Here is a 53537-nt window from a genome sequence, read left to right as displayed (position 1 = left end):
CCATGGCGCGGGTCTATGGCATGTCGGGCTGGGCGCGGCTGCGCCATGTCCTGCTGCCGCAACTGGCCCCCTTCGTCGCGGCGGCGGCCCGCGGCGGGGTGGCGGTGATCTGGAAGATCGTCCTCGTGGTCGAATTCCTTGGCCGCTCCTCGGGTATCGGGTTCCAGATCCACCTGTATTTCCAATTGTTCGACGTGGGCATGGTGCTGATCTACGCGCTGTCCTTCATCGTCGTGATGCTGGCCGTCGAATGGCTGCTCCTGCAACCCTGGGAACGGCGCGCGCGGCGCTGGCGTGCGGCATGATCCGGGTCGATATCCGCGCCAAGTCCTTCGGCGATACGCCGGTGCTCGGCCCCGTCGCGTTTCAGATCGCGCCGGGCGAGACGGTGGCGATCCTCGGCCCCTCGGGCATCGGCAAGTCCACGCTTCTGCGGATCGTCGCGGGGCTGGACACCGATTACCAGGGCAGCGTCACCCGCCCCGACCGGCTGGCCATGGTGTTCCAGGAACCCACGCTCTTGCCCTGGCGCAGCGCGCTGAAGAACCTGACGCTGGTTCATCGGGGCCTGTCGCGCAACTCCGCGCGGGACATGCTGGCGCGCGTGGGTCTCGCCGACAAGGAAACCGCCTTTCCCGGCCAGTTGTCGCTGGGCCAGCAGCGCCGCCTTGCCCTTGCCCGCGCCTTCGCCGGACAGCCGCAATTCCTGATCATGGACGAACCCTTCGTCTCGCTCGACCCCGCCACCGCGGATGCCATGCTGGCGCTGACCGAACGCCTGATCGCCGAACATCGCCCCGCGACCCTGTTCGTCACCCATGACCGGGCCGAGGCCGACCGGCTGGCCGATCGCGCGCTGGACCTTGCCGGCCGGCCCGCTACCCTCAGCCCGACAAGGTAAAGGCCCATGACCGACCAACCCGCCCTTTGCGTTTCCCATGTCAGCCTGTCCTACGGGCCGAAAAAGGCGCTGGACGACGTGTCTTTCGCGCTGCCCCGCGGCCGGTTCTGCGCGCTGCTGGGGCCCAACGGCGCGGGGAAATCCACGCTGTTCTCGCTGCTCACCCGCCTTCTGGTCACGCGCGAGGGCACGATCCGGGTCGCGGGCCATGACCTTGCGAAAAACCCCCGCGCCGCACTGGCCCGGATCGGCGTGGTGTTCCAGCAACCCACGCTCGACCTCGACATGACCGTGATGCGCAACATGCGCTATTTCGCGGCGCTGCACGGGCTGTCGGGCCGCGCGGCCGCCACCCGCATTGACGCCTCGCTGGACCGGCTGAACATGCGCGAACGCGCCGGTGAAAAGGTCCGCGCGCTGAACGGCGGCCACCGCCGCCGGATGGAGATCGCCCGCGCCCTGGTCCATTCCCCCGAGGTGCTGCTGCTGGACGAACCCACCGTGGGCCTCGACACCGCCGCGCGCCGGTCGATCACCGCCCATGTCCACCAGCTGGCGGGCGAGGGGCTGACCGTGCTTTGGGCCACCCACCTGGTGGACGAGATCGACCCCGCCGACGAGGTCGTGGTGCTGCACCGGGGCCACGTGTTGAAACAGGCCACCGCCGCGGAAATCGCCGGAAACGGCACGCTGATCGACGCCTTCATCGCGATGACCGGCGGCAAGGACGAGGCCGCCGCATGACCGCCTGGCTGGCCGCCCTCTACGCCATCGTCGCGCGCGAGGCGCTGCGCTTCGTCCACAACCGCGGCCGGTTCCTGTCGGCGCTGGTCCGCCCGCTGGTCTGGCTGGTGGTCTTCGCCGCGGGCTTTCGCGCCGCGCTGGGCCTGTCGATCATCCCGCCCTACCAGACCTACATCACCTACGAGGTCTACATCGTCCCGGGTCTCTGCGGCATGATCCAGCTGTTCAACGGCATGCAATCCTCGCTCTCGCTGGTCTACGACCAGGAAATGGGGTCGATGCGGCTGTTGCTGACCTCGCCCCGGCCGCGCTGGTGGCTGTTGTTCTCCAAGCTGATGGCGGGCGTCGCGGTCTCGCTGTTGCAGGTCTACGCGTTTCTCGGCATCGCGGCGCTGTTCGGCATCACCGTGCCCGCGCTGGGCTATCTCTACGTGTTCCCGGCGCTGATCCTCAGCGGGCTGATGCTGGGCGCGCTGGGCCTGTTGATCTCGTCCACCATCAAGCAGCTCGAGAACTTCGCGGGCGTGATGAACTTCGTCATCTTCCCGATGTTCTTCCTGTCCTCGGCGCTCTACCCGCTGTGGAAAATGGCCGAAAGTTCCGACCTCTTGCGCGATATCTGCGCGGTGAACCCCTTTACCCACGCGGTCGAACTGATCCGCTTCTCGCTCTATGGCAGCTTCAATGGCTGGGCGCTGCTTTGGGTGGTGACGGGCACGGTGGCGTTCTTCCTGCTGGCGCTGGTGGGCTATGACCCGGCGCGCGGCCTGATGCGGCGCCGCGGCTAGGGCGGTTGCCCGGAAAACGGGCAAAGGCCGCGAAACCTGCCGCTTTTTCCGCTTTTGCAGGCGCAGCAAAATCCACGCCGCACCGCAGCATTGCGCCATCGCGCCGCGTGGTTAACCGTTCTGGCAGGATTTCCTGCAACCCTTGCAGGATCAACCGACCGACGAGGTTCCCATGATCGAGCTGGTATTCGTCGCCTGCCTTGGCATGGCGCAAGACGCGCAAGGGGCCTGCGAGGAACGCAGCCTCATCTATACCGACATCACGCCCATGACCTGCATGATGGGCGCCCAGCCGGAACTGGCCAAATGGGTGGAAACCCACCCGAACTGGACCGTTTCGCGCTGGAAATGCCGCTACCTGAACACCGCCCAGCGCGAGATCTAGGCCCCCGCACCGCCCCCGCCGCGCGATCCGCCGGCCCGGGCAGGGGTGCAACATCTGCCGGTCAATTCCGCGCGTGCCTTGTTCGCCGGTTCCGCCCGCTCTACATGCGGTTCCATGAAACGATGGCTTCCCTTCGTCAAGGCGGACCCGCTGGTCGCCGTCCTGCGCCTGTCCGGCCCCATCGCCGCCAGCGCGCGCGGCGGGGCCAGCCTGTCGGATGCCGGCCTCGCCCCCCTGATCGAACGCGCCTTTCGCAAGGGCAAACCCGCCGCCGTGGCGCTGGCCGTCAATTCCCCCGGCGGCTCGCCCGCGCAAAGCGCCCTGATCGGCGCGCGCATCCGGCGCCTGGCCGAGGACCACAAGGTGCCCGTCTTCGCCTTCGTCGAGGATGTCGCCGCCTCGGGCGGCTACTGGCTGGCCTGTGCGGCGGACGAGATCTTCGTCGACCGCTCGTCCATCGTCGGATCCATCGGCGTGATCTACGCGGGCTTCGGCTTTCCCGACCTCATCGCGCGCTATGGCGTCGAACGGCGCGTGCATGCCGCCGGCGAAAGCAAAAGCTTCCTCGACCCGTTCCAGCCCGAGAAACCCGAGGACGTGGACCGTCTGATGCAGCTTCAGACCCCGATCCACGAGGCGTTCAAGGCCCATGTCCGCGCCCGCCGCGGCGACCGCCTGACCACCGAGGACGGGCTGTTCACCGGCGATGTCTGGGTCGGCGAACAGGCGGTGGAGCGTGGCCTGGCCGACGGTATCGGCCACCTGGTCCCGGTGATGAAGGACCGCTTCGGCGACAAGGTGAAATTCGCGCTGCACAGCCCGCGCAAGGGGCTGTTGTCGCGGCTCGGCGCGCCGTCGGTGGCCGGCGTGCTGGACGAGTTGGAGGCGCGCGCACACTGGGCGCGCTATGGTCTGTAGCGCATGATTCTCAAGATCGTCACCCTGTTCCTGATCGGCATGGCCGTGCTTGCCATGTTCGGCCGTCTGCGCCTGCCGGGGCCGGGCGGGCGCAAGATCACCTTTGGCCGCGCCAAACCCGCCAAATGCCCCCAGTGCGGGCGCCACCGGATCGGCAGCGGACGCTGCCCCTGCGGAAAGGGCTGACCCGCGATGACCGCTGATCTGCTTTACGCCGGGCTGGGCCTCGCGATCCTGCTGCTTGCGGGCGACAGCCTGGTCAAGGGCGCGGTGAACCTGTCGCTGCGCCTGGGCGTGCCCGCGCTGATCGTCAGCCTGACCATCGTCGCCTTCGGCACCTCGGCGCCGGAACTGCTGATCTCGATCAAGGCGGTGCTGGACAATTCGCCGGGCATCGCGCTGGGCAACGTGGTCGGCTCGAACACCGCGAACGTGCTCTTGGTGCTGGGGGTGCCCGCGCTGATGGTGGGGCTCAAGACCGCCGAATGCGACACCCGGCGCACCTTCGTTCTGATGCTGGGCTCGACCGCGTTCTTCCTGTTCACCTGCCTGATCGGGCCGATCACCTGGGTTCACGGGATGGGGCTGTTGCTGGCGCTGGGCTTCGTGCTGCTCGACGCCTTCATGACCGCGCGCATCCATCGCCGCGAGAATGGCGAACGCGCCGCCGCGGCCCTGGCCGCCGGCGAGATCGAGGAGATCGAGGGCGCCGATCCCAGCCTGTCCTGGCCCAAGATCGCGGTGTTCCTGGTGCTCGGCCTCTTGGGCCTGCCGCTGGGCGCGGACCTTCTGGTCGACAGCTCGATCAACATCGCGCGGGCCATCGGCGTCTCGGAAACCGTGATCGGGCTGACGCTGGTCGCCATCGGCACCTCGCTGCCGGAACTGGCCACCACGGTCATGGCCGCGCTGCGCCGGCAGGCCGACGTGGCGCTGGGCAACGTGATCGGGTCGAACATGTTCAACCTGCTGGCCATCGTGGGCGTGGCCAGTTTCTTCGGCACGATCCCGGTCCCGCCCGAGATGCTGCGCTTCGACATCTGGGTGATGGCGGCGGCCTCGGTCCTGCTGACGCCCTTCGTGTTCCGCGGCTGGCCGCTGAACCGGGCCTGGGGCATCGGCTTCGTTCTGATCTACGTTCTTTATCTGGTAATGGTGCTGACATGACCGAACGCGCGCTGGTGACCGGGGGCGCAAGGCGGCTGGGCCGCGCGATGGCCCTTCATCTGGCCGAGCGGGGCTTTGACGTGGCCGTGCATTACGCCGGCAGCGCCGAGGCCGCCGAGGAAACCTGCGCCCAGATCCGTGTCCATGGCCAGCATGCCGTCGCGCTTCAGGCCGACCTGCTGGACGAGGACGCGGCCTCGGGCCTCGTGCCCCGCGCGGCCGCGGCGCTGGGCGGCCCGCTCACGGTGCTGGTCAACAACGCCTCGATCTTTGAATACGACACGATCCACACCGCCACCCGCGACAGCTGGGACCGGCATATCGGCTCGAACCTGCGCGCGCCCTTCCTGCTGACCCAGGCCTTTGCCCACCAGGCCCCCGACCACACCCATTGCGAGGGGGGCGAGCCGCTGGCCACCGGCCTTGTCATCAACATGATCGACCAGCGCGTGCTGAAACCCACGCCCGAATTCATGACCTACACCATCGCCAAGATGGGGCTGTGGGCGTTCACCCGCACCGCCGCCCAGGCGCTGGCCCCCGCGATCCGGGTCAACGCCATCGGGCCGGGGCCCACGCTTCGGGGCGGGCGCCAGTCCGAGGATCACTTCGCCCGCCAGCGTGCCGCGACCATCCTGCGCCGCGGCGCCAACCCCACCGAGATCTGCGCCGCGCTGGACTATTTCCTCGACGCCGCGTCGGTCACCGGCCAGCTGCTGTGCATCGACGGCGGCCAGCACCTGGCCTGGCAAACCCCCGATGTCCTGGGGGTCGAGTAGGGGCCTGCGGTTGCAGCCCGCGTTAACTTTTCCACCTCTCCAGATCCGGTTCATAATTTCGTCACGATTTCTTTAGAAATATCAACAATTTGCCAGTCTGCCGAATTTTATGTAATGAAAACAGGGACTTGAAATTTCGATCAAAAAATGTGCAAACCGGGGAACGGGTCGGAAAAACAATGGAAAAACCCGCACGCCCACGGGTTATGCTCAACCTTATCCACAGAAGTCGTGGACATGTTTGCCCTTGAACCCGCACGGGCCGCAGTGCAGCCAAGCCAAGGAATCACGATCTGGCCGAGATGACGACATCCGACACCCCGGCAGACGCCGCGCCCCGCCCCCGGGGCCATGCCTGCGTCCAGTCCTACCTGGGCACGCTCGACAATTCGCCGGGCGTCTACCGCATGCTCGATGCCGAAAGCCGGGTGCTTTACGTCGGCAAGGCCAAAAGCCTGAAGAAACGGGTGGCGAACTACGCCAAGCCGTCGGGCCATTCCCCCCGCATCGCGCGGATGATTTCCGAAACCGCCTCGATGATGTTCCTGACCACGCGCACCGAAACCGAGGCGCTGCTGCTGGAACAGAACCTCATCAAGCAGTTGAAGCCGCGCTACAACGTGCTTTTGCGCGATGACAAAAGCTTTCCGAACATCCTGATCCCCAAGGATCACCCGTTCCCCCAGATCACCAAGCATCGCGGCGCCAAGACCCGCAAGGGCGCCTATTTCGGCCCCTTCGCGTCGGCGGGCGCGGTGAACCGCACGCTGAACCAGCTGCAAAAGGTGTTCCTGCTGCGCAACTGTTCCGATTCCGTGTTCGACAGCCGCACGCGCCCCTGCCTTCTGTACCAGATCAAGCGGTGCAGCGCGCCCTGTGTCGGCCGGATCAGCGCGGCCGATTACGCGGCCTCCGTGCGCGATGCCGAACGCTTCCTGCAGGGCAAATCCACCGGCGTCCAAGAGGCCCTTGCCGCCGAGATGGAGGCCGCCTCCGAGGCGCTGGAATTCGAACGCGCCGCGGCACTTCGCGACCGCATCCGCGCGTTGACACAGGTGCAGTCGGTGCAGGGCATCAACCCCCGCGGCGTGGCCGAGGCCGACGTCGTCGCACTCCACATGGAGGGGGGGCAGGCCTGCGTGCAGGTGTTTTTCATCCGGGCGAACCAGAACTGGGGCAACCGCGACTACTACCCGAAAACCGGCTCGGGCGCCGAGGCGGCCGAGGTGCTGCGCGGCTTTCTGGGCCAGTTCTACGACAACAAGGAACCGCCCCGGCTGATCCTGCTGTCCGACGATATCGAGGATCGCGACCTCTTGGCCCAGGCCCTGTCCGACCGCGCCGGCCACAAGGTCGAGATCGCCGTGCCCCAGCGTGGCGAAAAGGTCGACCTTGTCGCCGGCGCCGCCCGCAACGCGCGCGAAAGCCTGGGCCGCCGGATGGCCGAAAGCGCCGCGCAGACCAAGCTTCTGGCCGGGTTAGCCCAGGCCTTCGATCTGGATGGCCCGCCCAAACGGGTGGAAATCTACGACAACTCGCATATCCAGGGCACCAACGCGGTCGGCGCGATGGTGGTGGCCGGCCCCGAGGGCTTCGTCAAAAGCCAGTACCGCAAGTTCAACATCAAGGGCGACAGCCTGACGCCGGGCGACGATTTCGGCATGATGAAAGAGGTTCTGACCCGCCGCTTTCAGCGCCTCTTGAAGGAGGATCCCGACCGCCAGGGCGAAACCTGGCCCGACCTGCTGCTGATCGACGGCGGCGCCGGGCAGGTGTCCGCGGTGGCGGGCATCATGGGCGATCTGGGCGTCGAGGACATCCCCATCGTCGGCGTGGCCAAGGGCATCGACCGCGACGCGGGGAAAGAGGAATTCCACCGCCCCGGCCTGCGCCCCTTCGCCCTTCAGCGCAACGACCCGGTCCTCTATTTCATCCAGCGCCTGCGCGACGAGGCGCACCGCTTCGCCATCGGCACCCACCGCGCGAAACGCGCCAAGGCCGTGGGCGCGACGCCATTGGACGAGATCCCAGGCGTCGGCGCCACCCGCAAGCGCGCCCTTCTGACCCATTTCGGCAGCGCCAAGGCCGTGTCGCGCGCGGGGCTGGCCGATCTCAAGGCCGTGGACGGCATTTCCGACAGCCTTGCGGAAACCATCTACGGCTTCTTCCATGAGCGCGGCTGACAGGGTAAGGAGCGATCCATGAGGTGGACCCTGCCCAATATCCTGTCCATTCTGCGACTCGTCGCGGCGCCCTTTTTCCCGGCGATCTACGTGCTGTGGGAGGGGGCGCTGGCGGGGGGAATCGCGCTGGCGGTGTTCGTCGGCGCCTCGGCCACCGACTGGGTCGACGGCTATGTCGCGCGCCGCTGGAACCAGACCAGCCGCTTCGGCGCGATGGTCGACCCGATCGCCGACAAGGCCATGGTGCTGATCGCGCTTCTGGTCGTCGTGGCGCAATTCGGCCTGGCCCCGGTGATGACGCTGGCCGCCGGCGTCATCGTCTTCCGCGAGGTGTTCGTTTCCGGCCTGCGCGAATTCCTGGGCGCGCAGGCGGGCCAGCTCAAGGTCACGAAACTGGCCAAGTGGAAGACCACCGTCCAGATGGTGGCGATCTCGGTGCTGATCGGGCACGGGCTGGTGGCCCAGCCCGCCGTCGAACTGCTGGGCACCGCGCTGCTGGTGCTCGCCGCGGCGCTGACCCTTGTGACCGGGGCGGATTACTTCGCCAAGGCCTGGCCCTATCTCCGCGAGGAGGGACAGCCATGATCGACGTGCTGTACTTCGCCTGGGTGCGCGAACGCATCGGCCTGCCGAAGGAACGGGTCGACACCTCGGCCGCCACGGTCGCCGAGCTGGTCGCGGAATTGAAGGCCCGCGAAGACCGCTATGCCGCGGCCTTCGCCGATATCTCGGCGCTGCGCGTGGCCGTCGACCAGGAACTGGCCGATTTCGACGCGCCCCTTGCCGGCGTGCGCGAGGTGGCGTTCTTCCCGCCGATGACCGGGGGCTAGGCGATGCGCGTGCGCGTCCAGGCCGAGCCCTTCGATTACGGCGCCGAATGCGGCGCCTTCGCGGCGGGGCGGCGGGATGCGGGCGCGGTCGTGACCTTTGCCGGGATCGTGCGCGACGATGGCGGGCTGGCCCGGCTGGAACTGGAACACTACCCCGGCATGACCGAACGCGCGCTGCGGAAGATCGCCGACGAGGCGACCCGCCGCTGGGCGCTCAGGGATTGCCTGGTGATCCACCGCTACGGCCCCATGGTGCCCGGCGACACCATCATGATGGTCGCCACCGCCGCCCCCCACCGCGCCGACGCCTTCGCCGCGGCCGAATTCCTGATGGACTACCTGAAATCCCGCGCGCCGTTCTGGAAAAAGGAATTCGGCGCCGACGGCACGTCCTGGGTCGCCGCAAGGGACGAGGACGAGGCCGCGCTGGGGCGTTGGTCCGGGGCCTGATCCCCCCGCCTCAGCCCGCGCTCATCCGTTCGACATAGGCGCGCAGCTCCTCGGCCTCGGCGCGGGCGTCGCGCAGCCCGTCCATCGCCGCGCGCAGCTCGGCCTCGGACTGGCTCAGCCGGTTGGTCAGTTCCGCCTCGCGCTGGTGCAGATAGGCGATGGCCTGGTCGCGGCCTTCCTCGGCCTCGTGCAGCGCCTGCGCCATGTGGTCCAGGTCGTCCATGTTCTCGGTCGTCACCTGGGCCAGGCGATGCACCAGCCAGGACGCGACCCACCCCACCAGGAACGCCACGAACAGGACCAGCGTGGTCACGATGATGAATTCAGTCCTGTCCATCGGTGCCTCCTTCGGGCGGCGCGTCGTCCGCGGCCGCCTCTTCGCCCTCGGGCGCGATCAGGCGGAACTCGATCCGCCGGTTCGCCTCGCGCCCCTCCTCGGTGCCGTTATCCGCGATCGGCCGGCTTTCGCCATAGCCCCGCGCCGTCAGGTTCGAGGTCAGCACCCGCCGCGCCATCAGCGCGGTCAGCACCGCCTCGGCGCGCTGCTGGCTGAGCGATTCGTTCATCTCCTCGCGGCCCTGGCTGTCGGTATGCCCGCCGATCTCGATCTGCGCGTCGGGACAGCGGCGCAGCACGTCGGCGATGGCGTCCACCACGCGCACCGCCGATCCCTCGATGCGGGTCGATCCCGGCGCAAAGGTGATCTTTTCCGCGGCCAGGATATCGCCGATCTGCGCCACGCAGGCCTGCGGCGTGGGCCGCCCGTCCACCGTTTCGGGCGGCTCGCGATAGGTGATGTCGATCTCGAAATTCTGCGCGTCCCCCAGACGGTCGGACAACAGCCGCGCCACCCGCGCCTGGGCGGTGTCGTCCATCGTCAGCCCGGTCAGCCGCACGAACCCCGCCTGCACGATCACCGATCCGTTGCGCAGCTGCGACAGCGCCTCCAGCCCCGCCAGGACCCGCAGCGGCCAGCCCTCGGGCAAGTTGGGGTCGATCCGCATCGCCGAATGCACGCTGTCCTGCCCGAACCGCGCGCGGGCATAGCTTTCGGCCGCCGCCTGCACCAGCGCGTCGGGCACCCGGCCGCGCAGCTGCAGCAACCCCTCGGGGCTGAGCGTGGCAAAGAACTCGCGCGGGCCGGTCTCGGCGCCGCTGCCGTCCACCTTGACCGGTTCGGCCAGCACCGCGTGCAACTCGAACGGCGCGGGCAGCACCGCGCGCAGCGTCGCCACCGCCCCGTCGAACGTCGCCCGGTCGCTGCCCGCCGCCGCCACCAGCGTCACGTCGCTATCCGAAAAGGTCAGCGCGCCGCCGCCGATCCGGGCCAGCGCCTCGATGCCGCGGGCGACCGCCGCGCCCCAGCTGTCCGCCGGCACGCCCAGCCCCAGCGGGCAATCCATGTCCGCGACCATGCCCGCCGCGCGCGCCGCCGCCTCGATCCGGGCCCGCGCCTCTTCGGTGTCGGCGGCGCAGGCGTCGAACCGCGCCCCCTCGCCATCCATCAGGAAGCGCAGGGTAAAGGGCGCGATCATCGGGCGCGGCGCCGAGATGTCGAGGGCCAGCGTCAGCCCCTCGGGCGCGGCCTTGCGCAGCGCCTGTTCGGCGCGTTCGCGGGCGCGGTCGCTTTCGGTGATCGCGCTGATCGCCACCCGCCGCGGCGTGACCGAGATCTTGGCACTGTCGAACCGCGACAGCGCGTCCAGCCCGAAGGCCAGCGCATCCTGCCAGCCCAGCGGTTCGGGATAATCGGCGCTTTCCAGCATGTCGGCCACGCTGACCCGCGGGGCGATGCGCGACAGCGTGCGGCCCAGCGCGGCGCGGTCGGTCGTGGCCGGCACCAGCCCGATCACCGAGATGCCCGAGGCATTCCGCAGCAATTCGACCGAAAACCGCGGCGCGGCCAGCGGGTTGGCCGGCTTGACCGCGATCTCGTCGATCACATGCGCCGCGTCGATCACCGCGCCCGCCGCCGACAGCGCGCGGAACCGCGCGGCCTCGTCCGGCGCGGTGCCCGACAGCCGCACCAGCATCCCGTCGGGCGCCGCCTCGGCCCAGCCCATGCCCGCCTCGGCCAGCGCGGCGCGCACGGCGCCCGCGGTGCGCGATTCCAGCAGGCCCACCGCCAGCAACGCGGCCAGCGCGCACAGCCCGGCCGCCGCCACCAGGGCAAGCGGCGCGATCATGCGAAAGGGCGGTCGGCTCATGGGCGCGGTCCGGCGGTCTGTGTCATGGGTCTTTCCTGTCTAGAACCCGGCGGGACGGCTTGCAATCACGCCAGGATGGCCAGCCCGAACATCAGCACCGGGATCAGCCCGGCATCGCGGTTCGCGCGGAACAGCTTCAGGCAGGTGTCGCCGTCTTCGGTGTTCAGGCTGCGCAGCTGCCAGTACATGTGCGCACCGAACCCCGCCACGCCGATCAGCCCGACGATCACCGCCGTCCGCCCCTCCGGCGTCAGCGCGCCCAGAACCGCCAGCGTCATCAGAACGACGCTCGCGATCCCGAACTGTTGCAGGCGCAGCGGGGTCTGGTCGCCGAACAACAGCGCGGTGGACTTCACCCCGATCAGCGCGTCGTCCTCCTTGTCCTGGTGGGCATAGATCGTGTCGTAGAAGATCGTCCAGCAGATGCCCGAAAGGTACAGGAACACCGCGGGCCAGCCCAGGCTGCCGGTATGCGCCGTCCAGGCCAGCAGCGCGCCCCAGTTGAACGCCAGCCCCAGGAACACCTGCGGCCAATAGGTGAACCGCTTGGCAAAGGGATAGATCGCCACCAGCCCCAGCGAGGCCACGCCCATCGCGATCGCCGCACCGTTGAACGTGATCAGGATCAGGAACGCCACCAGCGACTGGATCACCATCCACAGCACCGCGTGTTCCACCGTGACCTGCCCCGACGGGATCGGCCGCGACCGGGTGCGCGCCACGCCCGCGTCGATCTCGCGGTCGGTGATGTCGTTCCAGCTGCAGCCCGCGCCCCGCATCAGCCACGCCCCGATGCCGCAGCCGATCACGATCCAGATGTCGATCCAGCGAAACCCGGTCGAGGCCGCCGCCAGCGCCACGCCCCACCAGCACGGCAAGAGCAAAAGCCACGTCCCGATCGGCCGGTCGGCCCGCGACAGCCGCAGATAGGGCCGCGTCCAGTCCGGTGCCTCGCGGTCGACCCAGTTGCCCCGATAGGCATCGGCGACCTGGCCCTCGGCCTCTGGCGTTTTGCTGGTGTCAGGCATATCAATGACCCCCATGAACGATACCCGGTCTGCCAAAATCAGGCTCTATGTAGATCAGCCTCTGGGGCAGGGGCAAACCGTTCCTCTGTCCCGCGAACAGGCGCATTATCTCTTTTCCGTGATGCGTCTGGGCCCGGGCGACCCGGTGCTGGTGTTCGACGGGGTCTCGGGCGAATTCCTCGCCCACGTGGCCGAGGCCGGCAAGAAGGGCGGCACCCTGGCCTGCGCCGCGCAGACCCGCCCGCTGCAACCGCCCCCCGACCTGTGGCTGTTCTTCGCCCCGATCAAGAAGGCGCGCACCGATTTCATCGTCGAAAAGGCCGCCGAGATGGGCGCGGCCCGCATCTGCCCGGTGCAGACCGACTTCACCAATGCCGAACGCATCCGCCGCGACCGGCTTCAGGCCCACGCCGTCGAGGCCGCCGAACAATGCGGCGGCACCTTCGTGCCCGAGGTCTGCGATTTGCAACGGCTGTCCGACGTTCTGGCCTCCTGGCCCGCGGGCCGGCGCCTCATGTTCTGCGATGAAACGCTGGCCGGACAGGCGCGCACCCTGGGCGACGCGCCCCGCGGCCCCTGGGCGATCCTGATCGGCCCCGAGGGCGGCTTTTCGGATGCCGAGCGCAACCGCCTGCGCGCGCTGCCCTTCGCCCACCCCGTCAGCCTCGGCCCCCGCGTGCTGCGCGCCGACACGGCGGCCGTCGCCGCGCTCACCGTCTGGCAACAGGCGCTGGGGGACTGGGGATGAGCCTGATCCGCCCCGACCTTCTGGAACAACTCCTGCGTTGGCGCGACCTGTTCGGCGCGCTGTTCATCGCCGGGCTGGGTGTCTGGGTGTTCCGCTTCGGCGGCTATTTCTACCAGGGGCTCGGCGTGCTTTTCGGCCTTGCCGGTCTTGGCCTCGCCGTCGCCGCGCTGCGCCAGCTGCGCTTTCACGTCCCGGGCGGTGCGCCCGGCGTGGTGCAGATCGACGAGGGCCAGATCACCTATCTGGCCCCCCAGGGCGGCGGCTTTGTGGCGCTGTCGGAACTGACCGCCGTCGAGATGGATTTCGACGCCACGGGCGCCCGGCTCTGGCGCCTGTCACAAGAGCGTTACCCCACCGTCACCATCCCCGCCGCCGCCGAAGGCGCCGACGCCCTGTTCGATGCTTTCGTCTCATTGCCGGGCGCGCGCCCGGGCCATATCCTTTCCGCACTCGACAGGTCCCCCCGGGACGGGCCCGTCACGGTCTGGCAGCGGACGCGCCGTCCGGCCTTGACTTGACGCGCACCCCGTCGCAGGTGACGGGCCGAAACACGCGAACGAACCGGAGACCCAGGCCCGATGTCCATCCCCCAATCCGGCGGCGGCCCGATCGAATCCCGCGACCAGCTGGCCGAATACCTGGCCGCCGGCTGCAAGCCCAAGGACGACTGGCGCATCGGCACCGAGCACGAGAAGTTCGGCTACTGCAAGGACACGCTGAACCCGATCCCCTATGACGGCCCCCGGTCGGTCAAGGCGGTGCTGGAGGGGCTGCGCGACCGGTTCGGCTGGACGCCGGTGCTCGAGGCCGGGAACATCATCGGGCTGGAAAAGGACGGCGCCAATGTCAGCCTGGAACCGGGCGGGCAACTGGAACTGTCGGGCGCGCCGCTCGAAACCATCCACCAGACCTGCGACGAGGTGAACGAACACCTGCGCGAGGTGCGGTCGGTCGCCGACGAGATCGGCGTGGGCTTCATCGGGCTGGGCGCCGCGCCGATCTGGACCCATGACCAGATGCCGATGATGCCCAAGGGGCGGTACCGGCTGATGACCGACTACATGGATCGCGTTGGCACCATGGGCAAGACGATGATGTATCGCACCTGCACCGTGCAGGTGAATCTCGACTTCGCCTCTGAACCCGACATGGTCCAGAAGCTGCGCGTGGCGCTGGCCCTGCAACCCGTCGCCACCGCGCTGTTCGCCAATTCGCCGTTTCTCGAGGGCAAACCCAACGGCCACAAGTCGTGGCGCTCGCGTGTCTGGCGCGACCTCGACCCCGCGCGCACCGGGATGCTGCCCTTCGTGTTCGAAGACGGCTTCGGCTTCGAACGCTGGGTCGATTACGCGCTCGATGTGCCGATGTATTTCGTCTACCGCGACGGGAAATATATCGACGCGCTGGGCCAGTCCTTCCGCGATTTCATGGCCGGGAAACTGCCCGCCCTGCCGGGTGAAACGCCCACGCTGTCGGACTGGGCCGACCACCTGACCACCATCTTCCCCGAGGCCCGCATCAAGAAATTCATCGAGATGCGCGGCGCCGATGGCGGCCCTTGGCGGCGGCTGTGCGCGCTGCCCGCGCTTTGGGTGGGGCTGACCTATGACCAGTCGGCGCTGGACGCGGCCTGGGACCTGGTCAAGGACTGGGATGCCGAAACCCGCGAGGCCTGGCGCGTGGCCGCCTCGGTCGACGGGCTTCAGGCGGTGGTGAACGGTCGCTCCATGCTGTCGCTCGCGGCCGAGGTGGTGCTGATCGCGCGGTCGGGCCTCAAGGCGCGCGCGCGCCCGGGGCTGGGCGGCATGGTGCAGGACGAACGCCATTTCCTGCACGCGCTGGAAGACAGCATCGAAACCGGCAAGGCCCCCGCCGACGAGTTGCTGGACCATTACAACGGCGACTGGAACGGCGACCTGTCGCGCATCTATTCCGAGTTCAGCTACTAGGCGCGGCGGGCGGCTCACTCGCCCCTGTGCATCACCAGCACCGCGGCCAGCGCCAGCCCGATGCCCAGCGCATCGCGCCAGGTCGCGGTCTCCTTGAACACGACGATGCCCAGAAGTGCCAGGATCACCAGCGTCGCCGAGGCATACAGCACGCCGATCATCGCCAGCGAATGCTGTTGCATCATGAAATACCAGGCGACCGCCGGGCTGCCATAGCACAGCGTGCCCAGAACGAACGCCCCCGATCCCATCCCGGCACTGTGGACCGAGGCCAGCTTGATGAAATAATCGCCCGTCACCGTCAGGGCCGTGGCCAGGAAAAGCCAGAAAAGCGTCTCCACGGTCGAATCCTCCGCAGATGAATTCAATTGACCCGCGCCGGCGTGGCGCGGCCGTCGATAAGGAATTTCAGGAACCTTGAATCAGACTAAGCCCAGGTGACCATCCGGCAAAGCGAAAGAACGCGCGGGTAGGGTTTCCCTTACCCTTCATCTGCGCGGCTCGCCGGGGCGGGCGGAGTCCGAAAAAAGTCATATGGGATTCATATGGGAATCATATGCGATTCATATCGCGGATTTCGGCGGTTTCCGGTCAGCCCTTCTTACCGATTCGGCTCTCGGTCCCGGCCCGCAGGCGGCGGATGTTCTCGGCGTGGCGCACATAGATCAGCACCGCCAGCAGCGCGCCCAGAACCGCCATGTCGCCACGGCCCAGCACCACCGCCCAGACCGGCGCCAACCCCGCCGCGACCAGCGCAGACAGCGACGAATAGCGGAATGCCGCCGCCACGATCAGCCACGTCCCGCAGGCCGCCAGCCCCACCGGCCAGGCCAGCGCCAGCAGCGTGCCCAGGAAGGTCGCCACGCCCTTGCCGCCCCTAAACTCCAGATAAATCGGGAAAATATGGCCCAGGAACGCGGCGAAACCGGCGATCTGCGCCGCGTCCTCTCCGGCCAGCGCGCGGGCGATCAGCACCGCGATCCCGCCCTTGCCCGCGTCCAGAACCAGCGTCAGGAACGCCGCCAGCTTGTTGCCCGTGCGCAGGACATTGGTCGCCCCGATATTGCCCGACCCGATCTTGCGCAAATCGCCCAGCCCGAAGAGGCGGGCCATCACGATGCCAAAAGGTACGGCGCCCAGCAGATAGGCCGCCAGCGCGACCAGCCCCAGTGTCAGCGGTGCGGTTTCGAACCCCGGCATGCCCTATCCTCCCTCGTGAACCCGCACCCCGGCCACCCACGTGCCCAGCACCCGGCCCTGCATTTTGGCGCCGTCGAACGGCGTGTTCTTCGACTTCGACCGCAGGCCGAACCTGTCGAGAACAAAGGGAAAATCCGGGTCGAACAGCACCAGGTCGGCGGGCGCGCCCCGGGCCAGGCGCCCGGTCTCCAGCCCCAGCCGCCGCGCCGGGTTCAGCGACAGCGCGCGCCACAGCCGCGGCAGGTCGATCGCCTCGGCGTGATACAGCCGCAGCGCCGCGGGCAGCAGCGTTTCCAGCCCCACCGCGCCGCTTGCGGCCTCTTCATAGGGCAGGCGTTTCGATTCCTCGTCCTGCGGCGTGTGCATCGAGGAAATCACGTCGATCAACCCGCTGGCCACCGCCTCGACCAGCGCGACGCGGTCGGTTTCGGCGCGCAGGGGCGGCTTGACCTTGAAGAAGGTGCGGTAATCGCCGACGTCCAGCTCGTTCAGCGTCAGGTGGTGGATCGACACCCCCGCGGTCACGTCGCGCCCGTTGTTTTTCGCCCGTTCCAGCGCGGGCAGGGCGCGTGCGGCGGTGATCTGGTCGGCGTGGTATTTCACGCCCGTCATCTCGACCAGCGCCAGGTCACGGTCCAGCGCCATGCGTTCGGCCATCGGCGACACGGCGGGCAAGCCCCTGAGCGAGGCGAATTTTCCGCTGGTGGCACAGGCCCCGTCCGACAATCCCGGATCCTGCGGATGCGCGATCACCAGCGCCCCCAACGACCGCGCATAGGTCATCGCGCGAGACAGGACCTTGGTGTTCTCGACCACCTTGTCGCCATCGGTGAAGGCCACGGCGCCCGCATCCTGCAGGAACCCGATCTCGACCATCTCGCGCCCCTCGCGGCCCTTGGTCAGCGCGGCCATCGGGCGGATGCGCACGGGCGACGCGTCGCGGGCGCGGCGGGTGACGAATTCCAGCACTTCGGGCGTGTCGATGGCGGGCAGGGTGTCGGGGCGCGTGACCATCGTGGTCACCCCGCCCGCCGCCGCCGCGGCCCCCGCCGAGCCAAAGCTTTCCTTGTGCCGCTCGCCGGGTTCGCAGACCTTCACCCCGATATCGACGATGCCGGGGGCAAGACACTTGCCGCCGCAATCGACGGTTTCGCGCGCCTCGGGGGCCTCTCCGGTGCCGGTGGCGAGGATCGTTTCACCCTCGACCAGCAGCCAGCCGGGGCCGTCGGTGCCGGCCTCGGGGTCGATCAGGCGGGCATTGGCGAAAAGCGTCGTCATGCCCGCCCCCCCTTGGCCGCCGCGATCCGGTTCATCACCGCCTCGGGCTCGGCCTGGAACTTGATCAGGTGCTTGTCGCCGGACCGCGTCACGACCTGCACGGCGGCGCCCATCTTGCGCGTGTTTGTCAGGTTTTCCAACAGGATGCGCCGCCCGCCGGGGCCGTTCAGGGCGCGGTCTGTCAGGGTCCAGGTCAGGCCCAGTTCCTCGCTCATCAGAAAGGCGCCGCGCACCCCGATGCCGAGGAAGGCCGCCACGATCCCGGCCCAGGGATAGGGGTTGCCGAGAAAGCCCAGCACCATCGTCGCCCCGATCCCGGCCAGAACGGCCAGCAAGACATGCGCCTTGATATAGGTGCCCCTGTCGGCGCGGAACCGGGCGATCACGTGCTCGCCCTCGTCAAGGGGCGTCTCGATCTTCGGGTCAAACATAGACGCCCCCCTTTGCGGCCCGTTCGGCGCGCAGGTTCCGCGCCAGAAGGTCCATCGCGGCCATCCTGACCGCCACGCCCATTTCCACCTGTTCCTGGATCACCGACCGGTTGATGTCGTCGGCCAGGGTGCCGTCGATTTCCACCCCGCGGTTCATCGGACCGGGGTGCATCACGATGGCGTCTTCCTTGGCGTGCGAGAGTTTCTCGGCATCCAGCCCGAAGCGGTGGTAGTATTCACGCTCGGACGGGATGAAGCCGCCATCCATCCGTTCCTTTTGCAGGCGCAGCATCATCACAACGTCGGCGCCCTTCAGCCCCTCGCGCATGTCGTCATAGACCTCGACCCCGAAATCGGCGGCGCGCGCCGGGATCAGGGTGGGCGGGCCGATCAGGCGGACGCGGTTTTCCATCCGGCCCAGAAGCAGGATGTTCGACCGCGCCACGCGGGAATGGGCGATGTCGCCGCAGATCGCGACGGTCAGCCGTTGCAGCCGGCCCTTGGCGCGGCGAATGGTCAGCGCGTCCAGAAGCGCCTGGGTGGGGTGTTCGTGCCGCCCGTCGCCCGCGTTCAGCACCGCGCAGTTCACCTTTTGCGCCAGCAAATCCACCGCGCCCGATTGCGGGTGGCGCACCACCAGCAGGTCGGGATGCATCGCGTTCAGCGTCAGCGCGGTGTCGATCAGCGTTTCGCCCTTTTTGATGCTGGACGCCTGCATCGCCATGTTCATCACGTCCGCGCCCAGGCGCTTGCCCGCGATCTCGAAGCTGGCCTGGGTCCGCGTGGACGCTTCGAAGAACATGTTGATCTGGGTGAGGCCCGCCAGCACGTCGGTATGTTTCGACGGGCCGCGGCTGAGGTCGACATATTGATCGGCAAGGTCGAGAGTGGTGCGGATATCCGCGGGCGTCAGCGGCTCGATGCCCAGAAGATGGCGCAAGCGGAACGTCATGGGGCCTCCGACGTGAACGCCCCGCTTATAGAAAGCGTGTGGGGGGCGGGCAAGGGACGCGATGCCCATTGCCGATGCCGCGGGGGCGTCCTAGCCTTGCGCGATGGATTCCGGGATGGATGCACATACCGCGCTGGCGCTGCTGGACTGGCAGATCGAACTTGGCGTGACCGAGGCGATCGGCGAGACGCCGGTGAACCGTTACGAGGCCGAGCCGCCATCCGCGCCCGTTGCGGCCGAGCGACCGGCCCGGTCTGCGCCGGCCCGATCTGCACCGGCCGGTGGCGGGGTCGCGGCACCGCCGCCCCCGTTCGTGCAGATGCAAGAGGTCGACCCGGTGGCGGTGGCGCGCGCGGCCGCGGCGGAGGCGCGTGATCTGGAGTCGCTTCGCGCGGCGATGGCGGCATTCGAGCATTGCGAGCTGAAGCGGGGGGCGCGGTCGCTGGTGTTTTCCGATGGCAACCCGGCGGCCCGCGTCATGGTGATCGGCGAGGCGCCGGGCCGCGACGAGGATATCCAGGGCAAGCCCTTTGTCGGGCCAGCCGGGCAGTTGCTGGACCGGATGTTCGCCTGCATCGGCATGGGCCGGGCCGACCCCGCCGCCGAACGCGCGCTGTACATCACCAACGTGCTGCCCTGGCGCCCGCCACAGAACCGCGACCCGAAGCCGGACGAGGTGGCGATGCTGCTGCCGTTCTTGCAGCGTCATGTCGAGTTGGTGGACCCCGAGGTGCTGTTGCTGATGGGCAACCATTCCTGCGGTGCGCTTTTGGGCCGCAAGGGGATTACCCGCCTGCGGGGGCATTGGGCGCAGGCGCTGGACAGGCCCGCGCTGCCGATGTTCCACCCGGCCTACCTGCTGCGCAACCCGAATGCGAAACGCGAGGCCTGGCACGACCTGTTGATGTTGCAGGCCCGGTTGAGGGAGACGGCATGAAGGTACTGGCATTTTCCGACCTGCATTTGTCGCGCACGGCGGCGGCCGCGCTGGTCGAGGCCGCCGCCGGGGCGGACCTGGTCATCGGGGCGGGGGATTTCTGCAATCGCCGCGAGGGGTTGGACGAGGCCATCGTGATGCTGGCGGGGATCGCGGCGCCCATGGTTCTGGTCCCCGGCAATTGCGAAAGCGCCGACGAACTGCGCGCGGCGGCGCCCGCGGGGGCGAGCGTGCTGCACGGGCAGGGCTGCGAAATCGGCGGGCTGCGGCTGTTCGGGCTGGGCTACGGGGTGCCGGTCACGCCGTTCGGCGCGTGGTCCTGCGACCTGACCGAAGACCAGGCCGCCGACCTGCTGGCGCCCTGCGGTGCGGTCGATGTCATGGTGTTCCATTCGCCGCCCAAGGGGATCGCGGATGTGACCGGCACGGGGATTTCCGTGGGGTCGACCGCGATCCGGGACGCCATCGCGCGGGTACAGCCGAAACTGGCCGTCTGCGGCCATGTCCACGATTGCTGGGGGCAGGAGGGGCGGATCGGCGAGACCCGCGTCGTCAACCTGGGCCCGACCGTCAACTGGTTCGAGATCGGAGACTGAACGTGAGCCACGCCGCCCCGGAAAAGGAATTCATCCCCGTCCGCATCGCCGTTCTGACCGTGTCGGACACCCGCACGCCTGCGGAGGACCGGTCCGGCCAGACGCTGGTGGACCGGATCGAGGGCGCGGGCCACATCGTCGCCGCCCGCACCATCCTGCCCGACGAACGCGACCGGATCGCCGCGCAGCTGCGCGACTGGTGCGCCGATCCGAACATCGACGTGGTGATTTCCACCGGCGGCACCGGGCTGACGGGCCGCGACGTCACGGTCGAGGCGCACCGGGACGTCTACGAAAAGGAAATCGAGGCCTTCGCCACGGTTTTCACCATCGTCTCGATGCAGAAGATCGGCACATCGGCGGTGCAAAGCCGTGCGACGGGGGGCGTGGCGCAGGGCACCTACCTGTTCGCGCTGCCGGGCAGCCCCGGCGCCTGCAAGGATGCCTGGGACGAGATCCTGGTGCACCAGTTCGACTACCGCCACCGGCCCTGCAATTTCGTCGAGATCTTTCCGCGGCTGGACGAACACCGGCGCCGGAAATGATCCGCGACGGAAATAGATGAGTCCAGCGTAACACATATGTGCCTTGGCCCGGGCGCGGCCTGTGGCTATCTGTTTGCGGCGCGCGATGGATTTCCCCCCTGGGAAAGGATGACGACACGATGCGATTTCTCCGCCGCAGCCTCGTGGGGCTGTTCCTGATCGCCGTGACGGTGGGCCTGCTGGCCTATGCCGGTTATTCGGTCAGCTCGGCGATCCAGGCGCGGCTGAACGACAGCCCCGCCCAGCGCCCGGCCCGTGAACGGGTGTTCGCGGTGAATGTCGCGACGCTGACACCCCAGACGATCACGCCCGTTCTGACCGCCTTTGGCGAGGTGCGCTCGCGCCGGACGCTTGAACTTCGGGCCGAGGCCGGCGGCCGGGTGGTCGCGCTGCACCCCGCCTTCGAGGAAGGCGGCCATGTCGCGGCGGGCGACCTGATCCTGCGTGTCGACCCGGCGACGGCGCAATGGGCGCTGGACGTGGCGCGCACCGACCTGGCCGAGGCCGATGCCGACCTGGGCGATGCCGAACGCACGCTGGACCTGGCGCGCGAGGAACTGGCCGCGACCGAGGACCAGGCGCGCCTGCGCGAGTTGGCCCTGGCCCGGCAAGAGGATTTGCGCGCGCGCGGCGTCGGCACCGATGCCGCGGTCGAGGATGCCGCGCTCGCGGCGTCGGCGGCGAAACAGGCGGTCGTCGCCCGCCGCCAGTCGGTCGCCCAGGCCGAGGCGGCGCTGGCCACCGCGCGCACCGCGCTGGAACGGGCCCGCATCCGCCTGGAAGAGGCCGAGCGCGACCTGGCCGATACCGAACTGCGCGCCGCGTTCTCGGGCACGCTGAGCGATGTGACCCTGGTCGAGGGCGGGCTGGTCACCGCGAACGAGCGGGTGGCCGACCTGATCGACCCGGACGCGCTGGAGGTGTCGTTCCGGGTTTCCACCGCGCAATATTCGCGCCTGCTGGACGACCGGGGCCAGTTGCGCCCCGCGCAGGTCACGGCCTTGCTGGACGTGTTCGGCGCCGATCTGCAGGCGACGGGGCGGCTGACCCGCGAAAGTGGGGCGGTGGCCGAAGGGCAGGTGGGGCGACTGCTGTACGCCAGCCTGGACACGGCACCTGGCTTCCGGCCGGGCGATTTCGTGACCGTGCGCCTGGAGGAGCCGCCGCTTGACCGGGTGGCGCGCCTGCCCGCCACCGCGCTGAACGCCGCAGGCCAGGTTCTGGTTCTGGCCGAGGGCGACCGGCTGGAGGCCCATGCGGTGGAGTTGCTGCGCCGCCAAGGCGACGACGTGATCATCCGCGCGCCCGGTCTGTATGGCCGCGAGGTGGTGGCCGAACGCTCGCCGCTGCTGGGCGCGGGCATCAAGGTGCGCCCCTTGCGCCCGGCCGAGGGGGCGGGGGCGATCCCGGACGAACCCGAGATGGTTGAACTGACACCCGAGCGCCGCGCGGCGCTGATCGCCTTTGTCGAGGGCAACCCGATGATGCCGCAAGAGGCCAAGGCCCGCGTCAAGGCGCAACTGGAACAGGAAAAGGTCCCCGCCCGCATGGTCGAGCGGATCGAGTCCCGGATGGGGGGCTAGCCCGTGGCGCGTTTGATTCCCAGCGCGGCGGGGGGTGTCCTGTCCTATTTCACCCGTCACCGGACGGCGGCGAACCTGTTGCTGGTGGTGCTGATCGCGGCCGGTCTGGCCGCGGCGCCGCGGATGCGGGCGCAATTCTTCCCCGACATCGTGATCGACAACGTCACCGTCAGCGTCAAATGGGACGGCGCGGGCGCCGAGGACGTGGATTCGGGCATCGTGCAGGTGCTGGAACCGGTCTTGATGGCGGTCGAGGGCGTCGAGGAGACCGAGTCCCGCTCGACCGAGGGGTCGGCCTTCATCACGCTGGATTTCGAACCCGGCTGGGACATGTCGCGCGCCGCCGATGACGTGCAGGTGGCCGTCGACAGTGTCAGCGACCTGCCCGAAGAGGCCGAGGAACCCGAGGTGCGCCGCGGGGCCTGGCGTGACCGGGTGACCGACATCGTCATCACCGGGCCCGTCGCGGTCGAGCAGTTGGGCCGGTTCGCCGACGAAATGGTGGCCCGCCTGTTTGCCGCCGGCGTGACGCGGACCACGATTCGCGGGTTGGCCGCGCCGGAAACCATCGTCGAGGTCCCCTCGGGCGAACTGATCCGGCACGATATCTCGATGTCGGACATCGCCGCGGTCATCGCCGCCGAGGCCGCCACCGATCCGGCCGGCGACGTCGCGGGCGGAAATGCGCGGGTGCGCACGGGCGTCGAAAAGCGCAGCGCCGACGAGATCGCGGCGCTGGTGCTGCGGTCGAACGACGACGGGTCCAAGCTGACCATCGGCGATGTCGCGACCGTCCGGGTCGAAGGCGTGGACCGCGAACGCACCTATTTCGTGGGCGAGAACCCGGCGATTTCGGTGCGGGTGGACCGATCGGACAAGGGCGACGCGATCGAGTTGCAGCACCGGGTCGAGGACGTCGCGGCCGAACTGCGCACGACATTGCCCGAGGATGTCTCGGTCGACCTGATCCGGACGCGGGCCGAATATATCTCGGGGCGTCTGGATATCCTGTTGCAGAACGGGCTGATGGGGCTGGGCCTGGTGCTGGTGCTGCTGTTCCTGTTCCTGAACGCGCGCACGGCGTTCTGGGTGGCGGCGGGCATTCCGGTGGCGATGCTGGCCACCGTGGCGCTGATGTATACCTTCGGGTTGACCATCAACATGATCTCGCTGTTCGCGCTGATCATCACGCTGGGCATCGTGGTGGACGACGCCATCGTGGTGGGCGAGCATGCCGATTTCCGCGCCCGGCGGCTGGGCGAAAGCCCGGTCGAGGCCGCCGAGAACGCCGCCCGCCGGATGGCCGCGCCGGTGTTCTCGTCGACGCTGACCACGATCATCGCCTTCCTCGCGCTGGTGGTGATCGGCGGGCGCATGGGCAGCATGATCGCCGACATCCAGTTCACCGTGGTCGCGGTGCTGACCGCGTCGCTGGTGGAATGTTTCCTGATCCTGCCGAACCACATGGCGCACGCGATCGCCCATTCCGCCAAGGAACACTGGTACGACGCGCCTTCGCGGGTCTTCAACCGGGGCTTTCGCTGGTTCCGGGAAACCGCGTTCCGGCCGTTCATGGGGCTGGTGATCCGGGCGCGCTATCCGGTGCTGGCGCTGACCATCCTGTTGCTGGCCAGCCAGGTCGCGCTGTTGATCCGGGGCGAGGTGCCCTGGCGGTTCTTCAACGCGCCGGAACAAAGCTCGGTCTCGGGCAATTTCGCGATGCTGCCGGGGGCAAGCCGCGCCGACACCATGGCGATGATGCGCGAGATGCAGCGCGCGACCGAGGCGGTGGCGCAGCGCTACGAGGAAGAATACGGCCTGAACCCCGTCGATTACGTGATCGCCGAGGTGGGCGGGAATACCGGGCGCGGGCTGGCGGGGGCCGATATCAAGGATGCCGACCTGCTGGGGTCCATCGCGATCGAGCTGATCGACCCCGATTTGCGCCCCTATTCGTCGTTCCAGTTCGTCGGCGAGTTGCAGGACGAGGTGCGCCAGCATCCAAAGGCCGAAACCGTCAGTTTCCGCGGCTGGCGGTCGGGGCCGGGGGGCGATGCGCTGGACGTGCAGTTCTTTGGCGCCGACGCCGACACGCTGAAATCGGCGGCCGAGGCGCTGAAGACCGCGCTTGCCCAATACGGCGAGGTTTCGGCGGTCGAGGACAGCATGGCCTATGACAAGGAAGAGCTGATCCTAGACCTGACGCCGCAGGGATCCGCGCTGGGTTTCACCATGGCCGAGCTTGGCCGGGTGCTGCGCCACCGGCTGAACGGGATCGAGGCGGCGACCTATCCCGACGGGCCGCGTTCGGCCGCGATCCGGGTCGAGCTGCCCGAGGGCGAGCTGACCGCGGATTTCCTGGACCGGACGTTGTTGCGCGCGCCGTCGGGCGAATACCTGCCGCTGGCCGATATCGTGACGGTCGAACGGCGCACCGGGTTCTCGACCGTGCGCCGCGAGAACGGGCTGCGGGTGGTGTCGGTCACGGGCGATCTGTCCGAGGACGATCCGGTGCGCGCCGAAGAGATCATGCGCGAACTGGAAGAGGTCATCCTGCCCCGGATCGAAAGCGATCAGGGCGTCGCCTGGCGGCTGTCGGGGCTGTCGGAACAGGAACAGGAATTCATGGCCGATGCGCGGCTGGGGCTGATGTTCGGGCTGATCGGGATCTACCTGACGCTGGCCTGGATCTTTTCCAGTTGGACCAGGCCGGTGGTGGTGATGGCGATCATTCCCTTCGGCCTGGTGGGCACGATCTATGGCCACATGGTCTGGGACGTGCCGCTGTCGATGTTCACGGTGGTGGGCCTGATCGGGATGGTGGGGATCATCATCAACGATTCCATCGTACTGGTCAGCACGGTGGACGAATACGCCGAAACGCGGGGGCTGGTGCCGGCCATCGTGGATGCCGCCGCCGACCGGCTGCGGCCGGTGCTGTTGACGACGTTGACGACGGTACTGGGCCTGGCGCCGCTGTTGTTCGAGAAGTCCCAGCAGGCGCAGTTCCTGAAACCCACGGTCATCACCCTGGTCTACGGGTTGGGATTCGGCGTGGTGCTGGTCTTGCTGGTGGTGCCGGCGCTGTTGGCGATGCAGCAGGATGTCGGGCGGCAGGTTCGCGCGCTGCGGCACGGGCTGCGGGCGCGGGGACGGGCGCGCGGCGTGGCGATGGCAAGCATGGCCGGGGCGGCGGGTCTGGCCGCGCTGTTCGCGGTAACGCTTGGGGCGGTGCTGGCCACGGGTGTGCTGCCCGGGCCGCTGCGCGCGGTGGTTCCGGGGCTGGCCGAGGCATCGGCGATTTCGGCCGCGCTTGTCCTGTTCGTGCTGGGGGCGGCGGTGCTGCTTTTGGCAAGCTATGGGCTCGCTGCATTCCTGATGCGGCGCAACGCTGCGCTTGCCGTGGGCGGAGGGGCGGAAACGCCCTGACGTTTCTGGCGTCAACGGCGCGGGCGTGGCCGTGCGGTCAGCGCCCGGTGCACCCGCGGATATCCACGGCGCGGTCGGTCCCCAGAACCGTGATCCGCACCCCGGACCGGTCCAGCGCAAAGGGAGCGCCATCCACCGGCACAAGGTCCGACTGCGCCACGATCCGGCCGCCGTCGCGGGTCATCGCGGCCTCGGAAACCCAGATCGACGGGTCGGGCAGTTCGAAAACCACCGCCTCGTTCGGGCCAAGCGCACCGACCTCGATTTCGGCGGTCAGGCGCACGCCGTCCGAGATCGGTTCCACCTGGCAGTTGACGTGACCGACCCGGGCCTCGCGCGCGCTGAGGGGGCGCTGGGCCAGGGCGGCGCGGATCGCGTCGGACCCGCCCTCGCCGGGCAACAGACCGGACAGCCGCAATTCCATCGGCATGCAGATATCGTGGCAGACGCCGATCTCGACCCGGCCGTGCAGTTCCATCGGCTGACCGGGTTCGCGCGGGGTCAGTTCGATCGGCAGAACAACGTCATGTTCATAGCCGATGGTGCGCAGGCCGTTGGACTGAAACACCTTGGGCCGCGGCCAGTGCACCCGGACAGACGCCATGTTGCCCGAACCGGCCCAGTCGAACCGCGGCGGAATGCCGGCATCGCCCGGCGCGCGCCAATAGGTTTTCCAGCCCGGCGCCATGCGCAGGTGCAAACCGGCCATGTAGGTGCCTTCGGGGGTCTGCCAGCCGGGCAAGAACTCGGCGCTGACCACGCCCTCGGGCGGGCCGGCCAGGGCGGTTTGCCCGAGACCGAGCGCAACTGCCGCCGCTGCGGCCAGGCGATGAAATGCTGTGAACCTCATTCCGCCCAAGATAGGCACCGGCGCGTTGGCGGGAAATCACATTCGGGCGAGAGCGGGGGGATTTTTGTCGCGCACCGCCCTTGCGCCGGGGCGGCGGGGGGCACATTCTGTCAACCATGGCGGAGCACAGGGTTCAAATGCAACTCGGCGGCAAGTTCCTGATCGCGATGCCCGGCATGGGCGACCCCCGTTTCGAAAAGAGCGTCGTTTTCCTGTGCGCCCATTCGGACGAGGGGGCGATGGGCCTGATCGTCAACAAGCCGATGGCCGAGCTGTCCTTTTCCGATCTTCTTGCGCAGCTGGAGATCACCCGGGCGCCCGGCGCGCGCGACATCCGGGTGCATTTCGGCGGGCCGGTCGAACATGCTCGCGGGTTCGTGCTGCATTCTGGCGATTACAATTCGGGCAGCGACACGACGCTTCGGGTCGGCAGCCGTTTCGGGATGACCGCGACGCTGGATATCCTGGAGGACATCGCACGCGGCGACGGACCGGCGGAATCGTTGCTGGCGCTGGGCTATGCGGGCTGGGGTCCGGGCCAGCTGGAGGGCGAGATCCAGGACAATGGCTGGCTGACCTGCGATGCCGTGCCCGATATCGTGTTCGATGCGGCCGACGCCACCAAGTGGGAACGGGCGCTGCGCACGCTGGGGATCGATCCGCTGATGCTGTCGGCGGCGGCGGGGCGGGCGTGATCCTCAATCGCGGGGCGCGGCGGCCCGGCGCAGCCGGTCGTTGATCGCCCGGCCAAGCCCGTGATCCGGGATCTGCGCGACCGCGATGGGCTGGCCCGGCGCGGCGCGGGCGTCCAGGTCGCGCAGCGCGTGGAACAGGTTCGCGGCCGCCTCGACCAGGTCGCCGGTGGGCGACAGGTTCAGCGCCGCCCCCGCGCATCCGGGCCCGAAACCCAGCCAAAGCGCCCCCTCGGGCGGCACGGCGGCCCCCGGGATCACCGTGGCCCCCGGCGCATAATGCGAGGCCAGCTGGCCCGGCGCGCTGACCGGCGCGGCCTCGGCCCGCCGCGCGAGCGGGGTGCCAAGGCAGGCCTCGATCGCCTCGGTGGGCAGGCCGCCCGGGCGCAGCAGGACCGGCGCGGGGTCGAAGCCCAGGATGGTCGATTCAACCCCCACCGGGCACGGGCCGCCATCGACCACCGCCGCGATCCGGTCCCCCAAGCCGTCGATGACATGCGCGGCGCGGGTCGGGCTGACGCTGCCCGAGGGGTTGGCCGAGGGCGCCGCCACCGGCCCGCCGAACGCCGCCAGAAGGCCGCGCGCGACCGGGTGATCGGGCACCCTGAGCGCCACCGTGGACAGCCCCGCCGTCACCAGCGGCGACAGCCCGGCGCCCGGCTTCAGCGGCACGACCAGCGTCAGCGCGCCGGGCCAGAAGGCGGCCGCCAGCCGCTCGGCCGGTTCGGGCAGGTCGGCAAGGGCGCGCGCCGCGTCCAGATCCGCGACATGTACGATCAGCGGGTTGAAGCGGGGCCGGCCCTTGGCCTCGAATATACGCGCCACCGCCCGGTCATCGGTCGCGTCCGCCCCCAGCCCGTAGACCGTTTCGGTCGGAAAGGCGACCAGCGCCCCCGCGGCCAGCAGATCGGCCGCCCGCGCAAGCCCTTGGGGATCGGGCTGAAGGATTTCTGCACTCACGGGGCGGCCTCCGGTGACGTGGCGTTCGTCTTGATGGGTCAAGGGGTTGGTTTACGCTTTGGTCGGACCCTGACACAACTACACTGCCGGTCAGTTACAACCGCGCCGGTCCCGGAACAAGGCGCGCCGTTGGGAGGAAGCCATGCCGTATCGCGCACCCTTCGACGATTTTCGGTTCATCTTCGACCATGTCGTGGACCTGGCGCAGGTGACCGCGACCGATCGTTTCGCCGAAGCCACCCCCGACCTTGCCGCCGCGATCCTGACCGAGGCGGGCAAGCTGTGCGAAGAGCGCCTGGCGCCGCTGCAACGCGTGGGCGATGTGAATCCTGCGCGGCTGGAAAACGGGGTGGTGCGTACGCCGCCGGGTTTTGCCGAAGGCTGGCGCGCGATTGCCGAAGGTGGCTGGGTGGGCCTTGCGGCGCCGACGGAATTCGGTGGCATGGGCCTGCCGCAGGCGCTGGCCATGGCGGTGACCGAGATGCTGAGCGGGGCGTGCCTTGCGCTGCAGATCGCGCCCTTGCTGACACAGGGCCAGATCGAGGCGCTGAGCCACCATGCCAGCGACGAGATCAAGGCGCTGTACCTGCCCAGGCTGATTTCGGGCGAATGGTCGGGCACGATGAACCTGACCGAACCGCAGGCGGGCAGCGACGTGGGCGCGCTGCGGACCAGTGCCGTGCCGAACGGCGATGGTACCTACGCGATCACCGGCCAGAAGATCTATATCAGCTGGGCCGACGCCGATTTCATGGAGAACGTGGTACACCTGGTGCTGGCCCGCCTGCCGGATGCGGCGCCGGGCACGCGGGGGATCAGCCTGTTCCTGGTGCCGCGCAACATCCCCGACGCGGACGGGCGGCCCGGCGTGGCCAACAGCCTGCGCGTGATCAGCCTGGAGCACAAGCTGGGCCTGCATGGCAGCCCGACCGCGGTGATGGAATATGACGGCGCGACCGGCTGGCTGGTGGGGGCGCCGCACAAGGGCATGGCGGCGATGTTCACCATGATGAACAACGCGCGCCTGGGCGTGGGCATGCAGGGGATCGGCGTGGCTGAGGCCGCCTGCCAGCAGGCGCTGGCCTATGCGCGCGACCGCCACCAGGGGGAAACGCCTCTGGGTACGGGGGGCATCGTCGATCATGCGGATGTGCGGCGGATGCTGGCCACCATGCGGGCCGAGGTTTTCGCGGCGCGTGCCATCGCCCTGTCTTGTGCGGTGGCGATCGACATGGCGACCGCGACCGGCGAGGCCGACTGGACCGCGCGCGCGGCGTTCCTGACGCCCATTGCCAAGGCCTATGGCACCGATACCGGGGTCGAGGTGGCCTCGACGGGTATCCAGGTTCACGGCGGCATGGGTTTTGTCGAGGAAACCGGCGCGGCGCAATTCCTGCGCGATGTGCGGGTGACCACGATCTACGAGGGCACCAACGGCATCCAGGCGATGGACCTGGTCGGACGCAAGCTGATGGATGGGGGCGAGGCGGCCTGGCGTCTGCTCGAGGAAATCGAGAAGGCAGCCGAGGCGGCGCGGGGTGTGCTGCCCGACCTGGCCGGAGAGGTCTGGGCCGCCGCGGAATCGCTGCGCGAGACGACCGAATGGATGCTGACGCAAGAGCTGACCGAACGCTTTGCCGGCGCGGTGCCGTTCCTGCGGGCCTGGGCGCGGGTGCTGGGCGCGCATGTGCACCTGGCCGCGGCGCGCGCCGAGGGGGGCAGCGGGCGGCGCACGGCGCTGGCCCGTGTCTTCGTCGGGCGGCTGTTGCCGGAACATGCCGCCCTGCTGGCGCAGGCCCGCGCGGGGGCGTCGGACCTTTACGCCCTTGGCCCAGATGATATTGCGGCATGATGGACATTGCCCGCAGCCCGATCCGCTATCCGTTCGAGACCCCACCCGCCGCTGACGGCGCCGTCGAGATTGCCGAGGGCGTGTTGTGGCTGCGTCTGCCGCTGCCGATGGCGCTGGACCATGTGAACGTGTTCGCGCTGGACGAGGGCGACGGCTGGACGGTGGTCGATACCGGCATTTCCTCGCGCAAGTCGCGCGCGCTGTGGCAGGGGCTGATGTCCGGCCCGCTGCGGGGAAAGCCGGTGACCCGGGTGATCGTGACCCATCACCACCCCGACCACGTGGGCCTGGCCGGATGGTTCCAATCCGACCACGGCGCCGAGCTGTGGACCAGCCGAGTGGCCTGGCTGTTCGCGCGGATGTTGCAGATGGATGAACAGGAACGCCCGGCGCCCGAGACGCTGGCCTATTGGCGCGGGGCGGGCATGGATGCGGCGCTGTACGAGGAACGCGCGACCCAGCGCCCGTTCAATTTCGCCGACACGGTGGCGCCGATGCCGCTGGGCTTTCGCAACATGGGCGAGGGGGACGTGATCCGCGCCGGCGGGCGCGACTGGGACGTGCGGCTGGGCGACGGGCACGCGCCCGACCACGTCACGCTGTGGAGCCGCGACTGCAACCTGGTGATCGGGGGCGACCAGTTGCTGCCGTCGATCTCGCCCAACCTGGGCGTCTATGCGACCGAACCGCTGAACGATCCCGTCGCGGGCTGGCTGGAAAGCTGTAAGCGGCTGGCCGCCCATGCCCGCGACGATCACCTTGTCCTGCCGGGTCACAAGCTGCCCTTTACCGGGTTGCCGACGCGCCTGTCGCAACTGATCGAGAACCACGAGGGGGCGCTGGCCCGGCTGATGGATCACCTGGCCGAACCGCGCACCGCCTGCGACTGTTTCGTGCCGTTGTTCAAGCGGCAGATCGGACCGGGCGAATACGTCCTTGCCCTGGTCGAGGCGGTGGGGCACCTGAACCACCTGTACCACACGGGACGCGCCCGCCGCTGGCGCCGCGAGGATGGCGCCTGGCTGTTCCGGAGGTCCGATCTTGACGGGTGACGGGCCCCCCAGGGCACGTGCGGTTCATGCCGATCCCGCGGCGCCCGCCTCGCCGGAGCAGCAGCCCCTGCCCGAGGCCGTCACGCGCAAGCCCGTCCAGCAGAAAAGCCCCGCCGAATGGGCCTATGAACGGCTGATCCTGTACCTCAAGAATTTCGAAGAGCAGTTGGACAACGAGCACGAGGTCGCGATCGGGCTGACCGGCACCGAGGCGGGCGTGATCCGGATCGAGGGGATCGGCTATTTCGATCCCGATATCGTGACCTTCTACGGCACGGACATGACGGGGGCGCGCACCCAGCTGGTGCAGCATGTCACGCAGTTGAACGTGCTGATACGCGCGCTGCCGCGCGAGACCGCCGAAACGCCCCCGCGCCGGATCGGGTTCCAGCTTGCCCGCGAGTTGGACAATGGCTGAGCCGGCGGGCGCGCCGCATGCGTGACAGCCCCGATTTGATGGTCTAGGCTGCAGTGCAGCGAACGGGACACGGAGGCCGTCAGGGATGACATCGAGCGGGCGTCGGCAGGTGACAGGGCGCCGGGCGGGATGTGCCGCGGGACGTTGGGGCGCGGGCGGATGCCGGGTGCCCGTGCCGATCCGTTTACGCGCCTGTCACCAATTCCTGCCATAGCCAAGCGGGCCCTTGTCGTCCCGATCAAGGTGGTTTCGATACCCATGCGTCGATTTCTGCTCGTTTTCCTTGTTCCGATCCTGCTGGCCGGTTGCGCCGCCGAATCCATCTGGGCCCCCGACGAGGCCGTGGCGCGTGCCGCCTATCGCCAACCCGGCCCGCCCTCGATCACGCTGTTCACGGTGATCTCGAACGGGTCCAATACCGGGGGGCATTCGGCGCTTATGGTCAATGCCAGCCAACGCGTGATCTTCGACCCCGCGGGCAGCTGGTGGCACCGCGCCTCGCCCGAGCGGAACGATGTGCATTACGGCATCACGCCGACCATGCTGGAATTCTACATCGACTACCACGCGCGCGAGACCTACCGCGTGGTGACCCAGACCGTGACGGTCAGCCCCGAGGTGGCCGAACGGGCGCTGCGGGTGGCCGAGTCCTATGGGGCCGTGCCCAAGACGATGTGCGGGCGGTCGGTCAGTGACGTGTTGAACCAGGTGCCGGGCTTCGAGAGCGTGCCGCGCACGGTTCGGCCCAAGGCGATCATGGCGGCCTTTGCAGAGTTGCCGGGCGTGCGCACCGAGACGATCTATGACAACGACCCGGACGCCCACGAGGAGTTGTTGCGCGAACAGCACCGCGCCCGCGTGGCCGATCTGGCGGCGTCGGATTAGGGCGCGGCGCGGACCGGGTCTAACCCAGCAGGTACAGCATCGTGTAAAGCGTGCCGGCGCCCGCGCCGATCGCGGCCAGCACGTTCTTGGTGGCATAGCCCACGCCGAGGGTCGCGATGGCGGCAAGCATGCGCGCCAGGTCGGGCTGGCCGCCGGTCGCCTGGGGCCAGACCACCATCGGCGCGACCAGCGCGGGCAGGACCGCGACGGGGGTATAGCGCAGGTGCCGCAGCAGCCAGTCGGGCAGCTTGCGGTCGCCGATCAGGCCGAGAAACGAAAACCGGATCAGGAAGGTCCCGATCCCGAGCAGCAGGATGATCGCCCAGATCTCGAGCGGCGACTGGGTCATGCGCGCGCCCCCGTCCATAGTTCGACCCGGGCGCCCACCGCCATTGCCGCCACCGCGGCAAGCAGCACGCCCGCCTGGTAGGGCAGGAACGCCAGCGCCAGGGCCACCCCGACCGAGGTGCCCGCCGCCGCCACGTGGGCAAGCGTTCGCAAGGCGGGCGCGACCATGGCGAGGAAGGTGATCGGAACCGCGAAATCCAGCGCGTATTCGGGGGGGATCGCCTGGCCCGCCAGCGCGCCCGCCAGCGTCGCGACATACCAAAGCGGGCAGATCGGCGAGATCGCACCGAAGTAATAGGCCATCCGCTCGCGCAGCGTCATCGCGGGCCGGGCCTCGAACCGGGCCTGGCTGAGCGCATAGGTCTGGTCGACCAGGAAATAGGCCGCGATCGCCCGCTGCCACAGCGGTGCCGCGCCAAGCCATGGCGTGATCGACGCGGAATACATCGCCATGCGCAGGTTGACCGCCAGCGCCGTGACCAGGATCAGCACGGTCGGCGCCTCGTCCACCATCAACTGGACCGCGGTGAACTGTGCGGCGCCTGCGATCACCAGGATGGAAAAGCCCATCACCTGAACCAGGTTCAGCCCGGACTCGGTGGCGACCACGCCGAACAGCAGGCCGAAGGGCACGATCACCAGAAGGAACGGCGCGCCGTGGCGGACGCCGGTCCAGTAGGCCGATTTGAGGGTAGAGACGGGCATGGGCAGGGTCTAGGCTGGGATGCGTGGCCGGGGTACGCGCCGCGGGGCGGACCTGCAACCGGAAAAAGGGGGCGCGATGCGCGTGGTTGGGCTGATCCTTGCGGGCGGCGGGGGGCGGCGGATGGGCGGGGCGGACAAGGCGCTGATCCGGTTGGGAGGCGAGACATTGCTGACCCGGGTCGCGGCGCGGTTGGCACCGCAGGTCGACGCCCTGGCGCTGAGTGCGAACGGACCCGCGGGTGCCTATGCCGATGCCGGGCTGCCGGTCCTGCCCGACGCGCCGCCGGGCGACCGCGGCCCGCTTGCGGGGGTGCTGGCGGGGCTTGACTGGGCGGCGGGGCAAGGGGCGGACGCCTTGGTGACGGCGGCGGTCGACACGCCCTTTCTGCCCCGCGACATGGTCGCGCGCCTGCTGGCCAACGGCGCGCCGCTGGCCGTGGCCGAAAGCGGCGGGCGGGTGCATCCCACCGCGGCGCTTTGGCCCGTCGCGCTGCGGGCAGAGTTGCGCGCGGCCCTTGACCGTGGCGAGCGCCGCGTGGGGGGCTTTGCCCAGGTGCAGGGTGCGGCAAGGGTCGGTTTCGGCCCCGGCGCGGACGGTATCGACCCGTTCTTCAACATCAACACGCCCGAGGACCTGGCCCGCGCCGAACGGGCGCTTGGGGCGGCGCGATGAGGCCGTTCGACACGATCGTGATGGCCGACTGGTCGGCCCGCGCGACGCCCTCGCCGGCGGCGCCCTCGGCCGATGCGATCTGGATCGCGACCTGGCGCGGCGGGGTCGAGGCGGTCACCTATCACCGCACCCGGGCGGCGGGCGAGGCGGCGCTGAGCGCCTTGTTGGAGGCCGAGCGCGCGGCCGGTCGGCGGGTTCTGGCCGGGTTCGATTTCGCCTTCGGCTACCCGGCCGGTTTCGCCCGCGCCCTGACCGGCGTGGCGCGGGCGGCGGCGGTTCGGGCCTGGCTGGCAGGACGGATCGCGGATGATGCGCGCAACCGCAACAACCGGTTCGAGGTCGCCGCGGAAATCAATGCCGGCTTTCCGGGCGTCGGGCCGTTCTGGGGGCGGCCGGCGCGGCCGGAGCTTGTCGACCTGCCGGCGCTGGGCCGCGCGCGGCATGGCCACGGAATGGCCGAGCGCCGTGCCGTGGAACGCGCGGTGCCCCGCGCCCAGACGGTGTGGAAACTGTATACCACCGGTGCGGTCGGGTCGCAGGTGCTGGTCGGGCTGCCGATGCTGCATCGGTTGTCGTGCCGGTTCGGCCCGGCGCTGTCGGTCTGGCCCTTCGATCCGGGGGATGGCGATATCGTGCTGGCCGAGGTCTACCCGTCGCTGATCGACCCTGCCGTGCGCGGCGAGGCGGGGATTCGCGACGCGGCGCAGGTGCGGCTGATGGCGCGGGCCGTCGCCCGGTTGCAGGCGGCGGGACGGCTGGCCGACCTGTTCGCCACGCCCGATGACCCGCAGATCGCCGAAGAGGGCTGGATCCTGGGCGTGGGGCAGGAGACCGCACTTTGCGCGGCACTGATGGCGTAGGCCCGCGCCCCGTTGCCCGCCGGTCCTAGCCGAACATCCCCGCAACGCGGCCCAACAGCATGAAGGCGCGCGCGGTGCGGGTTTCGGCCAGATCGTTCAGTTCCTGATCGGTGGCGGTCGGTTCGAACTCGGCCAGCACCCGGTCGAACTGGCGCAGGAAATGGTGGGCGACATCGCGGAAGATCGGGTCCTGTTTCATCCGGCCCGCGGTCAGCGCAAGGCAGGACCGATCACGCACGCCCCCAAGCGCGGCCACGCTGGCGCCGCGCTCGCCCTGGGCGAATCGGCGCCAGATCTCGGGCCGCGCGCGGTCGGGCGCGAGATCGTCCATGTAGATGCCTTCCTGGCTGAGCAGGGTCAGCACGTCCTGCGCCGAGCGCACCAGCTTTGCCGACATCCGGTCTTCCAGCGCGCGGCGCAGTGCGCGGAACCCTTCGCGGTCATCGGTGGTTTCGGGGAAGTTCAGCGCACGCAGGAATTCGTGGGTTTCCAGCGGCGGCCGCAATGTTTCGGCCGGGGTGCCAAGGGCCAGCGAGGGCTGGGCCTCGGCCTCGGGGGCAGCAGCCGGGGCCGGGGCAGTGGCAGGCGATGGCGCGGGCGCAAGGCGCGCCGGCTCGGGCGCGACGTCCTGTGTTCTGCTGGAGGTGAACGTGGCAAGCGCGCTTTCGGTCTGGCGCTGGGCCGCGACGATTTCCTCCAGCTTCTTTTCCAGCGCCGGGCGGATATCCATGCCGGCGTTTTGCTGTTGCTGGAGATAGCTGTGGCGCAAGGAGTCGATGGCGGCCTGCAGGCGGGCCGATTCCTCGCGCATGATCCGGGCGCTTTTGGCGGTGGCCGCGCCGACCCAGATCAGGGCGACCGGCGTGACGACCGCCAGCAGAACCAGGACGAACCTGAGAGGGTCGAAGCCCGGTTCAGCGTTGCCAAACCGCATGACGGCGAAGAAGGTGCCCGCGATCACAAGCCAAATGACAGAGAGAATCAGGGCGACGATGTCGGTCGCGGTGATCCCCGCCTCGCGGCCGAGCGGCGCGAAGAAGCCCAGGTCGAACGGCTTTTTCTTCGGCCCCTCGGCCATCATACGACTCCTGCCCGGTGCCGCTTAGACGTAGCGGATGCGCAGTACCTCGTAGCTGCGTTCGCCGCCCGGGGTGCGCACCTCGACGCTGTCGCCCTCTTCCTTGCCGATCAGGGCGCGGGCCAGCGGCGACTTGATGTTCAGAAGGCCCTTTTCGATATCGGCCTCGGCCTCGCCGACGATCTGATAGGTCTTTTCCTCGTCGGTGTCCTCGTCGACCAGCGTGACGGTGGCGCCGAACTTGATCGCGCCCGACAGCCGGGCCGGGTCGATCACGTCGGCCAAAGACAAGAGCGCCTCGAGTTCCTTGATGCGGCCCTCGATGAAGCTCTGCTTTTCGCGGGCGGCGTGGTATTCGGCGTTTTCGGACAGGTCGCCATGCTCGCGCGCTTCGGCGATCGCCTTGATCACGGCGGGGCGCTCGACCGACTTGAGCAACTTGAGTTCCTCGTCGAGCGCGGCATGGCCCGCGCGGGTCATCGGTATCTTTTCCATCACTCGCTGTCTTTTGGGGAAGGTTGTTTCGAAAGACCCAAGCAAATTCGCAGCCCCTTTGCAAGCGGGCGCGCGCCGGCGCCGGCGCGGATCGCAGACTGGTCGGAAATGAAGTCGTGGTTCTGCCAAATTGTCGCTGCTTTTTCCCAGTCTGTTGCGGCTCGAACCGGTCGCGCGGAGCGCGGCCAGCCAACAGTCTGGGTGATCGCAGGATGGAACGCACGCGCTTTGCCAGATCCGGCCCTGGCTGCAGGGCAGTCGTCAGGGCCCCCTCTGACGCGCTTGGCCTCATCGACGGGCCCGAGCGTGGTTTTCTGCGTCTTGTAGCACTCTACTTTCTGTGCAGTTTCGCGGTTCTCACCCTTCTGGGCGGCGACGGACCGGCGCGGCTTTGGTCCGTGCTGCTTTCGCTTCCGGAGATCGCACTGCAGGTTTTCGAGGGGGCGGCGGTGTTTCTGGTCGGGCTGGCCGTTCCGCTTGCCTTCCTCCGGAACGGCGCGGGCCGGTCGCGCGCCGGAGGTGCGGTGTTCGTGGCGCTGGCGGGCACCCTGTTCCACCTGACCTTCCTGACGATCAAGACCAGCCTGCCGGACATCGTGCCCTTCTTCGCGGACCCCGCCCTGTCCCGGTTCGATTCCTGGCTGCATGGCGGTATCGCCCCCTGGGAACTGACCCACGGGCTGCTTGCGGGTGTGCCCGCCTGGATCTTCGAGCGGCTTTATATAGACGTCTGGATCGTCGTCATCTTCTGTTTTCCCGTCGTGGTGACCCTTGCCGATGGCGATGCGCGGCGCCGCGCGCGGTTTTTCGCGCTCTACGTCTTTGTCTGGGTCGGTATCGGCAATGTTCTTGCCCTGGCAGGCATGTCGGTGGGGCCGGTCTATCATGATCGGCTGACCGGGCTGGACGTCTTCGGGGGGCTTGACACCGCGCTCGCGGCATCGGGGATCGCAGCGACCTATACCGGCGCCCTGCAGGACACGTTGTGGTCCCTGTACGTCGACGGTCAGAACTCCGCCGCGTCGGGCATATCGGCCTTTCCAAGCGTGCATGTGGCGATGACGACGCTGGTCGCGCTCTATATCTTCGAGCGGGTTCCGCGGGCATGGCCGCTCTCGCTTTTGCTGGTTCTGGGCTATCTTGTCATGTCGGTGCATCTGGGCTGGCATTATGCAGTGGACGGCTATGCCTCGATCCTGTTGGTGGGGGCGGTCTGGGGCGTCTTGCGGCGCGTTTCCCGGTCGCGCGAGACCCTGTTTTCAGCCTGAAGTGTTCCGGATACTTGCCGATTGCTGCTCTGCAGCGAAATTATGTTGCGTTTCAATTGAATTGGCGTTCAGGCTGCGCTAACGGTTTCCCGGATGCAGTCCGGGCACCCGACGGGGCCTGTCAGAAGGGGTAAGCACATGGCCGAGATCGAGCGGGAATCGATGGACTATGATGTCGTGATCGTGGGCGCGGGTCCGGCGGGCCTGTCGGCTGCGATCCGGCTCAAGGAGCTCGACGCCGATCTTTCCGTCGTGGTGCTGGAAAAGGGGTCCGAGGTGGGCGCGCATATCCTGTCGGGCGCGGTCCTGGACCCGACCGGGTTGAACACGCTGTTTCCCGACTGGAAAGAGCGCGGCGCGCCGATCACCGTGCCGGTCAAGGAGGACAATTTCGTTTTCCTGGGCGAAGCGGGGAAGATGCGTCTGCCGAACTGGCTCATGCCGCCGCTGATGAACAACCACGGCAACTACATCGTCTCGATGGGCAATGTCTGCCGCTGGCTGGCCGAACAGGCCGAGGCGCTGGGCGTGGAAATCTTCCCCGGCATGGCGTGCTCGGAAATCGTCTGGGGCGAGGGGGACCGGGTAAAGGGCGTCGTCGCGGGCGAGTTCGGCAAGAATGCCGATGGCACGCCGGGGCCGAACTATGAACCCGGCATGGAATTGCATGGCAAGTATGTCTTCTTCGCCGAGGGCGTGCGCGGGTCCCTGTCCAAGCAGGTGATCGCGAAATATGGCCTGTCCGAAGGCCGCGATCCGCAGAAATTCGGCATCGGCATGAAAGAAGTCTGGGAGATCGACCCCGCCAAGCACAAGGAGGGGACCGTCACCCACACCATGGGCTGGCCGCTCGACGGAAATGCGGGCGGGGGATCGTTCATCTATCACGCCGAGAACAACCAGCTGTTCATCGGGTTCGTGGTGCACCTGAACTATGAAAACCCGCACCTGTATCCGTACATGGAGTTCCAGCGGTTCAAGCATCACCCGATCGTCGCCGACCTGCTGAAGGGGGGCAAGCGCATTGCCTATGGCGCGCGGGCGATTTCCGAGGGCGGTTATCAGTCGGTGCCCAAGGCCGCCTTCCCGGGCGGGGTGCTGCTGGGCTGTTCGGCGGGTCTGGTGAACGTGCCGCGGATCAAGGGCAACCACAACGCGATGATGTCGGGGATCGAGGCCGCCACGGCCGCCGTCGCCGCGATCAAGGCCGGCCGTGCGGGCGATACGCTTGAGGAATACGATGTCGCGCTGCATGCCGGCGCCATCGCCAAGGACCTGAAGCGGGTGAAGAACGTCAAGCCGCTGTGGTCGCATTACGGGAATTTCCTTGCCACCGCGCTGGGCGGGTTCGATATGTGGGTGGCCAACCTCACGGGCTGGAACCCGCTGGGCACGCTGCACCATGCCAAGACGGACGCGGCCCATACCGGTAAGGCAAAGGATTTCCCGAAGATCGATTATCCGAAACCCGACGGGGTGCTCAGTTTCGATCGTCTGACCAACGTGGCGTATTCCTTTACCAACCACGAGGAAAGCCAGCCCTGCCACCTGCAGCTGGTCGACCCGGAGGTGCCGGTACAGGTGAACCTGCCCGAGTTCGCCGAGCCCGCGCAGCGCTATTGCCCCGCGGGCGTCTACGAGGTGGTCGAGAAGGACGGCAAGGCGGAATTCGTCATCAATTTCCAGAACTGCGTCCACTGCAAGACCTGCGACATCAAGGATCCCAGCCAGAACATCACCTGGGTCACGCCGCAGGGCGGTGACGGGCCGAACTATCCGAACATGTAACATCCGCGCGACGGGGGCGGGGTTTCGGGGCGCGGGCCGGGGCGGCGGATTGCCTTGTCCGGCGCCGGGCTCTACCTTGCAGCGCAGATCAATCGGAGTGTGTCCTTGGGTTCCTGTCTCCCGCGCCTTGCCCGCCTCGCGGTCGCCGGCCTTGCCGTTCTGACGCTGGCCACGCCGCTGCGTGCGCAGGATGGGTTGTCCGGGGCCTATCTGGCGGCGCGCCAGGCCAGCATGTACAGCGATTACACGGCTGCCGCGCGCTATTACGCGGTGGCGCTGGCGCGCGATCCGTCGAACCCGCGGCTTCTGGAAAACGCGATGATGGCCTATCTGGGCCTGGGCGAGATCGACCGCGCCATACCGATCGCGCGGCGCCTGGAAACCGGCGCCAATGCCAGCCAGGTGGCCAACCTGGTGATCATCGCCGACCAGATGAAACGCGGTGCCTGGGACGAGTTGCTGGCCGATTTCGACGCCGGCCGCAGCGCCGCGCCGCTGGTCGATGCGCTGATCCGGGCCTGGGCCCGGTTCGGCCAGGGGCGCATGTCCGAGGCACTGGAGGCGTTCGACGCGGCCTCGGAGCAGACCGGCCTGAAGGCGTTCGGGCTGTATCACAAGGCGCTGGCGCTGGCGGCCGCGGGCGATTTCGAGGGCGCCGACCATATCCTGTCGGGGGCGGCAGAGGGGCCGTTGCGCGCCACGCGGCGCGGCGTGATCGCCCATGCCGAGGTCCTGAGCCAGCTGGACCGTCAGGACGATGCGGTCGAACTGATCGACGAGGCCTTCGGGCGCGAGGCCGATCCCGGCGTCGCCCGGTTGCGGGCCCGGCTAACCGCGGGCGAGGCGCTCCCCTTCGATCTGGTCGAGGATGCGACCCATGGCGCGGCCGAGGTTTTCCTGACCGTCGCGGGCGCGCTGAACGGCGATGCGATGGACAGCTACACGCTGATCTATGCCCGGCTTGCCGAATTCCTGGCCCCCGGGAACACCGATGCGGTGTTGCTGTCGGCTGACCTGCTGGAATCGCAGGAGCGTTATGAATTGGCGATCGCGGCCTATGCGCAGGTGCCGCGGGATGACCCCGCGTTCTATGCCGCCGAGATCGGCCGCGCCGAGGCGATGCGCCGCTCGGGCGATATCGAGGGGTCGATCGGGGTGTTGCAGGCGCTGGCCGAGGATTTCCCCGATATCGCGATCATCCATGTCACGCTGGGCGACACATTTCGCGGCGAGGAACGCTATGACGACGCGCGGCAGGCCTATGACCGGGCCATCGCGTTGTTCGACGAACCCGCCCGCGCCCAGTGGATCGTCTATTACGCCCGCGGCATCGCGCATGAACGGCTGGACATGTGGCCCGAGGCCGAGGCCGATTTCCGGCAGGCGCTGGAACTGGAACCGGGCCAGCCGCAGGTGCTGAACTATCTGGGGTATTCCTTCGTCGAGATGAAGACCAACCTGGACGAGGCGCTGGACATGATCGAGCGCGCGGTCGAGGCGCGGCCGGGCGACGGTTACATCACCGACAGCCTGGGCTGGGTGTTGTACCGCCTGGGCCGTTACCAGGAGGCGGTGCCGCACATGGAACGTGCCGCCGCGTTGATGCCGGTGGATCCGATCGTCAACGACCACCTGGGCGACGTCTACTGGGCGGTCGGGCGCCGGAACGAGGCGCGGTTCCAGTGGCACCGCGCCCTGTCCTTCGATCCCGAAGAGGACGAGGCCGACCGCATCCGCCGCAAGCTGGAGGTGGGGCTGGACCGCGTCCTGGAAGAAGAGGGGGCGCCGCCCCTCAGTGCCGCCAATGACGGTTGAGGCCTTCGCGCCCGCAAAGATCAACCTGACCCTGCACGTCACCGGACAGCGGGCAGACGGCTATCATCTGCTCGACAGCCTGGTGATTTTCGTCGATGCGGGCGACCGCCTGCGTCTTTCGCCCGCGGATGACCTGACCCTGAGGGTCACCGGCCCGCGGGCCGAGGGGGTGCCCTGCGACGGGCGCAACCTGGTGCTGAAGGCGGCCATGCTGTTCGGCTGTGAGCGGGGGGCGGCGATCACGCTGGACAAGCACCTGCCCGCCGCGGCCGGGATCGGCGGCGGGTCGTCCGACGCCGCGGCGGCGCTGCGCGGGCTGGCCGAGCTTTGGAACCTGCCGCTGCCAGATCCGGCGGCGGTGTTGTCGCTGGGGGCCGATGTGCCGGTCTGCCTGCGGCCCCGGGCCTTGCGGATGCAGGGCGTCGGCGAGACGATCACCGAGGGCCCGCGCCTGCCCGAGCGGATGGGGCTGTTGCTGGTGAACCCGGGGGTCGAGGTCTCGACCCCCGCGGTGTTCAAGGCGCTGACCTGCAAGACCAACGCGCCGATGCCGCACCCGCCGGGCTGGTCCAGCGCGGCGGTGATGGCGCATTGGCTGGCCGAACAGCGCAACGACCTGGAAACGCCCGCCCGCCGGCAAGCGCCGGTCATTCGCGAGGTCCTGGATGTGATCGCGGCGACCGAGGGGTGCCTGCTGTCACGCATGTCGGGATCGGGCGCGACCTGCTTCGGCATCTATGACAGTCGCGACGAAGCCGAGGATGCGGCACGCCTGATCGCCGCCGGGGCGCCGCAATGGTGGGTGCAGGCCGCCAGCCCCTATAGCGCGGCGTGAACGCGCAGCAGGGCCCTAGTTGATCCGGGCAACCACGTAGTCGGCTAGATCCGTGAGCATGTCGCGAATCTCGTGGTCGGGCAGATGCGTCAGCGCCTGTTTCGCGCGGGCGGTCCAGGCCATGGCTTCGGCGCGGGTTGCCTCGATGGCGCCGTGCTTGTCCATCAGCATCAGCGCATGGTCCAGGTCGCCGTCACGCTGGTCGCCCTTTTCGATGGTGCGCTTCCAGAAGGCGCGCTCCTCGTCATCGGCGGCGGCCACGGTCTTGATTATCGGCAGCGTCAGCTTCCGTTCGCGGAAATCGTCGCCGATGTTCTTGCCGGTGGCCTTGGCGTCGCCCGCCACGTCCAGCAGGTCGTCGACGATCTGGAACCCCACCCCCAGCGCATCGCCATAGGTATGCAGCGCGCGGACCTGTTCCTCGGGCATGCCGGCGATCACGCCGCCGACCTCGGTGGCGGCGGCGAACAACGCGGCCGTCTTGCCGCGGATCACCTTTAGATAGATGTCTTCGGTGGTTTTCAGGTCACGCGCCGCGGTCAGCTGCAGCACCTCGCCCTCGGCGATGACGGCGGCGGCATTCGACAGGATGTCCAGCACCCGCAGATTGCCGGGGGCCACCATCAACTGGAAGGACCGCGCGAACAGGTAGTCGCCCACCAGAACGCTCGACTTGTTGTCCCAAAGCAGGTTCGCCGTGGGCCGCCCGCGCCGCTGGCCGCTTTCGTCGACAACGTCGTCATGCAGCAGGGTCGCGGTATGGATGAATTCCACCGTCGCGGCCAGGTAGACATGATAGGGCCCGTCATAGCCGCACATCCGCGCCGCCGCGATGGTCAGCATCGGCCGCAGCCGCTTGCCGCCCGCGCCGACGATATGCGCCGCGACCTCGTCGATCCGCGGGGCATATTCCGACCGCATCCGTTCCCGGATCAGCAGGTCGACCTGTGCCATTTCCTCGGTCAGAAGGGCGGCCAGGCGTTCATGCGGTTTGGTGACTGCGTCGTCCAAGCCCATCACGGCCTCGTCAGGTTGCTCGACAAAGGGATCCTTCTGCCCTTAAGTCGCTGTCATGAAAGAACTCATCCGCACCAATGACCCGACGGTAATCGCCTTTGTCTCGGCACTGCTTCAGGGCGAGGAGATAGAGTGCTTTCCGATGGATGTCCACATGAGTGTTCTCGAGGGGTCGATAGGCGTTTTGCCGCGCCGGATCATGGTGGCCGATCGCGACCTGTTCATCGCGCGGGCGATCCTGCGCGACAACGGGATCGAGGTGAACGAGGGGTCCTGAGGGCGTGGAGGACCTGACGCATGACCTGTTTCTTGGCGGCCGGCTGAAAATCCGCCAGCCCCGATCTGGCTATCGTGCGGGGGTGGACCCGGTGTTGCTGGCCGCCGCCGTGCCTGCGCGAACGGGGCAATCGGTGCTGGACCTCGGGTGCGGGGTGGGGGCGGCCAGCCTGTGCCTGGGCGCGCGGGTGCCGGGGCTTTCGTTGTTTGGCGTCGAACTGCAGGATGGCTATGCCGAACTGGCCCGTCGCAATGCCGCCGAGAACGGGATCGACCTGGTGGTGACGGGTGCCGATCTTGCCGCTCTGCCCGTGGATTTGCGGGCGCGCAGTTTCGATCACGTTATCGCGAACCCGCCTTATTTCCTGCGGGCGCAAGGCAGTGCCGCCCCCGATGCCGGCCGCGAAACGGCGCTGGCCGAGGCGACCCCGCTGACGCTTTGGGTCGAGACCGCAACCCGCCGGCTGGCCCCGGGCGGCTGGCTGACCCTGATCCAGCGCGCCGAGCGCCTGCCCGAGCTTCTGGCGGCGCTGGATACACGCCTGGGTAGTGTCGATCTGTTGCCTTTGGCCCCAAGGGTTGGGCGGCCGGCAAAGCTGGTCATCCTGCGGGCGCGCAAAGGCGCGCGCGGCACGTTCAGGCTGCATAGCCCTTTGATTTTACACGAAGGTTCCCGTCACGAGCGGGACGCCGACAGCTATACCCCGGCGGTTTCCGCGGTGCTGCGGCACGCCGCCGCACTTCCCTGGCCCGGGCGATGAAACCCGTTAAGCGCGAATCCTTGATTTTCAAGGGCGTGACACGACTCGGTTTTCGTGCTGCACTCTGCTTCTAGGCTGTTACCAGGAAAGGAGCACCGATCATGAACCTGAGTTCGCATCTGCAGGAACTCCGCAAGAAGCACCAGGCGCTCTCGGCCAAGGTCGAAGAGGCGCAGCGAACGCCTTCGGCGGACGGCCTCCATATCGCGGACCTCAAGAAGCAGAAGCTCAAGATAAAGGAACAGATCGAGCGGCTGTCTCAGGCCTGAGCCTGCCGGGCGCTGGCCCATGCGGCCAGCGCGGCGCCCCCCGTGATCAAGACCGCGGCGGCAAAGAGTATGGGCGTGGGGGCAGCGATCCCCGCGCCGACGAGGACCAGCGTCGACAAGAGCGGCGCGGCGTAACTGGCCACGCCGAGCAACTGGATATCGCCGCGTTTCACGCCGATGTCCCAGACATAGAAGGCCAGCCCGACCGGACCCATCCCCAGCGCCAGCATGCTTGCCCAAGTGGCGGGATCCGTGGGCCAGACGGTTTCCTCCAGCGCCAGGTGCAAGGGCAGGGACAGCGCGGCCGTGGCCAGGCAGAACACCGCGACGCTTGCCGTCGGGATCGCGCCCAGGCGGCGGGACAAAACCGAATAGCCCGACCAGGTCAGCGCGCAGAGAAGTGCAAGCCCATAGCCGGGCAGGGCCGCCCCGTCGAACCCCACCGCCCCGCGGGCCACGATCAGCGCCGCCCCGGCGAACCCGGCCACTGCGCCGATCACATGCCCCATGCGCAGCCGTTCCCCGGGCAAAAGCCCCGAGAACAGAACGATCAGCAGCGGCCAGAGATAGGCGATCAGTCCCGCCTCGGCCGCGGGCGCCAGGCGCAGCGCCGAGAAATACAGCGCATGATAGCCGAACAGCCCAGCGGTGCCAAAAGCATAGACCCGGAACGGCACTTGCATCAGCAAACGTGCCTCGCCCGTCGCCGCCAACCAGACGATCCCGATCGCACCGCCGATGGCAAAGCAGATCGCGTTCAATTGCAAGGGCGGCACCGGTGCCGAGCCCACCGTGAAAAGCGCCAAGAGCGCCCACAGAAGGACAGCGATGAATCCGATGGCGGTGGCGCGGGCAGGGGGCATCGGCGCAGGTATAGATGCCATGTACGGTGTCCGCCAGACGGTTCCACCGACACCTGACAAAAAAGGAGAGAGCGCGGCTCTCTCCTTCTTCTGGCTTCAAATATCCTCGCCGAAGGCCGGCGCCGGCAGGCGCCTCAGACGAAGAATTGCGCGCCGTTGGCAGAGATGGTCGAGCCGTTGATGAACTCGGCCTCGTCGGCGGCAAGGAAGGCCACGCAGCGCGCGATTTCCTCGGGTTCGCCCAGCCGTCCGGCCGGGATCTGGCCGATGATCGCCTCGCGCACCTTTTCCGGCACCGCCATCACCATCTCGGTCGCGATGTAGCCCGGGCAGATCGCGTTCGCGGTGATGCCGAAGCGGGCGCCTTCCTGCGCCAGCGACTTGACGATGCCGAGATCGCCGGCCTTGGTCGCGGCATAGTTCACCTGGCCGAACTGGCCCTTTTGCCCGTTGATCGAGGAAATGACGATAATGCGGCCGAACTTGCGCTCGCGCATGCCGGGCCAGACCGGGTGGATCGTGTTGAACACGCCGGTCAGGTTGGTGTCGATCACCTCTTTCCACTGTTCGGGCGTCATCTTGTGGAACGGCGCGTCACGGGTGATGCCCGCGTTCGCCACCACCACGTCGATCGGGCCCAGCTCGGCCTCGACCTTCTCGATCCCGGCCTTGGAGGCGTCGTAATCGGCGGCGTTCCACTTGAAGGTGGGGATGCCGGTTTCATCGGTGAATTTCTTCGCGGCTTCGTCATTGCCGCCATAGGTCGCGGCGACGCTGTAGCCCGCGTCTTTCAGGGCCTTCGAAATGGCCGCGCCGATGCCACGTGTGCCGCCGGTGACGAGTGCAACTCTTGCCATGATTCCTCCAGGATGGGTGCCGGTTGTTCGGAAACGGTGTTACGGAAAATGAAATGGGCGCGCAACAATATTGCGCGCCCATTTCAAATTCGGGCCGCTTACGGCCGTTCCACACACATGGCCACGCCCATGCCGCCGCCGATGCACAGCGTGGCCAGGCCCTTCTTGGCACCGCGGCGCTTCATCTCGAACAACAGCGTGTTCAGGATACGCGCGCCCGAGGCACCGATCGGGTGGCCGATGGCAATCGCGCCGCCGTTCACGTTCACGATCTCGGGGTTCCAGCCCATGTCCTTGTTGACCGCGCAGGCCTGGGCGGCGAAGGCCTCGTTCGCTTCGACCAGGTCCAGGTCCTCGGGTTTCCAGCCGGCCTTTTCCAGCGCCTTGCGGCTGGCATGGATGGGGCCCACGCCCATGATCGAGGGATCGAGCCCCGCGGTCGCGTAGGACACGATACGCGCCAGCGGTTCCAGCCCACGCTTCTCGGCCTCGTCGGCGGACATCACCAGAACGCCCGCGGCGCCGTCATTGATTCCGCTGGCGTTGCCCGCGGTGACGCTGCCGTCCTTGGTAAAGGCGGGGCGCAGTTTCTGCATGCTGTCCAGCGTGGCGCCGTGACGGATGTATTCATCGTCCGCAACGACGGTTTCGCCCTTGCGGTGGGTGACGGTGACGGGAACGATCTCGTCCTTGAACTTGCCGGCCTTCTGCGCGGCCTCGGCCTTGTTCTGGCTGGCCAGCGCGAATTCGTCCTGCTGCTCGCGGCTGATCTGCCATTTCTCGGCGACGTTCTCGGCGGTCTGGCCCATGTGATAGCCGTTGAAGGCATCCCACAGCCCGTCACGGATCATCGAATCGATGAACTTCATGTCGCCCATCTTGTGGCCCGCGCGCAGGTGCGCGACGTGGGGCGACAGGGTCATGTTTTCCTGCCCGCCTGCGGCGACGATGGCGGCATCGCCAAGTTGAACATGCTGGGCGGCCAACGCGACGGTGCGCAGGCCCGAACCGCAGACCTGGTTGATCGACCAGGCGGCCGATTCGATGGGCAGGCCGGCATTGATATGGGCCTGGCGGGCGGGGTTCTGCCCCTGACCCGCGGTCAGCACCTGGCCGAGGATGGTCTCGGAAACCTCCGCCTTGTCGATGCCGGCACGTTCCACCAGCGCTTCCAGCATGACGCGGCCCAGTTCATGGGCCGGCACCGTCGCGAAAGAGCCGTTGAAACTGCCGACCGGCGTTCGCGCGGCCGAGACGATCACTGCGTTGGTCATGGATTCGGGTCCTTTCCCCCTGGGTGGCGTATCGCGGCGCACTATAGGGGATGCAGACGCAGAGCGGCACCCCCCGTCAGCGACGGCGGATGCCAAAGAGGCAATGGGTTGCCGGTTTGCTGTGGCGCAGCAATTCGCCTCAGGCGCGGCGTTTTTCGCGCCCCTCGCGCCAAGGCGGGACCAGCGAGGGCGCGCCGAAGGCAAAGCCCTGCATGCAATCGATCCCATTGGCCGCCAGCCAGGCCGCATCGCGCGCGGTTTCGACGTTTTCGGCCACGGTGAACATGTCGAAATGTTGCGCGATCGAGATCAGCGCCGATGCGAGAACCTGGTTGTCGGGGCTGTCGGCGATGCCCCGGATGAATTGCCCGTCGATCTTGAGGATGTCGAAATAGAACTCGCGCAGATAGCGGAAGGCGGTATAGCCGGCCCCGAAATCGTCCAGGGCGAAGGCAATGCCCTTGGCCTGCAGTTCGCGCATGAAGACGCAGACGAGATCGGGCATCACCATGGCCGAGCTTTCGGTGATTTCCAGGATCAGACGTTCGGCCACGGTGGCATCCCGGGCAAGACCCTGGTCGAGCGTCTTTTTCCAGCGGGGATAACCGATCGAACGGGCGGACATGTTGATCGCAAGGCGCAGATCGGGCGCCTCGGCCAGGGCGATCAGGCCCATTTCGAGGGCAAGGCAGTCGATCACGCGGCCCAGTTCGGTCGTTTCGATGGTTTCGATGAAGTCCCGCGCGGGAATCACCCGTCCGGTATGGTCAAGCACCCGGATCAGCCCCTCGTAAAAGGCGACCTGCCCGTGTTCGACGGCCTGCACGACCGGCTGGAATGCCAGCAGCACATCGCGTCGTTCCAAGGCACGGTGCACCGTTTCGATGGTATCCCGATCGCGTTGGACGATGGCCGCGGAAAGCGGGCTTTCCTGCCCCGGTTCGAGGATCACGCTGGGGTCGATCTTGGCGCTCGGCATGCTTTTTCTCCGCTACGTCGGCCACCAGTTGCGGGGAAAGCCGTTAAGGGCGAATGAATGTTCGTATTTGGTTCCAATTTTCCATAGCTTGTCGGCAAGGGATCAACCGGTTGGAATAAATAGGAGAACCAGATGGGAGAACGCTGTGGGTGGTGCGGAATCGATCCGGTTTACGTTACGTACCATGATACCGAGTGGGGCGTTCCCGAGCGCGACGGCCGCGCGCTGTACGAGAAACTGATTCTCGACGGCTTTCAGGCCGGGCTGTCCTGGATCACGATCCTGAAGAAGCGCGAAGCGTTCCGGGCGGCCTTTGCCGGCTTTGATCCCGAGGTCATCGCGGGATGGGGCGAGGCCGATGTGGCACGTCTTTTGGCCGATCCGGGAATCGTTCGTCACCGGGGCAAGATCGAGGCCGCGATCGGCAATGCGCGCGCCTGGACCGAGATCGAGGCGCGCGAGGGGTTCGCCGAGTTCCTGTGGCGTCACGTGGATGGGCAGCCGGTGCAGAACCGCTTTGCCACGCTCGCCGAGGTGCCGACCGAAACGCCCCTGTCGCGCCAACTGTCGAAAGAGTTGCGCGCGGCGGGGTTCCGGTTCTGCGGGCCGACCATCACCTATGCCTTCATGCAGGCGGTGGGCATGGTGAACGATCACCTGGTGACCTGTCCGCGCCATGATGCGGTGGCGGCGCTGGGCTAGGGGGCTTGCACTGCTGCGGCGCGGGCGGTCGGCCGGGGCCGAGGGTGGGCGGCCTGGCCGCCTAGTAGAACCCCAGGCCGGACAGCATGACATCCGCGGACTGGTCGCGCCCATAGGCGGCGATGCCGAGACTCTCGACAGAATCGGGGCGGGGTGTCGCGCGCTGGAACCCGCCCTTGGGCCGGAACGCCGTGAACGGGATGCGGATTTCGCGCCAGTCGGCGGTGGTCTCGAACGGCGCCTGGTAGAATTGCCACGGCATCCGCAGGCCGCGCATGCGCAGGTGGACATAATAGCGCTGGCCATCGCCGCGCACCCGCAGCACGAGGCCCTGGGCCCCGGGCGGGATGTCGATGTCGCGGCGCATCTGGATGAAACCGCCGCGATTCGCGGTGCTGACCATACCCGAAAGCCGCAACAGGCCCTGGCCGTCGTCTTCCGAGAAATCGGCATGGCCTTCGGATATTCCGCCCATCACCCGGTCGCTGAGAAACGACCAGGCCTGTGCGCTGTCCCGGGTGATCGGCTGCATCTGTTCGGTCGCCTCCGCGGGCAGGGCCAGCGCCAGGATCAGCGCCGCCGCAAGTCTCATGATCCGTTCATCAGCGCGGCGATGATGGCCCGGGCGCTGTCGCTGTCCCATTCGGCATCGCCCTGCATCCGGGCGACTTCCTGTCCATCGGGGTTCAGGATCACCGTCAAGGGCAGGCCCATCACGCCCATGCGGCGGGCCAGCACCGAGTTCGCGTCGCGCCATTTCGGAAGATGCGCGATCCCGAGTTCCTCGAACAGGCGGTCGATCCCTTGAGGCGAGTTCCGACCCGTGGCCACCGTCACCACCGCGAAATCGTCGTTGCCAAGCGTCGCTTCGAGCCGGTCGAGCGACGGCATTTCATGGCGGCAGGGCGGGCACCAGGTGGCCCAGAAGTTCAGCACGACCCATTGGCCGAGATATTCCGAAAGGCCGCGGTCGTGGCCCTTTTCGTCCACCAGGACGACCTCGGGGACGGGTTTCGGCTCGGTATGGAAATTCAGCTTTTTCATGCCGCCGTCGCGCAGCGCCTCCAGCGCCGCGATATCGGCATGGGCGGCGTTTGCACCGAGCGCGAGGGCCGTGTAGAGGACGAGCGACCTGATGAAAGACATGTTTCCCTCCGAAGGGCCCTTGCAGATGACCCAGGACCAATCAAACGCGATGTGGGGCGGCCGTTTCGCCGCCGGGCCGGACGCGATCATGGAGGCGATAAACGCCTCGATCTCGTTCGACAAGCGGCTTGCCGCCCAGGACATCGCAGGCTCTCGCGCCCATGCCGCCATGCTGGCGGCCACCGGCATCATAAGCGATACGGATGCGGACGCCATCCGGGAAGGGCTGCTCACGGTCTTGTCAGAGATCGAGGGCGGTGCGTTCGCGTTCTCGACGGCGCTGGAAGACATCCACATGAACGTCGAGGCGCGCCTGAAAGAGGTGATCGGCGAGCCTGCCGGGCGGCTGCACACGGCGCGGTCGCGCAACGACCAGGTGGCGACCGATTTCCGGTTGTGGGTACGTGACCAGATCGACGCCGCGGTGACGGGGCTGCGGGCGCTGATCGGCGCGCTGCTGGTTCAGGCCGAGGCCGGCGCCGACTGGGTGATGCCGGGCTTCACCCATCTGCAAACCGCCCAGCCCGTGACCTGGGGCCATCACATGATGGCCTATGTCGAGATGTTCGCCCGCGACATGGGCCGGTTTTCCGATGCGCGCGCCCGGATGAACGAAAGCCCCCTGGGCGCGGCGGCGCTGGCCGGCACCTCTTTCCCGATCGACCGGTGGATGACGGCCGAGGCGCTGGGTTTCGACCGGCCGATGGCCAATTCGCTGGACGCGGTCAGCGACCGGGATTTCGCGCTGGAGTTCCTGGGTGCGGCCTCGATCTGCGCGATGCACCTGTCGCGTTTCGCCGAGGAACTGGTGATCTGGTCCTCGGCCCAGTTCCGGTTCGTGACGCTGTCGGATCGTTTTTCCACCGGCTCCTCGATCATGCCGCAGAAGAAGAATCCCGATGCCGCGGAACTGATCCGCGCCAAGATCGGGCGCATCTTCGGGGCCAATGTCGCGCTGATGACGGTGATGAAGGGCCTGCCCTTGGCCTATTCCAAGGACATGCAGGAGGACAAGGAACAGGTCTTCGACGCTGCCGACAACCTGATGCTGGCGCTGGCCGCGATGGAGGGGATGGTGCGCGACATGAGCGCGAACCGCCCCGCGCTGGAAGCCGCGGCGGCCAGCGGGTTTTCCACCGCGACGGACCTGGCCGACTGGCTGGTGCGCGAACTGGGCCTGCCCTTCCGCGAGGCGCATCACGTCACCGGGCGGCTGGTCGCCATGGCCGAGGCCAAGGGGTGCGACCTGCCGGACCTGTCGCTGGCCGACATGCAATCGGTCCATGCCGATATCCGGGCCGATGTCTTCGACGTGTTGGGGGTGCACAACTCGGTCGCCAGCCGTGTAAGCTATGGCGGCACCGCGCCCGAACAGGTGCGGGCGCAGGTCGCGCGCTGGAAGGAAAGGCTGGGATGAAACGGATCGCCCTCGTGGCGGCGCTGGGGCTTGGGGGGTGCGGCGCGCCCTCGGGCGAGGTTGCCGTCAGCCCCGAGGGCGAGACCGCGGCGGCCGTCACGTCGGGCGCTGTCACCGTGGCGGGCGGACCGGGCGGCGCGGCGGCCTCGGTCAAGGTCGTCGACACGGCCAGCACCGATGTCCGCTTTGGCACCGATGGAGCGGCCGTTTCGGTGCGGCCCGGCGGGCTGCCGGTGCGGCTGGGCCTGGGAACGGGAGGAATTCGCCTTGGCTTCTAGATTCGTAATTGCAGGCGCGGTTATGGCGATGCTGGGGGTTTCGGGCTGCGGCGTGGACGGCCCGCCCGAACGGCCCGGCGGCACGCAGGTAAGCGTCGGCGGCACCGTCGAGATCGGCGTGAGCGGAGGAGGACCCCGATGACGCCCCTGAGACTGATCTTTCTGGCGCTTGCGATCTGGGGCGCCATCCATCCGATGTATTATTTCCTCAGCTGGTTCTTTGCCAACGGCCAGGATTTCCAGGGCATGATCGACGCGTGGTATGTCAACGACAGCACCACCGGGCTGGTCTGGGACCTGACGATTTCCGCCATCGCGCTGACGGTCTGGATCCTGGCCGACAGTTTCAAGCGCCGCGACTGGCTGGGGCCGCTTGCGATCCTCGCGCTCGGCATCGGGGTGTCCTGCGCCTTGCCGCTTTACCTGTTCCTGCGCTCGCGCCCGGCCAGGGCCGAGGCCACCTGACCCACCCGGAGCCCCGATGGACCATTTCCTGTATCGTGACGGCGTTCTGCATGCCGAAGACGTCCCCCTGCCCGAGATCGCGGCAAGGGTCGGCACGCCCTTCTATTGCTATTCGGCGGCGACGCTGACCCGCCATTATCACCTGTTCGACGAGGCGCTGGCGGGCACCGATCACCTGATCTGTTATGCGATGAAGGCGAATTCGAACCTCGCCGTGGTCAAGCTTATGGGGGATCTGGGCGCGGGGGTCGATGTGGTCTCGGGCGGCGAATACCTGAAGGCGCGGGCCGCCGGCATACCCGGTGAACGGATCGTGTTTTCCGGCGTCGGCAAGACGCGCGCGGAAATGCGGCTGGCGCTGGAAGGCGGCATACGGCAATTCAACGTCGAGTCCGAACCCGAAATGGAAGCGTTGAACGAGGTGGCGCTGTCGATGGGTGCGGTGGCGCCGATCACCGTGCGGGTGAACCCCGATGTCGACGCGCAGACCCACGAGAAGATCGCCACCGGCAAGGCCGAGAACAAGTTCGGTATCCCGATCGCCAAGGCACGCGCCGTCTATGCCCGTGCCGCGACCCTTCCGGGGCTGAAGGTCGTGGGCATCGACGTGCATATCGGCAGCCAGCTGACC

Annotated in this window: 62 protein-coding genes (2 of these 62 only partly in view); 41 read left to right on the top strand and 21 right to left on the bottom strand. The window is 68.0% G+C overall.

Annotated elements, in window-relative coordinates:
• From EV662_RS03065 to EV662_RS03005, 13 genes are all read left to right on the top strand, one after another.
• Positions 1-305, top strand: partial view of an ABC transporter permease gene (locus EV662_RS03065; protein ID WP_132460643.1) — the 3' portion only. It extends 442 nt beyond the left edge of the window; the window shows 305 of its 747 coding nt (coding positions 443-747); its start codon lies off the left edge, out of view; it ends in the stop codon at positions 303-305.
• A complete protein-coding gene (locus EV662_RS03060) occupies positions 302-901 on the top strand; it encodes an ABC transporter ATP-binding protein (protein ID WP_132460642.1) in 600 nt (199 codons plus the stop codon). Before EV662_RS03065 ends, EV662_RS03060 begins: the two co-directional genes overlap by 4 nt.
• A gap of 6 nt (positions 902-907) precedes the next feature.
• Complete coding sequence (locus EV662_RS03055; protein WP_132460641.1) at positions 908-1645, top strand: ABC transporter ATP-binding protein; 738 nt, start codon at positions 908-910, stop codon at positions 1643-1645.
• Positions 1642-2433, top strand: coding sequence for an ABC transporter permease (locus EV662_RS03050; RefSeq protein ID WP_132460640.1), 792 nt, complete (start codon positions 1642-1644; stop codon positions 2431-2433). Before EV662_RS03055 ends, EV662_RS03050 begins: the two co-directional genes overlap by 4 nt.
• Before the next feature lie 172 nt (positions 2434-2605).
• On the top strand, positions 2606-2818 hold the full coding sequence (locus tag EV662_RS03045) for a hypothetical protein (RefSeq protein WP_132460639.1): 213 nt from the start codon (positions 2606-2608) through the stop codon (positions 2816-2818).
• Between the two features lie 114 nt (positions 2819-2932).
• Entirely contained in the window at positions 2933-3736 is an 804-nt protein-coding gene (locus tag EV662_RS03040) for a S49 family peptidase (RefSeq protein WP_132460638.1), read from the top strand.
• 3 nt (positions 3737-3739) lie between these two features.
• Entirely contained in the window at positions 3740-3922 is a 183-nt protein-coding gene (locus tag EV662_RS03035) for a hypothetical protein (protein ID WP_132460637.1), read from the top strand.
• Positions 3923-3928: 6 nt separating this feature from the next.
• Positions 3929-4903, top strand: a complete 975-nt coding sequence (locus tag EV662_RS03030) for a calcium/sodium antiporter (RefSeq protein ID WP_132460636.1) — start codon at positions 3929-3931, stop codon at positions 4901-4903.
• On the top strand, positions 4900-5682 hold the full coding sequence (locus EV662_RS03025; protein ID WP_132460635.1) for an SDR family oxidoreductase: 783 nt from the start codon (positions 4900-4902) through the stop codon (positions 5680-5682). The genes EV662_RS03030 and EV662_RS03025 overlap by 4 nt, the downstream gene beginning before the upstream one ends.
• 302 nt (positions 5683-5984) lie before the next feature.
• Positions 5985-7865, top strand: a complete 1881-nt coding sequence (gene uvrC / locus EV662_RS03020; protein ID WP_132460634.1) for an excinuclease ABC subunit UvrC — start codon at positions 5985-5987, stop codon at positions 7863-7865.
• An 18-nt stretch (positions 7866-7883) separates the two neighbouring features.
• Positions 7884-8450, top strand: a complete 567-nt coding sequence (gene pgsA, locus EV662_RS03015; RefSeq protein WP_132460633.1) for a CDP-diacylglycerol--glycerol-3-phosphate 3-phosphatidyltransferase — start codon at positions 7884-7886, stop codon at positions 8448-8450.
• A complete protein-coding gene (gene moaD / locus EV662_RS03010) occupies positions 8447-8695 on the top strand; it encodes a molybdopterin converting factor subunit 1 (protein WP_132460632.1) in 249 nt (82 codons plus the stop codon). Before pgsA ends, moaD begins: the two co-directional genes overlap by 4 nt.
• 3 nt (positions 8696-8698) lie before the next feature.
• Positions 8699-9145 (top strand): molybdenum cofactor biosynthesis protein MoaE, encoded by a 447-nt coding sequence (locus EV662_RS03005; RefSeq protein WP_132460631.1) that lies wholly within the window; start codon positions 8699-8701, stop codon positions 9143-9145.
• 10 nt (positions 9146-9155) lie between these two features.
• On the opposite strand, the gene EV662_RS03000 is transcribed toward EV662_RS03005, so the two are convergent.
• The 3 genes from EV662_RS03000 to ubiA form a co-directional block, all read right to left on the bottom strand.
• Positions 9156-9482, bottom strand: coding sequence for a hypothetical protein (locus tag EV662_RS03000; RefSeq protein WP_132460630.1), 327 nt, complete (start codon positions 9480-9482; stop codon positions 9156-9158).
• Entirely contained in the window at positions 9469-11352 is a 1884-nt protein-coding gene (locus EV662_RS02995) for an OmpA family protein (RefSeq protein WP_132460629.1), read from the bottom strand. The genes EV662_RS03000 and EV662_RS02995 overlap by 14 nt, the downstream gene beginning before the upstream one ends.
• A gap of 65 nt (positions 11353-11417) precedes the next feature.
• The gene (gene ubiA / locus EV662_RS02990; RefSeq protein WP_132460628.1) at positions 11418-12380 is read right to left on the bottom strand and encodes a 4-hydroxybenzoate octaprenyltransferase; all 963 of its coding nucleotides are present in this window, start codon (positions 12378-12380) and stop codon (positions 11418-11420) included.
• A 4-nt stretch (positions 12381-12384) separates the two neighbouring features.
• Here ubiA and EV662_RS02985 point away from each other — a divergent pair, with 4 nt between their 5' ends.
• The 3 genes from EV662_RS02985 to EV662_RS02975 are packed head-to-tail and all read left to right on the top strand — an operon-like array spanning position 12385 to position 15077.
• Positions 12385-13128, top strand: coding sequence for a 16S rRNA (uracil(1498)-N(3))-methyltransferase (locus EV662_RS02985; RefSeq protein ID WP_243695750.1), 744 nt, complete (start codon positions 12385-12387; stop codon positions 13126-13128).
• Positions 13125-13646 carry a hypothetical protein gene (locus tag EV662_RS02980; protein WP_132460626.1) on the top strand — a complete coding sequence of 174 codons (522 nt, stop codon included), beginning with the start codon at positions 13125-13127 and terminating at the stop codon, positions 13644-13646. The genes EV662_RS02985 and EV662_RS02980 overlap by 4 nt, the downstream gene beginning before the upstream one ends.
• A 60-nt stretch (positions 13647-13706) precedes the next feature.
• Positions 13707-15077 carry a glutamate--cysteine ligase gene (locus EV662_RS02975; RefSeq protein WP_132460625.1) on the top strand — a complete coding sequence of 457 codons (1371 nt, stop codon included), beginning with the start codon at positions 13707-13709 and terminating at the stop codon, positions 15075-15077.
• A 14-nt stretch (positions 15078-15091) separates the two neighbouring features.
• Here the strand turns inward: EV662_RS02975 and EV662_RS02970 are convergent, their stop codons facing one another.
• The 5 genes from EV662_RS02970 to EV662_RS02950 all read right to left on the bottom strand — a co-directional run bounded on the left by EV662_RS02970 (position 15092) and on the right by EV662_RS02950 (position 18938).
• Positions 15092-15418, bottom strand: coding sequence for a hypothetical protein (locus EV662_RS02970; protein ID WP_132460624.1), 327 nt, complete (start codon positions 15416-15418; stop codon positions 15092-15094).
• Between the two features lie 250 nt (positions 15419-15668).
• A complete protein-coding gene (plsY, locus tag EV662_RS02965) occupies positions 15669-16277 on the bottom strand; it encodes a glycerol-3-phosphate 1-O-acyltransferase PlsY (protein ID WP_132460623.1) in 609 nt (202 codons plus the stop codon).
• 3 nt (positions 16278-16280) lie between these two features.
• Positions 16281-17555 (bottom strand): dihydroorotase, encoded by a 1275-nt coding sequence (pyrC, locus tag EV662_RS02960; protein WP_132460622.1) that lies wholly within the window; start codon positions 17553-17555, stop codon positions 16281-16283.
• Positions 17552-17986: a hypothetical protein gene (locus EV662_RS02955; RefSeq protein WP_132460621.1), complete on the bottom strand. Its 435-nt coding sequence runs from the start codon at positions 17984-17986 to the stop codon at positions 17552-17554. Before EV662_RS02955 ends, pyrC begins: the two co-directional genes overlap by 4 nt.
• On the bottom strand, positions 17979-18938 hold the full coding sequence (locus EV662_RS02950) for an aspartate carbamoyltransferase catalytic subunit (protein WP_132460620.1): 960 nt from the start codon (positions 18936-18938) through the stop codon (positions 17979-17981). The genes EV662_RS02955 and EV662_RS02950 overlap by 8 nt, the downstream gene beginning before the upstream one ends.
• Positions 18939-19041: 103 nt before the next feature.
• On the opposite strand from EV662_RS02950, the gene EV662_RS02945 reads away from it, so the two are divergent.
• From EV662_RS02945 to EV662_RS02925, 5 genes are all read left to right on the top strand, one after another.
• A complete protein-coding gene (locus EV662_RS02945; protein ID WP_132460619.1) occupies positions 19042-19875 on the top strand; it encodes a uracil-DNA glycosylase in 834 nt (277 codons plus the stop codon).
• Positions 19872-20471, top strand: a complete 600-nt coding sequence (locus EV662_RS02940; RefSeq protein WP_132460618.1) for a metallophosphoesterase family protein — start codon at positions 19872-19874, stop codon at positions 20469-20471. The genes EV662_RS02945 and EV662_RS02940 overlap by 4 nt, the downstream gene beginning before the upstream one ends.
• Before the next feature lie 2 nt (positions 20472-20473).
• The gene (gene moaB, locus EV662_RS02935) at positions 20474-21016 is read left to right on the top strand and encodes a molybdenum cofactor biosynthesis protein B (protein WP_132460617.1); all 543 of its coding nucleotides are present in this window, start codon (positions 20474-20476) and stop codon (positions 21014-21016) included.
• 119 nt (positions 21017-21135) lie between these two features.
• Positions 21136-22599 carry an efflux RND transporter periplasmic adaptor subunit gene (locus EV662_RS02930; protein ID WP_132460616.1) on the top strand — a complete coding sequence of 488 codons (1464 nt, stop codon included), beginning with the start codon at positions 21136-21138 and terminating at the stop codon, positions 22597-22599.
• A gap of 3 nt (positions 22600-22602) precedes the next feature.
• A complete protein-coding gene (locus tag EV662_RS02925) occupies positions 22603-26028 on the top strand; it encodes an efflux RND transporter permease subunit (RefSeq protein WP_132460615.1) in 3426 nt (1141 codons plus the stop codon).
• A 37-nt stretch (positions 26029-26065) separates the two neighbouring features.
• Here EV662_RS02925 and EV662_RS02920 read toward each other — a convergent pair whose 3' ends face one another.
• Positions 26066-26878, bottom strand: a complete 813-nt coding sequence (locus EV662_RS02920) for a protein-disulfide reductase DsbD domain-containing protein (protein WP_132460614.1) — start codon at positions 26876-26878, stop codon at positions 26066-26068.
• Between the two features lie 80 nt (positions 26879-26958).
• Between EV662_RS02920 and EV662_RS02915 the strand changes: the two genes are divergently transcribed.
• Positions 26959-27573 (top strand): YqgE/AlgH family protein, encoded by a 615-nt coding sequence (locus tag EV662_RS02915; protein ID WP_425056987.1) that lies wholly within the window; start codon positions 26959-26961, stop codon positions 27571-27573.
• Between the two features lie 3 nt (positions 27574-27576).
• On the opposite strand, the gene EV662_RS02910 is transcribed toward EV662_RS02915, so the two are convergent.
• The gene (locus EV662_RS02910; RefSeq protein WP_132460612.1) at positions 27577-28530 is read right to left on the bottom strand and encodes an L-threonylcarbamoyladenylate synthase; all 954 of its coding nucleotides are present in this window, start codon (positions 28528-28530) and stop codon (positions 27577-27579) included.
• A 142-nt stretch (positions 28531-28672) separates the two neighbouring features.
• On the opposite strand from EV662_RS02910, the gene EV662_RS02905 reads away from it, so the two are divergent.
• The 4 genes from EV662_RS02905 to EV662_RS02890 all read left to right on the top strand — a co-directional run bounded on the left by EV662_RS02905 (position 28673) and on the right by EV662_RS02890 (position 32737).
• Entirely contained in the window at positions 28673-30382 is a 1710-nt protein-coding gene (locus EV662_RS02905; RefSeq protein WP_132460611.1) for an acyl-CoA dehydrogenase, read from the top strand.
• Positions 30379-31434, top strand: coding sequence for an MBL fold metallo-hydrolase (locus tag EV662_RS02900; protein WP_425056986.1), 1056 nt, complete (start codon positions 30379-30381; stop codon positions 31432-31434). Before EV662_RS02905 ends, EV662_RS02900 begins: the two co-directional genes overlap by 4 nt.
• Complete coding sequence (locus EV662_RS02895) at positions 31394-31852, top strand: DUF6173 family protein (protein ID WP_132460610.1); 459 nt, start codon at positions 31394-31396, stop codon at positions 31850-31852. The genes EV662_RS02900 and EV662_RS02895 overlap by 41 nt, the downstream gene beginning before the upstream one ends.
• Before the next feature lie 258 nt (positions 31853-32110).
• On the top strand, positions 32111-32737 hold the full coding sequence (locus tag EV662_RS02890) for a hypothetical protein (protein ID WP_132460609.1): 627 nt from the start codon (positions 32111-32113) through the stop codon (positions 32735-32737).
• A gap of 19 nt (positions 32738-32756) precedes the next feature.
• On the opposite strand, the gene EV662_RS02885 is transcribed toward EV662_RS02890, so the two are convergent.
• Together EV662_RS02885 and EV662_RS02880 are read right to left on the bottom strand one after the other, a co-directional pair.
• Positions 32757-33086 carry an AzlD domain-containing protein gene (locus EV662_RS02885; RefSeq protein ID WP_132460608.1) on the bottom strand — a complete coding sequence of 110 codons (330 nt, stop codon included), beginning with the start codon at positions 33084-33086 and terminating at the stop codon, positions 32757-32759.
• Positions 33083-33790, bottom strand: coding sequence for an AzlC family ABC transporter permease (locus EV662_RS02880; protein ID WP_132460607.1), 708 nt, complete (start codon positions 33788-33790; stop codon positions 33083-33085). The genes EV662_RS02885 and EV662_RS02880 overlap by 4 nt, the downstream gene beginning before the upstream one ends.
• Before the next feature lie 76 nt (positions 33791-33866).
• On the opposite strand from EV662_RS02880, the gene mobA reads away from it, so the two are divergent.
• Positions 33867-34463 carry a molybdenum cofactor guanylyltransferase MobA gene (gene mobA, locus EV662_RS02875; protein ID WP_132460606.1) on the top strand — a complete coding sequence of 199 codons (597 nt, stop codon included), beginning with the start codon at positions 33867-33869 and terminating at the stop codon, positions 34461-34463.
• On the top strand, positions 34460-35323 hold the full coding sequence (locus EV662_RS02870; protein ID WP_132460605.1) for a hypothetical protein: 864 nt from the start codon (positions 34460-34462) through the stop codon (positions 35321-35323). The genes mobA and EV662_RS02870 overlap by 4 nt, the downstream gene beginning before the upstream one ends.
• A 25-nt stretch (positions 35324-35348) precedes the next feature.
• Here EV662_RS02870 and EV662_RS02865 read toward each other — a convergent pair whose 3' ends face one another.
• Positions 35349-36401, bottom strand: a complete 1053-nt coding sequence (locus EV662_RS02865; RefSeq protein ID WP_132460604.1) for a hypothetical protein — start codon at positions 36399-36401, stop codon at positions 35349-35351.
• A 24-nt stretch (positions 36402-36425) separates the two neighbouring features.
• Positions 36426-36896 (bottom strand): transcription elongation factor GreA, encoded by a 471-nt coding sequence (gene greA, locus EV662_RS02860; protein WP_132460603.1) that lies wholly within the window; start codon positions 36894-36896, stop codon positions 36426-36428.
• Between the two features lie 398 nt (positions 36897-37294).
• Here greA and EV662_RS02855 point away from each other — a divergent pair, with 398 nt between their 5' ends.
• From EV662_RS02855 to EV662_RS02840, 4 genes are all read left to right on the top strand, one after another.
• Entirely contained in the window at positions 37295-38164 is an 870-nt protein-coding gene (locus EV662_RS02855) for a phosphatase PAP2 family protein (RefSeq protein ID WP_165915493.1), read from the top strand.
• Between the two features lie 138 nt (positions 38165-38302).
• Positions 38303-39952 (top strand): electron transfer flavoprotein-ubiquinone oxidoreductase, encoded by a 1650-nt coding sequence (locus EV662_RS02850; RefSeq protein ID WP_132460601.1) that lies wholly within the window; start codon positions 38303-38305, stop codon positions 39950-39952.
• Positions 39953-40051: 99 nt separating this feature from the next.
• Positions 40052-41767 carry a tetratricopeptide repeat protein gene (locus tag EV662_RS02845; RefSeq protein WP_425056985.1) on the top strand — a complete coding sequence of 572 codons (1716 nt, stop codon included), beginning with the start codon at positions 40052-40054 and terminating at the stop codon, positions 41765-41767.
• Positions 41757-42602, top strand: coding sequence for a 4-(cytidine 5'-diphospho)-2-C-methyl-D-erythritol kinase (locus EV662_RS02840; RefSeq protein WP_132460600.1), 846 nt, complete (start codon positions 41757-41759; stop codon positions 42600-42602). The genes EV662_RS02845 and EV662_RS02840 overlap by 11 nt, the downstream gene beginning before the upstream one ends.
• A gap of 15 nt (positions 42603-42617) precedes the next feature.
• Here EV662_RS02840 and EV662_RS02835 read toward each other — a convergent pair whose 3' ends face one another.
• Complete coding sequence (locus EV662_RS02835) at positions 42618-43619, bottom strand: polyprenyl synthetase family protein (protein ID WP_132460599.1); 1002 nt, start codon at positions 43617-43619, stop codon at positions 42618-42620.
• Between the two features lie 55 nt (positions 43620-43674).
• On the opposite strand from EV662_RS02835, the gene EV662_RS02830 reads away from it, so the two are divergent.
• The 3 genes from EV662_RS02830 (at position 43675) to EV662_RS02820 (ending at position 44925) form a co-directional block, all read left to right on the top strand.
• Complete coding sequence (locus tag EV662_RS02830) at positions 43675-43896, top strand: putative signal transducing protein (protein ID WP_132460598.1); 222 nt, start codon at positions 43675-43677, stop codon at positions 43894-43896.
• A 4-nt stretch (positions 43897-43900) separates the two neighbouring features.
• Positions 43901-44656, top strand: coding sequence for a tRNA1(Val) (adenine(37)-N6)-methyltransferase (locus tag EV662_RS02825; RefSeq protein ID WP_132460597.1), 756 nt, complete (start codon positions 43901-43903; stop codon positions 44654-44656).
• A 101-nt stretch (positions 44657-44757) separates the two neighbouring features.
• Positions 44758-44925: a YdcH family protein gene (locus tag EV662_RS02820; RefSeq protein WP_132460596.1), complete on the top strand. Its 168-nt coding sequence runs from the start codon at positions 44758-44760 to the stop codon at positions 44923-44925.
• Here EV662_RS02820 and yddG read toward each other — a convergent pair.
• The 4 genes from yddG to EV662_RS02800 all read right to left on the bottom strand — a co-directional run bounded on the left by yddG (position 44916) and on the right by EV662_RS02800 (position 48898).
• Positions 44916-45788, bottom strand: a complete 873-nt coding sequence (gene yddG, locus EV662_RS02815) for an aromatic amino acid exporter YddG (RefSeq protein ID WP_132460690.1) — start codon at positions 45786-45788, stop codon at positions 44916-44918. The two genes, EV662_RS02820 and yddG, sit on opposite strands and share 10 nt — an antisense overlap.
• Positions 45789-45922: 134 nt before the next feature.
• Positions 45923-46645 (bottom strand): acetoacetyl-CoA reductase, encoded by a 723-nt coding sequence (gene phbB, locus EV662_RS02810; RefSeq protein WP_132460595.1) that lies wholly within the window; start codon positions 46643-46645, stop codon positions 45923-45925.
• Between the two features lie 98 nt (positions 46646-46743).
• Positions 46744-47919, bottom strand: coding sequence for an acetyl-CoA C-acetyltransferase (locus EV662_RS02805; RefSeq protein WP_132460594.1), 1176 nt, complete (start codon positions 47917-47919; stop codon positions 46744-46746).
• Positions 47920-48058: 139 nt separating this feature from the next.
• Positions 48059-48898 carry an EAL domain-containing protein gene (locus EV662_RS02800; protein WP_132460593.1) on the bottom strand — a complete coding sequence of 280 codons (840 nt, stop codon included), beginning with the start codon at positions 48896-48898 and terminating at the stop codon, positions 48059-48061.
• Positions 48899-49030: 132 nt separating this feature from the next.
• On the opposite strand from EV662_RS02800, the gene EV662_RS02795 reads away from it, so the two are divergent.
• Complete coding sequence (locus EV662_RS02795; protein WP_132460592.1) at positions 49031-49600, top strand: DNA-3-methyladenine glycosylase I; 570 nt, start codon at positions 49031-49033, stop codon at positions 49598-49600.
• A 61-nt stretch (positions 49601-49661) separates the two neighbouring features.
• Here EV662_RS02795 and EV662_RS02790 read toward each other — a convergent pair whose 3' ends face one another.
• Positions 49662-50192: a CIA30 family protein gene (locus EV662_RS02790; protein WP_243695746.1), complete on the bottom strand. Its 531-nt coding sequence runs from the start codon at positions 50190-50192 to the stop codon at positions 49662-49664.
• The gene (locus EV662_RS02785) at positions 50189-50746 is read right to left on the bottom strand and encodes a TlpA family protein disulfide reductase (RefSeq protein WP_132460591.1); all 558 of its coding nucleotides are present in this window, start codon (positions 50744-50746) and stop codon (positions 50189-50191) included. Before EV662_RS02785 ends, EV662_RS02790 begins: the two co-directional genes overlap by 4 nt.
• A gap of 25 nt (positions 50747-50771) precedes the next feature.
• On the opposite strand from EV662_RS02785, the gene argH reads away from it, so the two are divergent.
• The 5 genes in view from argH to lysA are tightly spaced (at most 16 nt apart) and all read left to right on the top strand, a layout consistent with a single transcriptional unit that may run on beyond the window.
• Positions 50772-52163, top strand: coding sequence for an argininosuccinate lyase (argH, locus tag EV662_RS02780; protein ID WP_132460590.1), 1392 nt, complete (start codon positions 50772-50774; stop codon positions 52161-52163).
• Positions 52160-52441, top strand: coding sequence for a YajG family lipoprotein (locus tag EV662_RS02775; protein ID WP_132460589.1), 282 nt, complete (start codon positions 52160-52162; stop codon positions 52439-52441). Before argH ends, EV662_RS02775 begins: the two co-directional genes overlap by 4 nt.
• Entirely contained in the window at positions 52431-52583 is a 153-nt protein-coding gene (locus EV662_RS19410; protein WP_165915466.1) for a hypothetical protein, read from the top strand. Before EV662_RS02775 ends, EV662_RS19410 begins: the two co-directional genes overlap by 11 nt.
• Complete coding sequence (locus tag EV662_RS02770; RefSeq protein WP_132460588.1) at positions 52580-52906, top strand: DUF2834 domain-containing protein; 327 nt, start codon at positions 52580-52582, stop codon at positions 52904-52906. Before EV662_RS19410 ends, EV662_RS02770 begins: the two co-directional genes overlap by 4 nt.
• 16 nt (positions 52907-52922) lie before the next feature.
• Positions 52923-53537 carry the beginning of a diaminopimelate decarboxylase gene (lysA, locus tag EV662_RS02765; RefSeq protein ID WP_132460587.1) on the top strand. The gene runs 651 nt beyond the window's last position, so only the first 615 of its 1266 coding nucleotides appear in the window; it begins with the start codon at positions 52923-52925; its stop codon lies off the right edge, out of view.

This window comes from Rhodovulum marinum, assembly GCF_004343075.1.
Lineage (GTDB): Bacteria > Pseudomonadota > Alphaproteobacteria > Rhodobacterales > Rhodobacteraceae > Rhodovulum > Rhodovulum marinum.
The sequence above is the reverse complement of the archived record's forward strand: the minus strand, read 5'-3'. Positions and strand labels throughout refer to the sequence as shown.

Bases quoted from the DNA above. Each gene is read 5' to 3' on its own strand.
- EV662_RS03060 (WP_132460642.1), top strand. From the start codon at position 302: ATGATCCGGGTCGATATCCGCGCCAAGTCCTTCGGCGATACGCCGGTG.
- EV662_RS03055 (WP_132460641.1), top strand. From the start codon at position 908: ATGACCGACCAACCCGCCCTTTGCGTTTCCCATGTCAGCCTGTCCTAC.
- EV662_RS03050 (WP_132460640.1), top strand. From the start codon at position 1,642: ATGACCGCCTGGCTGGCCGCCCTCTACGCCATCGTCGCGCGCGAGGCG.
- EV662_RS03045 (WP_132460639.1), top strand. From the start codon at position 2,606: ATGATCGAGCTGGTATTCGTCGCCTGCCTTGGCATGGCGCAAGACGCG.
- EV662_RS03040 (WP_132460638.1), top strand. From the start codon at position 2,933: ATGAAACGATGGCTTCCCTTCGTCAAGGCGGACCCGCTGGTCGCCGTC.
- EV662_RS03035 (WP_132460637.1), top strand. From the start codon at position 3,740: ATGATTCTCAAGATCGTCACCCTGTTCCTGATCGGCATGGCCGTGCTT.
- EV662_RS03030 (WP_132460636.1), top strand. From the start codon at position 3,929: ATGACCGCTGATCTGCTTTACGCCGGGCTGGGCCTCGCGATCCTGCTG.
- EV662_RS03025 (WP_132460635.1), top strand. From the start codon at position 4,900: ATGACCGAACGCGCGCTGGTGACCGGGGGCGCAAGGCGGCTGGGCCGC.
- uvrC (WP_132460634.1), top strand. From the start codon at position 5,985: ATGACGACATCCGACACCCCGGCAGACGCCGCGCCCCGCCCCCGGGGC.
- pgsA (WP_132460633.1), top strand. From the start codon at position 7,884: ATGAGGTGGACCCTGCCCAATATCCTGTCCATTCTGCGACTCGTCGCG.
- moaD (WP_132460632.1), top strand. From the start codon at position 8,447: ATGATCGACGTGCTGTACTTCGCCTGGGTGCGCGAACGCATCGGCCTG.
- EV662_RS03005 (WP_132460631.1), top strand. From the start codon at position 8,699: ATGCGCGTGCGCGTCCAGGCCGAGCCCTTCGATTACGGCGCCGAATGC.
- EV662_RS03000 (WP_132460630.1), bottom strand. From the start codon at position 9,482: ATGGACAGGACTGAATTCATCATCGTGACCACGCTGGTCCTGTTCGTG.
- EV662_RS02995 (WP_132460629.1), bottom strand. From the start codon at position 11,352: ATGAGCCGACCGCCCTTTCGCATGATCGCGCCGCTTGCCCTGGTGGCG.
- ubiA (WP_132460628.1), bottom strand. From the start codon at position 12,380: ATGCCTGACACCAGCAAAACGCCAGAGGCCGAGGGCCAGGTCGCCGAT.
- EV662_RS02985 (WP_243695750.1), top strand. From the start codon at position 12,385: ATGACCCCCATGAACGATACCCGGTCTGCCAAAATCAGGCTCTATGTA.
- EV662_RS02980 (WP_132460626.1), top strand. From the start codon at position 13,125: ATGAGCCTGATCCGCCCCGACCTTCTGGAACAACTCCTGCGTTGGCGC.
- EV662_RS02975 (WP_132460625.1), top strand. From the start codon at position 13,707: ATGTCCATCCCCCAATCCGGCGGCGGCCCGATCGAATCCCGCGACCAG.
- plsY (WP_132460623.1), bottom strand. From the start codon at position 16,277: ATGCCGGGGTTCGAAACCGCACCGCTGACACTGGGGCTGGTCGCGCTG.
- pyrC (WP_132460622.1), bottom strand. From the start codon at position 17,555: ATGACGACGCTTTTCGCCAATGCCCGCCTGATCGACCCCGAGGCCGGC.
- EV662_RS02955 (WP_132460621.1), bottom strand. From the start codon at position 17,986: ATGTTTGACCCGAAGATCGAGACGCCCCTTGACGAGGGCGAGCACGTG.
- EV662_RS02950 (WP_132460620.1), bottom strand. From the start codon at position 18,938: ATGACGTTCCGCTTGCGCCATCTTCTGGGCATCGAGCCGCTGACGCCC.
- EV662_RS02945 (WP_132460619.1), top strand. From the start codon at position 19,042: ATGGATTCCGGGATGGATGCACATACCGCGCTGGCGCTGCTGGACTGG.
- EV662_RS02940 (WP_132460618.1), top strand. From the start codon at position 19,872: ATGAAGGTACTGGCATTTTCCGACCTGCATTTGTCGCGCACGGCGGCG.
- EV662_RS02930 (WP_132460616.1), top strand. From the start codon at position 21,136: ATGCGATTTCTCCGCCGCAGCCTCGTGGGGCTGTTCCTGATCGCCGTG.
- EV662_RS02920 (WP_132460614.1), bottom strand. From the start codon at position 26,878: ATGAGGTTCACAGCATTTCATCGCCTGGCCGCAGCGGCGGCAGTTGCG.
- EV662_RS02905 (WP_132460611.1), top strand. From the start codon at position 28,673: ATGCCGTATCGCGCACCCTTCGACGATTTTCGGTTCATCTTCGACCAT.
- EV662_RS02900 (WP_425056986.1), top strand. From the start codon at position 30,379: ATGATGGACATTGCCCGCAGCCCGATCCGCTATCCGTTCGAGACCCCA.
- EV662_RS02895 (WP_132460610.1), top strand. From the start codon at position 31,394: ATGGCGCCTGGCTGTTCCGGAGGTCCGATCTTGACGGGTGACGGGCCC.
- EV662_RS02890 (WP_132460609.1), top strand. From the start codon at position 32,111: ATGCGTCGATTTCTGCTCGTTTTCCTTGTTCCGATCCTGCTGGCCGGT.
- EV662_RS02885 (WP_132460608.1), bottom strand. From the start codon at position 33,086: ATGACCCAGTCGCCGCTCGAGATCTGGGCGATCATCCTGCTGCTCGGG.
- EV662_RS02880 (WP_132460607.1), bottom strand. From the start codon at position 33,790: ATGCCCGTCTCTACCCTCAAATCGGCCTACTGGACCGGCGTCCGCCAC.
- mobA (WP_132460606.1), top strand. From the start codon at position 33,867: ATGCGCGTGGTTGGGCTGATCCTTGCGGGCGGCGGGGGGCGGCGGATG.
- EV662_RS02870 (WP_132460605.1), top strand. From the start codon at position 34,460: ATGAGGCCGTTCGACACGATCGTGATGGCCGACTGGTCGGCCCGCGCG.
- EV662_RS02865 (WP_132460604.1), bottom strand. From the start codon at position 36,401: ATGGCCGAGGGGCCGAAGAAAAAGCCGTTCGACCTGGGCTTCTTCGCG.
- greA (WP_132460603.1), bottom strand. From the start codon at position 36,896: ATGGAAAAGATACCGATGACCCGCGCGGGCCATGCCGCGCTCGACGAG.
- EV662_RS02850 (WP_132460601.1), top strand. From the start codon at position 38,303: ATGGCCGAGATCGAGCGGGAATCGATGGACTATGATGTCGTGATCGTG.
- EV662_RS02840 (WP_132460600.1), top strand. From the start codon at position 41,757: ATGACGGTTGAGGCCTTCGCGCCCGCAAAGATCAACCTGACCCTGCAC.
- EV662_RS02835 (WP_132460599.1), bottom strand. From the start codon at position 43,619: ATGGGCTTGGACGACGCAGTCACCAAACCGCATGAACGCCTGGCCGCC.
- EV662_RS02830 (WP_132460598.1), top strand. From the start codon at position 43,675: ATGAAAGAACTCATCCGCACCAATGACCCGACGGTAATCGCCTTTGTC.
- EV662_RS02820 (WP_132460596.1), top strand. From the start codon at position 44,758: ATGAACCTGAGTTCGCATCTGCAGGAACTCCGCAAGAAGCACCAGGCG.
- yddG (WP_132460690.1), bottom strand. From the start codon at position 45,788: ATGCCCCCTGCCCGCGCCACCGCCATCGGATTCATCGCTGTCCTTCTG.
- phbB (WP_132460595.1), bottom strand. From the start codon at position 46,645: ATGGCAAGAGTTGCACTCGTCACCGGCGGCACACGTGGCATCGGCGCG.
- EV662_RS02805 (WP_132460594.1), bottom strand. From the start codon at position 47,919: ATGACCAACGCAGTGATCGTCTCGGCCGCGCGAACGCCGGTCGGCAGT.
- EV662_RS02800 (WP_132460593.1), bottom strand. From the start codon at position 48,898: ATGCCGAGCGCCAAGATCGACCCCAGCGTGATCCTCGAACCGGGGCAG.
- EV662_RS02795 (WP_132460592.1), top strand. From the start codon at position 49,031: ATGGGAGAACGCTGTGGGTGGTGCGGAATCGATCCGGTTTACGTTACG.
- EV662_RS02790 (WP_243695746.1), bottom strand. From the start codon at position 50,192: ATGAGACTTGCGGCGGCGCTGATCCTGGCGCTGGCCCTGCCCGCGGAG.
- EV662_RS02785 (WP_132460591.1), bottom strand. From the start codon at position 50,746: ATGTCTTTCATCAGGTCGCTCGTCCTCTACACGGCCCTCGCGCTCGGT.
- argH (WP_132460590.1), top strand. From the start codon at position 50,772: ATGACCCAGGACCAATCAAACGCGATGTGGGGCGGCCGTTTCGCCGCC.
- EV662_RS02775 (WP_132460589.1), top strand. From the start codon at position 52,160: ATGAAACGGATCGCCCTCGTGGCGGCGCTGGGGCTTGGGGGGTGCGGC.
- EV662_RS02770 (WP_132460588.1), top strand. From the start codon at position 52,580: ATGACGCCCCTGAGACTGATCTTTCTGGCGCTTGCGATCTGGGGCGCC.